We start from the raw sequence: 57,671 nt of genomic DNA on the forward strand, positions 1-57,671 counted from the left end.
GAGGCGACCGTCGCCCAGCACGAGGGTGTGCCGCTCTACATCGAGCTGCCCACCAGCGTCGTGCTGGAGGTCACCTACACCGAGCCGGGCCTGCAGGGCGACCGTTCGACCGGCGGCACCAAGCCGGCGACCGTGGAGACCGGCGCCACAGTGCCGGTGCCGCTGTTCATCACCACCGGCGAGAAGATCAAGGTCGACACCCGCGACGGCCGTTACCTCGGCCGCGCCTGATGGCTGAGGGCGCCAAGCAGCAGATGCCGGCGCGCCGCAAGGCGCGCAAGCGGGCGCTGGATGTCCTCTACGAGGCCGACCTGCGCGACAGGCCCCCGGTGGAGGTGCTCGCCGGCTACGTGCAGCGGATCGAGCAACCCCGACCGGAGCACCTGGGTTACGCGGTGAGCCTGGTCGAGGGTGTCGCCGAGCAGCTCGACCGGATCGACGAGCTGATCGCCAGCTACGCCGAGGGGTGGACCCTGGAGCGGATGCCGGTCGTGGACCGCAACCTGGCCCGGATCGCCGTCTACGAGCTGCTCTACGTGGACGAGATCGACGACGCGGTGGCGATCAGCGAGGCCGTGGAGCTGGCCCGGCAGATGTCGACAGACGACTCGCCGCGCTTCCTCAACGGGGTCCTCGGCCGGATCGCCGAGTACGCCACCCGCTGACGCGTCCGCTGCGCCGCCGGACGCCGCACCGCGTCCGCGACGCCGCACCGCGTCCGAGGCCGCACAGCGCGAAGGGCCCGTGCCGTCCGGCACGGGCCCTTCGCGGTGCTGCGACAGCTCAGGAGGCGAAGAACGCCCGGGGGTCGGCGACCAGCACGCCGTGCTCGGTGAGCCGCTCGATCAGGCCCGACGGCGAGGCGTCGTAGACGATCGCGAGCGCCCGCAGGTCGTCGGCGCGGATGGAGAGCACCCGGCCGTTGTAGTCGCCGCGCTGCTGCTGGATGGCGCGGGCATAGCGGGCGACGTAGGCGAGGTCCTCGGAGGCCTCGTCGTAGAGCCGCTCCAGGTCCAGGACGATCTTGCTGGTGGGCTCGTGCCGGACGCCGCTGCCGTCGGGCAGCAACTCCGAGACGGGAACGCGGTAGAACTCGGCCAACTCGGCCAGACGGGACACCGTCACGGCCCGGTCGCCACGCTCGTACGAGCCGACCACCACGGCCTTCCACCGCCCGTTCGACTTCTCCTCCACACCCTGCAGGGAGAGACCCTGCTGCTGGCGGATGGAGCGCAGGCGGGCGCCCAGAGACTTGGCGTATTCAGAGGGCATTCGGACACTCCCAGTGCTGCTCGGGGTTCTCCCGTCGATCGCTACGGAGCGTGACGGTACGGGGAATGCGACACCTGGTCAAGTGGTCGTGACCCTACCGTTGAGGAGCGTCCAGGAAGTTATCGCCTTTTCGTGGTGCTGACCCGGTGGTCAGCGGCCGCCGTCCGTCGGCCCGGTGACCACTGGTAACGTGGCGTGAAGCCCGGCTCGGTCGCTCACGCGGCCCGCCGAGGTGCCCGACATCCTTTAACGACCCGTCCCGTGAGGCGGGGAAGGAGGTCCGCCGTGGCCTACCCACCGGCTGCCCGCTCGTCACCACCGCGACAACCCTCGGTGAAGGTGATTCTCGCCAGCGCCGACGTGCAGCGCGTGGTCGACCGCATCGCCCACCAGATCCTGGAGAAGACCCAGGGCGCCGACAACACGGTGCTTCTCGGGATTCCCACCAGGGGCACCCCCCTCGCCCGGCGGCTCGCCGACCGGATCAGCACCTTCGAGGGCATCGACGTTCCGGTCGGTGTGCTCGACATCACCCTCTACCGCGACGACCTCCGTCGGCACGCCACCCGCGCGGTGGGTCCGACCGAGCTGCCCCCCGGTGGCATCGACGGCAGGCGGGTCGTCCTGGTCGACGACGTGCTCTTCTCCGGCCGCACCGTCCGGGCCGCGCTCGACGCGCTCAACGACGTGGGCCGTCCCGCGTCGGTGCAGCTCGCCGTCCTGGTCGACAGGGGCCACCGGGAGCTGCCGATCCGGGCCGACTACGTCGGCAAGAACATCCCGACCTCGCTCGCCGAGAGCGTCAAGGTGACGCTCGCCGAGGTCGACGGGACGGACGAGGTCAAGCTGTACGGGGGTGCGGGGTGAGCGCGAGGAGTGCAGCGCAGCGGAGCCCCGCGGTCGTGAACGAAAGGCAGGCGCAGCTCTCATGATCAAGCATCTGCTCTCCGGCGGGGACCTGGACGCCGACACCGCCACCGAGATCCTGGACACCGCCGCGGAGATGGCCACCGTCGCCGGCCGCGAGATCAAGAAGCTGCCCGCGCTGCGGGGCCGGACGGTGGTGAACCTCTTCTACGAGGACTCGACCCGCACCCGGATCTCCTTCGAGGCGGCGGCGAAGCGCCTCAGCGCCGACGTGATCAACTTTTCCGCGAAGGGGTCCAGCGTCGCCAAGGGCGAGAGCCTGAAGGACACCGCGCTGACCCTGCAGGCCATGGGCGCCGACGCCGTCGTCGTCCGGCACCCCGCCTCGGGGGCGCCGCACCGGCTGGCGAACTGGGTGGACGGGTCGATCGTGAACGCCGGTGACGGCACCCACGAGCACCCCACCCAGGCGCTCCTGGACGCGTACACCATGCGGTCGCGGTTGGGCCGGCTCGCCGGCCTGTCGGTGGCGGTGGTCGGGGACGTGCTGCACTCCCGGGTGGCCCGCTCCAACGTGCTGCTGCTGACCACCCTCGGCGCCAAGGTCACCCTGGTCGGCCCGCCGACGCTGATCCCGGTCGACATCGCGGGCGCCCTCGCCCCCGGCACCGACGTCTCCTACGACCTCGACGCGGTGCTGCCGAACGTGGACGTGGTGATGATGCTGCGGGTGCAACGGGAACGGATGAACGACTCCTACTTCCCCTCCGCCCGGGAGTACGCCCGCCGCTACGGCCTGGACGGCCCGCGGATGCGCCGGCTGCCCGAGCACGCGATCGTCATGCACCCCGGCCCGATGAACCGGGGGATGGAGATCACCCCCGAGGTCGCCGACTCACCCCGCTCCACCATCGTCGAACAGGTCACCAACGGGGTCTCCGTGCGGATGGCTGTCCTTTACCTGCTGCTCGGAGGGAACAACCGGTGACCGCGTACCTGATCACCAGCGTGAGCGTCGTCGGCGCCGCGCCGACCGACCTGCTGATCCGCGACGGCGTGGTCACCGAGGTCGGACCCGGCCTGTCCGCGCCGGACGCCACGGTCGTCGACGGCGCCGGGCTGGTCGCCCTGCCCGGCCTCGTCGACCTGCACACCCACCTGCGTGAGCCCGGCCGGGAGGACGCCGAGACCGTCGAGTCCGGCTCCCGGGCGGCGGCCCTGGGCGGCTACACGGCGGTGTGCGCGATGGCCAACACCTCCCCGGTGGCGGACACCGCCGGGGTGGTCGAGCAGGTCTGGCGACTGGGCCGGGAGGCCGGCCTGGTCGACGTGCAGCCGATCGGCGCGGTCACCGTCGGCCTGGCCGGCGAGCGGCTGGCCGAGCTGGGCGCGATGGCCGACTCGGCGGCCCGGGTGCGGATCTTCTCCGACGACGGGCACTGCGTTGCCGACCCGTTGCTGATGCGCCGGGCGCTGGAGTACGTCAAGGCGTTCGACGGCATCATCGCCCAGCACGCCGAGGAGCCCCGGCTCACCGAGGGCGCCCAGATGCACGAGGGCGAGGTTTCCACCCGGCTCGGCCTGATCGGCTGGCCGGCGGTCGCCGAGGAGGCGATCATCGCCCGGGACGTGCTGCTCGCCGAGCACGTGGGCAGCCGACTGCACGTCTGCCACGTCTCCACCGCCGGCAGCGTCGAGGTGCTGCGCCAGGCCAAGGCCCGAGGGGTACGCGTCACCGCCGAGGTGACGCCCCACCACCTGCTGCTCACCGACGAGCGCGCGGCGACCTACGACCCGGTCTTCAAGGTCAACCCCCCGTTGCGTACGGCCACCGACATCACCGCGCTGCGCGCCGCGCTCGCCGAGGGCGTCATCGACGTCATCGCCACCGACCACGCCCCGCACGCCGTGGAGGACAAGGAGTGCGAGTGGGCGTACGCCCGGCCGGGGATGCTCGGTCTGGAGACGGCCCTCTCCATCGCGCTGGACGTGCTCGGCCCGGAGTGGGACCTGATCGCCGAGCGGATGTCCCGCACGCCAGCGCGGATCGCCGGACTCACCGGACACGGCGTCGACCCCGCCCCGGGCGTGCCGGCCAACCTGACCCTGATCGACCCGGCCGCCCGCCGCACCATCGAGCCGGCGGAGCTGGCCAGCCGCAGCCGCAACACCCCGTACGCCCGCATGACGCTGCCAGGTCGCATCGTGGCGACCTTCCTGCGCGGCGAGCCGACGGTCCTGGACGGAAAGGCCATCAAGTGAGCAAGCGCAGACCCGCGATCCTCGTGCTCGAGGACGGGCGCACGTTCCCCGGCGAGGCGTACGGCAGTGTGGGGGAGACCTTCGGCGAGGCGGTCTTCACCACCGGCATGACCGGTTACCAGGAGACGCTGACCGACCCGTCCTACCACCGCCAGGTGGTGGTGCAGACCGCGCCGCACATCGGCAACACCGGCGTCAACGGCGAGGACGACGAGTCCGGCCGGATCTGGGTGGCGGGCTACGTCGTCCGCGACCCGGCCCGGATCGGCTCCAACTGGCGGGCCACCGGCGGCCTCGAGGACCGCCTCGCCACCGAGGGCGTGGTGGGCATCAGCGGGGTGGACACCCGGGCGCTGACCCGGCACCTGCGCGAGCGGGGCGCCATGCGGGTGGGCATCTCCAGCGTCGACACCGACCCGCAGAGCCTGCTCACCCGTGTGCGCCAGGCACCGCAGATGGTCGGGGCGGACCTGTCCGCCGAGGTGAGCACCGCCGAGCCGTACGTCGTCGAGGCCGAGGGCGCGCACCGGTTCACGGTGGCGGCGCTGGACCTGGGCATCAAGCGCAACGTGCCGCGCCGCCTGGCCGCGCGCGGGGTGACGACCCACGTGCTGCCGGCGTCGTCGAGCATCGAGCAGTTGCTCGCCACCGGCGCCGACGCGATCTTCCTGTCGCCCGGCCCCGGTGACCCGGCCACCGCGGACGCGCCGGTGGCGGTGGCCCGCGAGGCGCTGCGCCGGCGGGTGCCGCTGTTCGGCATCTGCTTCGGCAGCCAGATCCTCGGCCGGGCGCTCGGCTTCGGCACCTACAAGCTGGGCTACGGGCACCGGGGGATCAACCAGCCGGTGCTCGACCGGGCCACCGGCAAGGTCGAGGTGACCAGCCACAACCACGGCTTCGCGGTGCAGGTGCCTGGTTCGGGCGTCGGCGCCGTCGTCCCGGACCAGGTGATCGACACCGACTTCGGCGGCGTACGGGTGTCCCACGTCTGCCTCAATGACAACGTGGTCGAGGGGCTGCGGGCCGTCGACGTGCCCGCCTTCACCGTCCAGTACCACCCGGAGGCGGCGGCGGGCCCACACGACGCGGACTACCTCTTCGACCGATTCGCCGAGCTGATCGAAGGCCGGCAGCACAGCGAGGGGCGCAGCAATGCCTAAGCGGACCGACCTCAAGCACATCCTCGTGATCGGCTCCGGGCCGATCGTCATCGGGCAGGCCTGCGAGTTCGACTACTCCGGCACCCAGGCCTGTCGGGTGCTGCGCAGCGAGGGGATCCGGGTCAGCCTGGTCAACTCCAACCCGGCGACGATCATGACCGACCCGGAGTTCGCCGACGCGACCTACGTCGAGCCGATCACCCCGGAGTTCGTCGAGCTGGTCATCGCCAAGGAGCGCCCGGACGCGATCCTGCCCACCCTCGGCGGGCAGACCGCCCTGAACACGGCGGTCGCCCTGCACGAGAACGGTGTCCTGGACAAGTACGGCGTGGAGCTGATCGGCGCGAACATCGAGGCGATCAACCGCGGCGAGGACCGGCAGCTGTTCAAGGACATCGTCGCCAAGGCCGGGGTCCGCCTCGGCATCGACGACCCGAGCACGCTGACGCCCCGCTCGCGGGTCTGCCACTCGATGGACGAGGTGGAGGCGACGGTCGCCGAGCTGGGCCTGCCGGTGGTGATCCGGCCGTCGTTCACCATGGGCGGTCTGGGTTCCGGCATGGCGCACACGCCGGAGGACCTGACGCGCATCGCCGGTGACGGCCTGGCCGCGAGCCCGGTGCACGAGGTGCTCATCGAGGAGAGCGTGCTCGGCTGGAAGGAGTACGAACTCGAGCTGATGCGCGACCGGCACGACAACGTGGTGGTGGTCTGCTCGATCGAGAACCTCGACCCGATGGGCGTGCACACCGGCGACAGCGTCACCGTCGCCCCGGCCATGACGCTCACCGACCGGGAGTACCAGCGCCTGCGCGACCTCGGCATCGCCGTGCTGCGCGAGGTCGGGGTGGACACCGGCGGCTGCAACATCCAGTTCGCGGTGAACCCGGTGGACGGCCGGATCGTCGTGATCGAGATGAACCCCCGGGTGTCGCGCTCCTCGGCGTTGGCGTCCAAGGCGACCGGCTTCCCGATCGCGAAGATCGCCGCGAAGCTGGCCATCGGCTACACCCTCGACGAGATTCCCAACGACATCACGCTGAAGACCCCGGCGGCGTTCGAGCCGACCCTCGACTACGTGGTGGTGAAGATCCCCCGGTTCGCGTTCGAGAAGTTCCCCGGCGCGGACCCGGAGCTGACCACCACCATGAAGTCGGTGGGTGAGGCGATGAGCCTCGGGCGCAACTTCACCGAGGCGCTGAACAAGGCGATGCGCTCGATGGAAACCCAATCATCTGGTTTCTGGACGCAGCCCGACCCGGAGGGCGTCACGCTCGCGGACACTCTGGCCGCCCTGCGGATCCCGCACGACCGCCGGCTGTACACGGTGGAGCGGGCGCTGCGTCTCGGCGCGTCGATCGCCGAGGTCGCCGAGGCGTCCGGCGGGATCGACCCGTGGTTCCTGGACCAGATCACCGCGCTGATCGAGCTGCGCGCGGAGATCGTGGACGCGCCGGTGCTCGACGCCGATCTGCTGCGCCGCGCCAAGCGGGCCGGCCTGTCCGACCGGCAGCTCGCCGCGCTGCGCCCGGAGCTGGCCGCCGAGGACGGCGTACGGACCCTGCGGCACCGCCTGGACGTGCGCCCGGTCTACAAGACGGTGGACACCTGCGCGGCCGAGTTCGAGGCGACCACTCCTTACCACTACTCGTCGTACGACCTGGAGACCGAGGTCGTGCCGTCGGATCGGCCGAAGGTGCTGATCCTCGGCTCCGGGCCGAACCGGATCGGGCAGGGCATCGAGTTCGACTACTCGTGTGTGCACGCGGTGCAGGCGCTGCGGGCGGCCGGCTACGAGACCGTGATGGTCAACTGCAACCCGGAGACGGTCTCCACCGACTACGACACCGCCGACCGGCTCTACTTCGAGCCGCTGACCTTCGAGGACGTCCTGGAGGTCTGGCACGCCGAGGACTCGTCCGGCCGGGCGGCCGGCGGGCCGGGTGTCGTCGGGGTCGTCGTGCAGCTCGGCGGGCAGACCCCGCTGGGGCTGGCGCAGCGGCTGAAGGACGCCGGTGTGCCGATCGTCGGCACCTCGCCGGAGTCGATCCACCTGGCCGAGGAGCGCGGCGCGTTCGGCGCGGTGCTGGCCCGCGCCGGGCTGCGGGCGCCGGCGCACGGCATGGCCACCTCCTACGACGAGGCCAAGACGATCGCCGACGAGATCGGCTACCCGGTGCTGGTCCGGCCGTCGTACGTGCTGGGCGGGCGCGGCATGGAGATCGTCTACGACGACCCGACGCTGCGCGACTACATCGGCCGGGCCACCGACATCTCCCCGGACCACCCGGTGCTGGTGGACCGGTTCCTCGACGACGCCATCGAGATCGACGTGGACGCCCTCTGCGACGCCGCCGGCGAGGTCTACATCGGCGGCGTGATGGAGCACATCGAGGAGGCCGGCATCCATTCCGGCGACTCGTCCTGCGCGCTCCCGCCGATCACCCTGGCGGGTTCGCACCTGGCGGAGGTGCGCCGCTACACCGAGGCCATCGCCCGTGGCGTCGGCGTGCGGGGGCTGCTCAACGTGCAGTACGCCCTCAAGGACGACGTGCTCTACGTGCTGGAGGCCAACCCGCGCGCCTCGCGGACCGTCCCGTTCGTCTCCAAGGCGACGGCGGTGCCGCTGGCCAAGGCGGCGGCCCGGATCGCGCTCGGCGCGAGCATCGCCGAGCTGCGCACCGAGGGTCTGCTGCCGCCGACGGGCGACGGCGGCACCATGCCCGCCGACGCGCCGATCGCGGTCAAGGAGGCGGTGCTGCCGTTCAAGCGCTTCCGGACCCGCGCCGGCAAGGGCATCGACTCGCTGCTCGGGCCGGAGATGAAGTCGACCGGCGAGGTGATGGGCATCGACACCAACTTCGGGCACGCCTTCGCGAAGAGCCAGTCGGCCGCGTACGGTTCGCTGCCGACCGCCGGGAAGATCTTCGTCTCGGTGGCCAACCGGGACAAGCGCGGCATGATCTTTCCGATCAAGCGGCTGGCGGATCTGGGCTTCGAGATCGTCGCCACCGCCGGCACGGCCGAGGTGCTGCGCCGGCACGGCATTGCCTGCGAGCAGATCCGCAAGCACTACCAGGCCGGTGCGGGCGACGACGCGGTGTCGCTGATCGGCGGTGGTCAGGTGGCACTGGTGATCAACACACCGCAGGGTTCGGGCGCCAGCGCGCGGTCCGACGGTTACGAGATCCGCAGCGCGGCGGTCACCGCGGACATCCCCTGCATCACCACGGTCCCCGGCGCCGCCGCGGCCGTGATGGGCATCGAGGCGCGGATCCGGGGCGACATGCAGGTTCGCCCGCTCCAGGACCTGCACGCCACCCTGCGGGCGGCGCAGTGACGCTGTTCGAGCGGGCGGTACGGCCGTGGTTGTTCCGCCTCGGCGGTGGGGACGCCGAGGCGGCGCACGAGTGGACCCTGCGGCGGTTGGCCACGGTGTCGACGAATCCGGTGGCGCTGGCCGCGCTGCGGGCCCGGTACGCGGTCCAGGCGCCGCGCACGGTGTTCGGTGTGCGCTTCCCCAACCCGGTCGGGCTGGCGGCCGGGATGGACAAGGACGGCGCGGCGTTGCCGGCCTGGCCGGCGCTGGGCTTCGGCTTCGTGGAGGTCGGCACGGTCACCGCGCACGCCCAGCCGGGCAACCCCCGGCCCCGGCTGTTCCGCCTGCCGGCGAACGAGGCGGTGGTCAACCGGATGGGCTTCAACAACGCCGGGGCCGAGGCGCTGGCCGCCCGGCTGGCGGCGCTGCCCCGTCCGCTCGGGGTGCCGCTGGGGATCTCGCTGGGCAAGTCCAAGGTCACCCCGCTCGACCAGGCGGTGGAGGACTACCTCGCCTCGTACCGGGCGCTGCGCGGGCACGGCGACTACTTCGCGGTGAACGTGTCCTCCCCGAACACCCCGGGCCTGCGTTCGTTGCAGGACCGGGCGCACCTCGACGCGCTGCTCGACGCGCTGGTGGGGGAGAAACCGGTGCTGGTCAAGATCGCGCCGGACCTGACCGAGGCGGCGATCGCCGAGCTGTTGGAGGTCTGTCTGGCCCGGGGCGCCGCCGGGGTGATCGCCACCAACACCACGCTGGCCCGCACCGGACTGGCCGCGGCGGACACCGAGCGCGGCGCCGAGGCCGGTGGGCTCTCCGGTCGGCCGCTCACCGCACGTGCGCGCGAGGTGGTCGCGTTCGTCCACCGGGAGACCGGCGGCCGGTTGCCGATCATCGGTGTCGGTGGGGTGCTGGACCCGGACGACGCGGCGCGGATGTTCGACGCCGGCGCCGCCCTGGTGCAGCTCTACACCGGCTTCATCTACCGGGGCCCGGCCCTGGTCCGCGCCGCCGCCCGCGCGACGGTCACCGCTACGGCGCCGGACCCGGTCGCCGGACGGTGACCGACCCCGGCGTGGGTGCCGGCCCGGCGCGATGCGGGTGCCGGGCCGGACCCGCGCCGGGAAGCCCACGCCCACCGCTGTCCCTTTGCTCTGCACCCACCGGCGCACCACCCTGGTCCGGCGCCCGAGCGTGGCCTCCGGCCACCGAGCGTGGCCTCCGGCCACCGGGTGTCGCCTCCGTGGGTGCAGAGCAAAGGGCGGCGGGGGCGGGGAGTGCCGGGGAGGCGGTGACGGGGCGGCGGGGTGCTCCGATCCGTTCGCGGCACGGCCGCCGACCGGACCGTTCGAGGGACAGAGGAGTGACGCGTGACACCCGAGGAGATCCTGGCCGCCGACCGTGCCCACGTCTGGCATCCGTACGCGGCGTTGCCGCCGTCCAACACGCCGTACGTGGTGCGCGACGCCGAGGGCGTACGCCTGCGGCTGGCCGACGGGCGCGAGCTGGTGGACGGGATGTCCTCCTGGTGGGCGGCGATCCACGGCTACCGCCACCCGGTGCTGGACGCGGCGGTGACCGACCAGCTCGGCCGGATGAGCCACGTGATGTTCGGCGGGCTCACCCACGAGCCCGCGGTGCGGTTGGCCCAGACCCTCGTCGAGCTGACCCCGGAAGGGCTGGAGCACGTGTTCCTGGCCGACTCCGGCTCGGTCGGTGTCGAGGTGGCGGTGAAGATGTGCCTGCAGTACCAGCGGGCCGTCGGGCGCCCACAGCGCCGCCGCCTGGCGACCTGGCGGGGCGGCTACCACGGCGACACGTTCCACCCGATGAGCGTCTGCGACCCGGAGGGCGGGATGCACCACCTGTGGAGCGACGTCCTGCCCCGGCAGGTGTTCGCCCCGGCGCCGCCGGGCGGCTTCACCGATCCGCCCGAGGACGCGTACGTGGCGGCGCTGTTGGAGACCATCGAGCGGCACGCCGACGAGCTGGCCGCGGTGATCGTGGAGCCGGTCGTGCAGGGCGCCGGTGGGATGCGCTTCCACCATCCGGGCTACCTGCGGGTGCTGCGTGAGGTGACCCGGGCCAACGGGGTGCTGCTGATCTTCGACGAGATCGCCACCGGGTTCGGCCGAACCGGTGCGCTGTTCGCGGCCGAGCACGCCGGGGTGACGCCGGACGTGCTGTGCGTGGGCAAGGCCCTCACCGGCGGCTACCTGACGCTCGCGGCGACCCTCTGCACCCCGGAGATCGCCCGGGGCATCTCCGCGGCGGGTGTGCTGGCCCACGGGCCCACCTTCATGGGCAACCCGTTGGCCTGTGCCGTGGCGAACGCCTCCATCGGGCTGCTGCGGGACGGGGACTGGTCGACACGGGTGGCCGGGATCAGCGCCGGCCTGCGCGCCGGCCTGGAGCCCCTGCGCGGCGCGCCGGGCGTGCGCGACGTACGGGTGCTCGGCGCGATCGGCGTTGTCCAACTCGACCACGAGGTCGACCTGGGCGCGGCCACCGCGGCAGCGGTCGAGCAGGGGGTGTGGCTGCGTCCGTTCCGCGACCTGATCTACACCATGCCGCCGTACGTCACCGACGACGTCGACCTGGCCCGGATCGCGGCCGGGGTGACGGCGGCGGTGACGGCCGGCTGAGGCGGCCCGGTCACAGGGGCGGACGGGTACCCGGGCGGAACAGCCGCCCGGACGAGGAGAGGGGAACACTGGCGATGGAGAGCTTCGGGACCCGGCTGCACCGGGCGGTCGTCGAGCGGGGGCCGCTCTGCGTGGGCATCGACCCCCATCCCGGTCTGCTGGACCGCTGGGGCCTTCCGGACGACGTCGAGGGGATCGACCGGTTCAGCCGAACCGTCGTGGAAGCCCTCGGTGACCGGGTTGCGGTGGTCAAGCCTCAGTCGGCCTTTTTCGAGCGGTTCGGATCCCGAGGCGTGGCGATTCTTGAGTCAACTATCCGACAGTTACGGGATGCCGGCTCGCTCGTTCTGCTCGACGTCAAGCGTGGCGACATCGGCTCGACGGTGAGCGCGTACGCCTCCGCGTACCTCGATCCATCGAGCCCCATGTATGTCGACGCGGTCACCGCGAGCCCCTACCTCGGAGTAGGTTCGCTGGCGCCGATGTTCGAGCTGGCCGCCGCGCACGGCGGCGGCGTGTTCGTGCTGGCGCTCACCTCCAACCCCGAGGGCGCCGGCGTGCAGCGGGCGGTCACCGCCGACGGTCGCACCGTCGCGCAAACCGTGATCGACGAGATTTCCCAGCTCAACAGGGGTGCTGCACCCCTCGGAAGCTTCGGTCTGGTGGTCGGCGCGACCATCGGTGACACCGGTCACGACCTCTCCGGGGTGGGGGGTCCACTGCTCGCTCCGGGCCTCGGCGCGCAGGGTGCCGGGGCGGCCGATCTGCGTGGCGTCTTCGGATCGAGCCTCTCCTCGGTGCTCCCGTCGTACTCCCGGGAGGTGCTCTCGGCGGGCCCCGACGTCGCCGCCCTGCGAGCCGCCGCGGACCGCGTCCTCGCCGACTGCCGCGCCGTTCTGCCTGCCCGGTGACTGACTGACGGGTCGGTCACTCTACGGTGATCATGCGGCCCCCACGTTGCCGAAAGCTCCGTTGGCCGCTAGTTTTCCCCGCGCTGGGAACCATGGACCCCTTGGTTCACAGCGACACCACGTTTCACAGATGCGGCGGCGCGCCCCGCCCGCCGCGATAGGGACCTGAGGAGAACTGGTGCCGCTCCCGTCACTGACCCCCGAACAACGCGCTGCCGCGCTCGAGAAGGCCGCGGAGATCCGCAAGGCCCGTGCTCAGCTGAAGGAGCAGCTCAAGCAGGGCAAGACCACCCTCGGTGCTGTCCTCGAGCGCGCCGAGAGCGACGATGTCGTCGGCAAGCTCAAGGTGTCGGCCGTGCTGCAGGCCATGCCGGGCATCGGCAAGATCCGGGCCACCCAGATCATGGAGAAGCTCAAGATCGCCGACAGCCGTCGCCTGCGTGGCCTCGGCGAGCAGCAGCGCAAGGCACTGCTTGGAGAGTTCGCCGCCAACTGACAGTGGCAGCGTGTAGAAACAAGCAGTGAGCACGGATGGCGAGACGCGCCCGGCGGCTCGGCTCACTGTCCTGGCTGGACCTTCGGGTTCCGGCAGGGAGAGTGTCGTCGAGCGCGTCCGGGCGCGTTCTCCGTCCGTGTGGATCCCGGTCACGGCCACCACGAGACCGCGCCGGGAGTCGGAGGTCGACGGGGTCGACCGGGTCTTCCTCGCCTCCGCAGAGTTCGATCGACGGCTCGTCGACGGCGAGCTGCTGGAATGGTCTCGAATCGGTTCGTACCGCCGGGGCACCCCTCTTCCACCGCTGCGGGCCCGGCTCGACGCCGGCCAGCCGGTGCTGCTCCCGCTCGACCTGCCCGGCGCCCCGCTGATCCGGGCCCGGCTGCCCGATGCCCGGCTGGTGCTGCTGAGCCCACCCGGGTACGCGCCGGACGTCCGGGTGGCGGCGGGCTTCACGCACACGCTGACCCACGACCACACCGAGCGGGTGGCCGATGAGCTGGTAGGCTTACTCGGTTCTTCTTATCCGGATCCGGCCTGGTCGCGCGTGCGTGGCTGACGGTCGACCGCCGTTGAGACTCAGCACCGCGTCCGCGCGGCTCGAAAGACGCAGAGGTTAATTCGTGGGATCCATCGCCAACCCCGAAGGCATCACCAACCCGCCGATCGACGAGCTCCTCGAGAAGACGACGTCGAAGTACGCGCTGGTCATCTTCGCCGCCAAGCGCGCGCGCCAGGTCAACGCCTACTACAGCCAGCTCGGTGAGGGCCTGCTGGAGTACGTCGGTCCGCTCGTCGAGACCACTCCGCAGGAGAAGCCGCTCTCGATCGCCATGCGCGAGATCAACTCCGGCCTGCTCACCGCTGAGCCGACCGACCAGCCGTAAGCCTCCGCTCGCCGATGTCCGCCTCGATCGTCCTCGGGGTCGGCGGCGGCATCGCCGCCTACAAGGCGTGTGAACTGCTGCGGCTCTTCACCGAATCGGGTCACCGGGTCCGGGTCGTGCCGACCGCGTCGGCGCTCCGCTTCGTCGGAGCGCCGACCTGGGCCGCGCTCTCCGGTCAGCCGGTCGCCGACGACGTCTGGACCGACGTCCACGAGGTGCCACACGTCCGGCTCGGCAAGCAGGCAGACCTCGTGGTGGTCGCGCCGACCACCACCGACCTGCTCGCCAAGGCCGCGCACGGGCTCGCCGACGACCTGCTGACCAACACCCTGCTGACCGCCCGCTGCCCGGTGCTGCTGGCGCCGGCCATGCACACCGAGATGTGGGAGCACCCGGCCACCGTCGCCAACGTCGCCACGCTGCGCGCCCGGGGCGTCCTGGTCCTCGACCCCGCTGTCGGCCGGCTCACCGGCGCCGACACCGGCAAGGGTCGGCTGCCCGATCCGGGGGAGATCTTCGCCGTCGCCCGCCAGCTCCTGGCCCGGGGCGCCGCCGCCCCCGCCGACCTGGCCGGGCGCCGGGTGGTGGTCACCGCCGGCGGCACCCGCGAACCGCTGGACCCGGTGCGGTTCCTCGGCAACCGCTCCTCCGGCAAGCAGGGGTACGCGTTCGCCCGGTCGGCGGTCGCCCGGGGCGCCCGGGTCACCCTGATCGCGGCCAACGTCGGTCTCGCCGACCCGGCCGGCGTCGACCTAGTCCGGGTGGGCACCACCGCCGAGCTGCGGGAGGCCACGCTGAAGGCCGCCGTCGAGGCCGACGCCGTGGTGATGGCGGCGGCTCCGGCCGACTTCCGCCCCGCGACGTACGCCCCCGGCAAGATCAAAAAGGCGGACGACGGCGTCGCGCCCACCATCGCGCTCGTCACCAATCCGGACATCGCGGCGGAGCTGGGCCAGCGCAAACGACCGGAGCAACTGCTCGTGGTGTTCGCGGCCGAGACCGGCGACGCGGAGGCCAACGGCCGCGCCAAGCTCGCCCGCAAGCGGGCCGACCTCATCGTGATCAATGAGGTCGGCGTGGACAAGGTCTTCGGCGCCGACACCAACACCGTGACCGTCATCGCCGCTGACGGCGCTGTCAACCGGCTGCCCGAGCAGGCCAAGGAGTCGGTCGCCGACGCCGTGTGGGATCTCGTCGTGGCGCGGCTGCCCGAACGGTCCTGATGGGTGTCAAAGATTGCGACCTATCCCCTCACCGGCCACGGTGGTGACTACACTGCCGCAGAACGACCTCAACCCGTTTAGGAGTGCCGTGACACGCCGCCTCTTCACGTCCGAATCGGTCACGGAAGGCCACCCGGACAAGATCGCCGACCAGATCAGCGATGGGATCCTCGACGCGCTGCTCGCCGAGGACCCGCACAGTCGCGTGGCGGTGGAGACGATGATCACCACTGGTCAGGTGCACATCGCCGGTGAGGTGACCACCAAGGCGTACGCCGACATCCCGACGATCGTCCGTCGCACGATCCTCGACATCGGCTACGACTCGTCGAAGAAGGGCTTCGACGGCGCCTCCTGCGGGGTCAGCGTCTCCATCGGCGCGCAGTCGGCGGACATCGCCCAGGGTGTGGACAACGCGTTCGAGCTGCGCACCGGAGCGTCGGAGAGCGCGCTCGACGCGCAGGGCGCCGGTGACCAGGGCATGATGTTCGGCTTCGCCTGCTCGGAGACGCCCGAGCTGATGCCGCTGCCGATCGCGCTCGCCCACCGGCTGGCCCGCCGCCTCTCCGCGGTGCGCAAGGACGGCACGATCCCGTACCTGCGGCCGGACGGCAAGACCCAGGTCACCATCGAGTACGAAGGGCTGCGCCCGATCCGGCTGAACACCGTCGTCGTGTCCAGCCAGCACGCCGCCGACATCTCGCTCGACTCGCTGCTCACCCCGGACGTGCGCGACCACGTCATCGCTCCCGAGCTGGAGAGCCTCGGCCTGGACACCGAGGGCTACCGGCTGCTGGTCAACCCGACCGGCCGGTTCGAGATCGGTGGCCCGATGGGTGACGCCGGGCTGACCGGCCGCAAGATCATCGTCGACACCTACGGCGGGTACGCCCGCCACGGCGGCGGCGCGTTCTCCGGCAAGGACCCGTCCAAGGTGGACCGTTCGGCCGCGTACGCGATGCGCTGGGTGGCCAAGAACGTGGTGGCCGCCGGTCTCGCCGAGCGGTGCGAGGCGCAGGTCGCCTACGCCATCGGCAAGGCGCACCCGGTGAGCCTGTTCATCGAGACCTTCGGCACTGAGACGGTGCCGGTCTCCTCGATCGAGAAGGCCGTCGGCGAGGTCTTCGACCTGCGTCCGGCCGCGATCATCCGCGACCTCAACCTGCTCCGCCCGATCTACCAGCAGACCGCCGCGTACGGCCACTTCGGCCGCGAGCTGCCGGACCTGAGCTGGGAGAGCACCGACCGGGCCGCCGACCTCAAGTCGGCTGCGGGAGCCTGACCGCCGCCAGGCGTAGCGACCGGCGACCCGCTCCTGGGTCGCCGGTCGCTCGCGTCTGCGTCGATGTTCCGCTGGCGCACCTGGACCGGCCGTTCGACTACCTGGTGCCGGCGGAGCTGGACGAGGTGGCGGTGCCCGGCACCCGGGTCAGGGTGCGCTTCGCCGGGCAGCTCGTCGACGGGTGGCTGCTGTCCCGCGCCGACGACTCCGGGCACACCGGCCGGCTCGCGTACCTGGAGAAGGTGGTCTCGCCGGAGGCCGTGCTGGCGCCCGAGATCGCCCGGCTGGCCCGCGCGGTCGCCGACCGGTACGCGGGCAGCCTCGCCGACGTGCTCCGGCTCGCCGTGCCGCCCCGGCACGCGCGGGTCGAGAAGGAGCCCTCTGACCCGGCGTCCACCCTGGCGACCAGCACGACCACCGTCGACCCGCGGGGATGGCGGGACTACCCGACCGGCCCGGCCCTGCTGCGCGCGCTCACCGACGGCCGCGCCCCCCGGGCGGTCTTCTCGGCGTTGCCCGGCGAGGACTGGACCGCCCGCTACGCCGACGCGGTGGCGGCCACCGTCGCCGGTGGGCGCGGCGCGGTGGTGGTGGTGCCCGACGCCCGCGACCTCGACCGGCTCGACGCCGCGCTCACCAGCCTGCTCGGCCCGGGACGGCACGTCAGCCTCACCGCCGCGCTCGGACCGGCCCGGCGCTACCGGGCGTTCCTCGCCGCGCGTCGCGGACAGGTGCCGGTGGTGATCGGCACCCGGGCGGCGATGTTCGCCCCGGTGGATCGGCTCGGCCTCGTGGCGATCTGGGACGACGGTGACGACCTGCACTCCGAGCCCCGGGCGCCGTACCCGCACGCCCGCGACGTGCTGCTCACCCGCGCCCAGCTCGCGGAGGCCGCCGCGCTGGTCGGCGGGTACGCGCGCACCGCCGAGGCGCAGCTGCTGCTGGAGACCGGCTGGGCGCGGGAGGTGGTCGCCGACCGGGCCACCGTACGGGCCCGGGTCCCGTCGATCACCCCGACCGGTGACGACCCGCAGCTGGCCCGGGACCCGGGGGCGGCCACCGCCCGGCTGCCCAGCCTGGCGTGGACGGCCGCCCGGGACGCCCTCCGGCAGGACCTGCCGGTGCTGGTGCAGGTGCCCCGGCGGGGTTACCTGCCGTCGATCTCCTGCGCCCAGTGCCGCACCCCGGCCCGCTGCGCGCACTGCGCCGGCCCGCTGGCGCTGCCCTCGGCGGGTGGCACTCCGGTCTGCCGGTGGTGTGCGCGGGTGGCGGCGGCGTACGCCTGCCCGGAGTGCGGTGGACGGCGGCTGCGGGCGGCGGTGACCGGCGCCCGGCGGACCGCCGAGGAGTTGGGCCGGGCGTTTCCCGACGTGCCGGTGCGTACCTCCGGGCGGGAGGAGGTGCTGACCGACGTGCCGGGCGGGGCGGCCCTGGTGGTGGCCACCCCCGGGGCCGAGCCGGTGGCCGAGGGTGGCTACGGCGCGGTGCTGCTGCTCGACTCGTGGGCCCTGCTGACCCGGGCCGACCTGCGTGCCGGCGAGGAGGCGTTGCGTCGTTGGCTGGCGGCGGCGGCGCTGGCCCGGTCGGCGCCGGCCGGCCGGGTGGTGGTGGTCGCCGACGGCGCGCTCGCCCCGGTGCAGGCGCTGCTGCGCTGGGACGCCGGCTGGTTCGCCGGCCGCGAGCTGGCCGAGCGCCGGGAGCTGGGGTTTCCGCCGGCGGTCCGGATGGCGAGCGTCACCGGGCCGGCCGAGGCGGTGGCGGATCTGCTCGCCGCGGCCCGGTTGCCGGACGACGCCGAGGTGCTCGGACCGGTGCCGGCCGAGGAGGGCCGGGAGCGGATGCTGGTCCGGGTGCCCCGGGCCCGGGCTGCCGCGCTGGCCGAGGCCCTGCACTCGGCCGCCGGTGCCCGCGCCGCCCGCAAGGCCGCCGATCCGGTTCGTCTTCAGGTCGACCCGCTCAGCCTGTTCTGACGAGTTCCGGCCGGTGCCGAGGGTGGCGGGCGCCACCACAGGGAGTGTTCCCGCACACCGCGTCCGGCAGAACGGTGCCGGCCGAGTGATAGCATCGCCCGTCATGCCGAGGCGTACGACGGGCTCCAGGTCGCGACGGGATGCCGGTCGGGCGCGAGGTCGATTCAGTCAATGAGCCGGTGATCAGGGGTGGACCAGTCGTGACCGTTGGACAATCGATCGTCTTCAACGGCGACCTCGGCAGCGGCAAGAGCACCGTGTCGGTCGAGATCGCCAAGCGGCTCGGCATGCGTCGGGTCAGCGTGGGGGACCTCTACCGGGAGATGGCGCAGCAGCGGCAGATGACCGCCCTGCAGCTCAACCTGCACGCCGAGCTGGACCAGGCGGTCGACGGCTACGTCGACCAGCTCCAGCGCGACATCGCCGCCTCCGGTGAGCGCCTCGTCATGGACTCCCGGCTGGCGTGGCACTTCTTCACCGACGCGCTCAAGGTGCACATGATCACCGAGCCGGGTGAGGCGGCCCGCCGGGTGCTCGCGCGGCCGTCCGGGCCGGCCGAGAGCTACACCTCCCTGGAGGAGGCCAAGGCCAAGCTGCGGGAGCGCAGCGCGAGCGAGCGCAGCCGGTTCATCATCCGCTACGGGGTGGACAAGGCCCGGTTGCGCAACTACGACCTGATCTGTGACACCACCCGGGCGTCCGCGGACGAGGTGATCGAGCACATCGTCGCCGCGTACGAGGGGACGCTCGGCGCCGAGGTGCTGCGCGACGCCCCGCCGCTGCTGCTGCTCGACCCGGCCCGGGTCTACCCGACCGAGGACATCGCGACCCTGCGAGGTCTGTGGGACACCGACTTCGTCGGCGACGTGGCCGAGGCCGGCGACGAGGCCCTGGAGCCGCTGAAGATCGGCTTCACCGGTGAGTACTTCTTCGTCGTCGACGGTCACCGCCGCCTGAGCGCCGCCCTGCAGAGCGGGTTCTCGCTGGTCCCCGCCCAGTTGGTCGCCGAGGTCGACGAGCCGGTCGTGGGCGGGATGACGGCCGTCGACTACTTCGCGGCCCAGGTGCGCCCCGGTCTGATCTACGACTGGGAGTCGGCTCACAGGATCCATCTGCCGCTGCCCGAGCCGGCGCTGCTGCGCGGCGACGCGGTGCTGGCCGGCGACCCGAGCGCCAGCGCCTAGACTCCGTGCCCTCGGTGGGTCGGTGTTCGTAGCCCTTGGGCAGTGGTGACCGTCGGTCACCTCCGAGAGGGCGGACGTGGTGTTGAGCGTCATACCTCAGAGGTATAAATATGCCTCTGAGGTATACGGCCCAACGGCACCACCGGCCCGGCTCGACCCGACGCCCGCTGGGGGTCGCGCCCGCGCGCCCTCTGCCGCCGCACGAGCGCTGCGGCCTCGGCGCGACCGCCCAGGCGCAGCCGGCGCGGACAGCGGGGCCAGCAGGCCGGATGGACCGTGGCCGACAGGGACGACGGCCGGCGTGGACCCTGGCCGGCGGAGACGACGGGGCCGGGCCGACGCGCGGGGTACGCGCGCCGGCCCGGCCAGCGGTCGGTGGTGCGGGATTCGTCAGCCGAGGACGACGCCGGAGGCGCCGACGCCGGCCATGCCGGAGAAGATGTCCTCGTAGTAGAACCGCCAGGCGCAGACCCGGCCGGTGGTGACGTAGCCGGTACAGGCCGTCGACGTGTTGGTGTCGTCGATGGCGGTGTTGGTGCCGGTCGCCCAGACCTGGAGCGTGTTCGCCGCGTTCACGATCTCCACGGGGCCACCGCTGTCGCCCTGACCGACGGCGTTGGTGCGGGCGGTGTTCTCCGCCTGCACCTGGCCGCAGACCTGGCCGAAGTTGCGCACGTTGATGCACAGGTTGCGCGCCCTCACCTGGATCGAGCAGCGGGTGCCGGAGTACGCGCCGGAGCTGCACACCCAGTTGCCGACCTGGCTGGCCGACGCGCCGATCACCTGGTTGCTGAACTCACTGACCACGTTGCCGGCCGCGTCGGTGCTGTTGTTGAAGACCCGGCCGCCCGCGCTGCCGGACAGCAGCAGGGTGTCGGTGCCGACGTTGCGGGTGCCCACGATGCCCATCGACTGCCCGGTCGGGTCGGTCGCGGAGTTGTTGATGTTGCCGCAGTGCGCGGCGGAGAGGATCCGCGACACACCGCCCTGGAACACCCCGAACCCGGTGGAGCAGCCGCCGCCGGTGTTGACGTTGCGCCAGGCGGCGCCACCCCACCACGGCGTCGTGTCGTCCCACCGGGTGGCGGGCGCGGCGGCGACGCCGGTCTGCACGGTCACCGGCACGCCGGCCAGGGCCGACGCGCCGAGCAGGCCGCTCTGGGTGCCGACGAGGAGGCCGGCGCCGTCGGCGCGCGGTCCGACCGTGGTGATCTTGTCGCCGACCGATGCGCGCAGCCGGTCGGCCGCGGCCATCAGCTCCCGCTGGGAGTACGCGGCCGGCAGCACCTGGGTCGGGACGGTGGCCCGGGCGTTGCGCACCAGTTGGGCCGGCGGCTCTCCCTTCCAGTAGACCTGGAGCTGCCGGGCGGTGGGGTCGGCGACGATACCGGCGAAGCCGGAGGTGGCGCTGCGCTGCGCCGCGTTGGTGATCTGGGCGGCGGCGGTGTTCATCCGCTGCTGCAGGCGGAGCAGCTCGGACCAGGAGGCGAAGCCGCCGGGCACGGGCGTGCTGTCGACGAACGATCCGCTGGTGGTGGCCTTGCCACCCGGTGCGGCGGTGGCCGGTGCGGCAGCCACGCCCGCGGCGAGCAGCGTGAGGCCGAACACGGTGACGGCGAGGCGACGCAGCAGCGTCGCCGCGGACCGCCGGTTGGTCGGGTGTGGACGGATCATGGGTACCTCTTCCCCCAGGGGTGTGTGGAGCGGGCCGTGCCCGCAGCAGGGACGGTGGCACGCGGCGCGGATCGCGCGGGGCGCATCCTGGACGGGACTGGACACCGCCGGACACGGCCGGACGGCCGGCTGGACGGACAGTCCGTTGTGGATCTGTCGTGCATTGGCAGGTGTCTATCGAATCGAGTGGGGCCGGAATTACCCTGCCCGTGCGCGTCCGGGGCGGCCGGATGACCGGGGGGTGGGGCGTGTCCGACCAGTGGATACCATCCGGCGTTCATAAGACGTCATATGGATCGCCCGCGATGTCCGAGCTGTCCCGCGCCGCCGCCGAGGCGCAGACCCTGCCGGAGCTGGCCGGGTTGCTGCGCCAGCTGCGTCGCCGGGAGGCCCGGCAGCAGGGGGAGACCCAGCTCACGTACCGGCAGTTGGCCGCGAAGACCGGTTGGTCGCGCGGCGTCATCGGGGAGTACTTCGCCGGCAACATCCTGCCGCCGCCGGAGCGGTTCGACGTCCTCATCAGGCTGCTCGGGGCGAGCCCGGCCGAGCAGGGGGTGCTGGCCACCGCGCGGGACCGGGTCGAGGAGCGTCGGCGCCGCCCGACCCGCGACCATGCCGCCACCGGGCGCGCGGCCGGCCGGGCCCGGGCCGGCGGCCCGCGAACCGGCACGCCGTCGCTTCGGTTGCCGGTGCCCCGCCAACTGCCCCCGGCGCTGCCCGGCTTCGTCGGCCGCGCGGAGCAACTCGCGCAGCTCGACGCGGCGTGTGCCGGCACCGACGATCCCGGCGCGGCCGACGGCACGCCGGCAGCCACCGTCCTGACGCTGTCCGGCACGGCCGGGGTCGGCAAGACGACGCTGGCGGTGCACTGGGCGCACCGGGTCGCCGACCGTTTTCCGGACGGTCAGCTCTACGTCGAGCTGCGCGGGTTCGACGCCACCGGAACGGTGGTGACCGCCGTCGAGGCGGTGCGGGGCTTCCTGGAGGCGCTGGAGGTGCCACCGGAGCAGATCCCCACCCACCTGTCCGCGCAGGTGGGTCTGTACCGCAGTCTGCTCGCCAACCGCCGGATGCTGGTGCTGCTGGACAACGCCCGCGACGTCGAGCAGGTGCGGCCCCTGCTGGTCGGCAGCCCGAGCTGCCTGGTGCTGGTCACCAGCCGGAACCGGCTCGTCGGCCTGATCGCGGCCGACGGCGCCCGGCCGGTCAACGTCGACCTGCTCAGCACGGCCGAAGCCTGGCAGCTGCTGGCCCGGCGACTCGGCGCCGACCGGCTGGCGGCCGAGCCGGAGGCGGTGGACGAGATCATCGAGCGGTGCGCCCACCTGCCGTTGGCGCTCGCCGTCCTGGCCGCGCGGGGCGCCGCGAACCCCGCGTTCCGGCTGACCGCCCTCGCCGCCGAACTGCGCGCGGCGCCGCGCTCGCTCGACTCGTTCGACGGTGGCGACGCCAGCAGCGACGTGCAGGCCGTCTTCTCCTGGTCGTACCGGAGCCTCACGCCCGCGGCGGCACGGCTGTTCCGGCTCTTCGGCTGCCACCCCGGCCCGGACATCGGTTACGCCGCGGCGGCCAGCCTCGCCGGGCTGCCCCGGACCGAGGTGCCCCGCCTGCTGGCGGAGCTGGCCCACGCGCATCTCGTGACCGAACACGCCGCCGGCCGGTTCGGCGCGCACGACCTGCTCCGCGCGTACGCGGCCGAGCAGGCCGAACGGTGCGAACCGGCCCAGGCGCGGCGGGCCGCCATCCGCCGTGGGCTGGACCACTACCTGCACACCGCGCACGCGGCGGCGCTGCTGCTGCAACCCGGGCGCGACCCGGTCATCCTCGCCGCCGCCGCGCCGGGGGTGCTGCCGGAGGAGATCGCCGACCACGGGCAGGCCCTCGCCTGGTTCACGCTGGAGTACCCGGTGCTGCTGGCGGCCGTCGCGCACGCCCGGCACACCGGTTTCGACAGGCACGCCTGGCAGTTGGCCTGGACGCTGGTGGACTTCCTGCAACGCCGGGGGCGGTGGCCGGACCTGGCCGTCGCCCAGCGGGCCGCCCTGGCGGGGGCGCAGCGGGTGGGCGACCGGCTCGGGCAGGCGAACGCCCACCGCGACCTCGCCCGGGTGCTGTCGAAGCTGGGACGGGTGAACGAGGCGGCCCGCAACTACCGGCAGGCGCTGATGATCTTCGAGGCGTTGGGTGACCACACCGGGCAGGCGCGCACCCACCGCGCGTTCGGCGCGATGCTCGACGGGCTCGGCCGGCACGTCGAGGCGCTGGAGCAGAGCGAGCGCGCCCTGGCGCTGTACCGGGCCGCCGGCCACCGTGCCGGAGAGGCCAGCGCCCGCAACGCGGTCGGCTGGGCGTACGCCCAGCTCGGTCAGTACCAGGCCGCGCTGGAGCACTGCGGACAGGCGTTGGCGCTGCTGCGTACGACCGGCGACCGGCACGGGGAGGCCAACACCTGGGACAGCCTCGGGTTCATCCACGCCCGCCTGGACGACCAGCGCCAGGCGATCCGGTGTTACCAGCGGGCGTTGGGGCTGTACCGGCGGGTCAGCGACCGCTACGACGAGGCGGACACCCTGTCCCGGCTCGGCGAGAGCCGGCAGGCGGCGGGGGACACCGCCGGCGCCGTACGGACCTGGCGGCGGGCCCTGGCCATCCTCGACGACCTCGGTCACCCGGCGGGCGGGCGCGTCCGGGCCCTGCTGGCCGCCGTCGGCGAGCCGCCCGGTGACGCTGGGCACACCGGCGGTGGTTGATCGAGGTACGCCGGGCGGTGCGCGACCGGGCACTCCGTAGACTGGTACGGCATCGCTCGTCCCGCCCCACGAAGGAGCCGTCCCGCGTGACCGTCCAGCCCATCCGTCTGTTCGGGGACCCGGTGCTGCGCACGCCGGCCGATCCGGTTGTCGACTTCGACGCCGAGCTGCGTCGGCTGGTGGCCGACCTCACCGACACGATGCGTGAGCAGAACGGCGCCGGCCTGGCCGCGCCGCAGCTCGGTGTGGGCCTGCGGGTGTTCACCTTCGACGTCGACGACGTCCTCGGTCACCTGATCAACCCGGTGCTCGAGTTCCCCGACGAGGAGGAGCAGGACGGCCCGGAGGGCTGCCTCTCCATCCCCGGCCTCTACTTCGACACCAAGCGCCGGCAGAACGTGATCGCCAAGGGCTTCAACTCGTTCGGTGACCCGATGCAGATCGTCGGCACCGGCCTGATGGCGCGCTGCGTGCAGCACGAGACCGACCACCTCGACGGCGTCCTGTTCCTCGACCGGCTCGACGCCGCCGGTCGCAAGGAGGCGATGAAGGCGATCCGTCAGGCCGAGTGGTACGACGCCGCGGCGCCCCCGGTGGTGAAGGTCAACCCGCACGGCGCGGGCAGCCCCTTCGGTCTGGGCCGGTGAGCCGGTGCGCGTGATCTTCGCCGGTACGCCGGCCGTCGCCGTCCCCGCCCTGGCCGCCGTCGCGGCCTCCCACCACGAGCTGGTCGCGGTGGTCACCCGACCGGACGCGCCTGCCGGGCGGGGCAGGGGTCTGTCCCGCTCCCCGGTCGGCGAGTGGGCCGACGCGCACGGCGTCGAGGTGCTCACCCCGGCCCGCCCCCGCGAGCCGGAGTTCCTCGACCGGCTCCGCGCGCTGGCGCCGGACTGCGTGCCGGTGGTCGCCTACGGCGCGCTGGTGCCGCCTGCGGCCCTGGAGATCCCCCGGCACGGCTGGATCAACCTGCACTTCTCGCTGCTGCCCGCGTGGCGGGGCGCCGCGCCCGTGCAGCACGCCGTGCTGCACGGCGACGAGCTGACCGGGGCCAGCGTCTTCCAGTTGGAGGAGGGTCTGGACACCGGCCCGGTCTACGGCACGGTGACCGACGAGATCCGCCCGGCGGACACCTCCGGCGACCTGCTGGAGCGGCTCGCCGACTCCGGCGCCGGGCTGCTGGTGGCGGTGCTCGACGCGATCGCCGACGGCACCGCCCGCGCCGAGCCGCAGCCCGCCGACGGCGTCTCGCTGGCGCCGAAGCTGACGGTGGACGACGCGCGGGTGCGCTGGGGCGACCCGGCGTTCGCGGTGGACCGGCGGATCCGGGCCTGCACCCCGGTGCCGGGCGGGTGGACCACCTTCCGGGACGAGCGGGTGAAGCTCGGCCCGGTCGTCCCGGTGCCCGACGGCCCCGAGCTGAAGCCGGGGGAGCTGCTGGTGGAGAAGTCCCGCGTGCTGGTCGGCACGGCGACAGTGCCGGTGCGCCTGGGCGAGGTCCGCGCCGCGGGCAAGCGGGCGATGGGCGCGACGGACTGGGCGCGCGGCGTCCGGGTCTCCGCCGGTGAGGTGGTCGCGTGACGGCCCCGGAGGGCACCCGGCCGACGCGCTCCGGCCCGTCCAGCGGTCGGGGTGCGGACCGCCGTCCGGCCCGGCCGCCGGTGGACCGACCGCGCCGCGCCGCGTACGAGGCGGTGGCCGCTGTGCACCGCGACGACGCGTTCGCCAACCTGGTGCTGCCCACCATCCTGCGCGAGGAGGGGCTGTTCGGCCGGGACGCGGCCTTCGCCACCGAGCTGACCTACGGCACCCTGCGTCACCTGGGCACGCTGGACGCGATCCTGACCGACGCGGCCGGCCGGGACGTGGCCCGGATCGACCCGCCGGTGCGTGACGCGCTGCGTCTCGGGGCGTACCAGCTGTTGCACACCCGGGTGCCGGCGCACGCCGCGGTCTCGTCGACGGTGGACCTGGTCCGCTCGGTCGGGCCGGGCGCGACCGGCTTCGCCAACGCGGTGCTGCGCGAGGTGTCCGGGCGCGACGTGGACGCCTGGGTGGCGAAGCTCGCCCCGCCGATGGAGACCGACCCGGTCGGGCACCTGGCGTTGGCGTACAGCCATCCGCAGTGGATCGTGCGGGCCTTCGCCGAGGCGCTCGGCGGCGACCTGGGGGAGACGACCCGCCTCCTGATCGAGGACAACGAGCGCCCGCCGGTGCACCTGTGCGCCCGACCCGGGCTGATCGACCCGGTCGAGCTGGCCGACCAGGTGGGCGGGGCGCCCGGCGCCTTCTCGCCGTACTCCGTCTATCTGCCCGGCGGCGCGCCCGGCGACGTGCCGGCGGTGGCCGACGGCCGTGCCCACGTCCAGGACGAGGGCTCCCAGTTGGTGGCGGCGGCGCTCGCCGACGCGCCGTTGGACGGCCCGGACGGCCGCTGGCTGGACCTGTGCGCCGGCCCGGGTGGCAAGGCCGGGCTGCTCGGCGCCCTGGCCGCGCAGCGGGGCGCACGGGTGACGGCGGTGGAGGTGGCCGAACACCGGGCCCGTCTGGTCTCCCAGGCGACCCGGGGCCTGCCGGTGGCGGTGCTGGCCACCGACGGGCGGTCGGTGGGCGCCGACCCGAAGCTGCCCGAGGAGCACTTCGACAGGGTGCTCGTCGACGCCCCGTGCACGGGGCTGGGTTCGCTGCGCCGCCGGCCGGAGTCGCGCTGGCGTCGCCAGCCGTCCGACCTGCCGCCGCTGACCCGGTTGCAGCGGGAGCTGCTCGGCGCGGCGCTGCGGGCGGTCCGCCCGGGGGGTCTGGTCGCCTACGTCACCTGCTCGCCGCACACCGTCGAGACGCACGTGACGGTGACCGAGGCGGCCCGCCGCAGCGGGGTCCCGGTGGACTTCGTGGACGCCCGGCCGTTGCTGCCGGCCGGCATGCCCGGTCTCGGTGACGGGCCGACGGTGCAGCTCTGGCCGCACCGCCACGGCACCGACGCGATGTTCCTCGCCGTCCTGCGCCGAGGCTGAGTCGATCCGCGTCCGGCCGGTCGGGTGACCGGTCGGACGCGGCGGTGCTCAGGTGACCGGCAGGCCCCTGGTGCCGGCGTTGCGCATCGAGCGGGTCAGGGCCCGGTCGGAGATCCAGAGGAAGCACTGCACGCCACGGTTGCCGTTGCGCCACTCCTCCTCGTACGGCTGGTAGTAGATCGTGCCGGCGCGGAAGTCGAGCTGCGAGTTGTCCGGGACCTTGGCGAACTTCGCGATCATCGACTGGCAGGCCCGGTGGGTCCGCTTGACGGTGCGGGTGAACGCGGCGTACGTGGTTTCCGGTGCCTGCCAGACCCCGACGAACTCGGCGTGGTGTTTGGCGGTGCAGGACACCGGCACCATCTCGTCGATGTCGTCCTTGACGAGTTTCGGGTTGAAGCAGCGGTACGCCAGCGGCGCCGCGCCGGACAGCGCGCCGCGGAGACTGCCGGTGCGCAGGTCGACGGCGGTGTCGTCGATGCTGGCGATCTCGGTGACGTCGCAGCGGTACCAGCGCGCCCCGCCCGACCAGGCCTGCGGCGAGGGCAGCACGACGGTCAGACCGAGTCGTCCGGAGCGCCAGTCGGCGCCCACCGCCTTGTTGACGGCGGTGTCACAGCCGGCCTGCGCGGCCCGCATGCCCGGCGAGCCGGACAGCGGAGGCCCGGCGCCCTGGGCGGCCGGGCCGGTGAGGGTGCCGACGTGCATGGTCTCCACCCGGTGCGCCTCGCCGCACGGCGTCGGGTTGTAGCCGGTCAGGAAGCCGACCTGCTGGGAGGTCTGATGGCAGACGTCGGCGGCGGGGACGAACTGCTGGGCCGCGACCGGCGCCGGCCAGTCGTCGGTGAGGTCCCTGTCGAGCCCGGCCGGTGTGCCGCACCCGCCCAGCGCCAGGGCCAGCGCCGCACCCCCGGTGAACACCGCCAACCACCGTCGCATCCCGACCTCCCCCGCCCGCTGGTGGCCTCGCACCGGACCCCGCCGGTCGGTACCGCCACGGCGCAGCAGCATACGGCACCGGTGCTCAGATCGCCGGTAGTCCCTCCGGGCCGACCCCGCGCATCGAGCGGCTGAGTTTGCGGTCGTCGCTCCACAGGAAACAGCGCACCCCACGGTCGCCCTCCTCCCACTCCCGCTGCGACGGTGGGTAGTAGATGGAACCGGCCCGGTACGGCAGGTCGCTGTTGTTGGGCACCTTCGCGAACTCGGCGATCAACGCCATGCAGCGCTTGTGCGCCTGCTCGGCGGACCTGGTGAACGCCTCCCAGCTCATGTCCCGCTCCTCGTAGACGCCCACGAACTCGGCGCGGTGCGGCTCGGTGCAGAGCACCGGCGCCATGTAGTTGAGGTTGTCGCCGATCAGCTTGGGGTCGAAGCAGCGGTGGGTCAGGGGCGAGTCGCCGATGAGCGCCCCGCGCAGGCTGCCGGTGCGGTTCACCGGGCGGGTGTTGTCGATGCTGCCGGTCTCGCTGAGGTCGCAGCGGAACCAGCGTGCGCCGCCGGCCCAGGCGGGGGCGGACGGCAGCGCGAGGGACAGCGCGAGCCGGGCGGTGTGCCAGTCGCCGCCGAGCACCTCCCGGGCCCGCTGGTCGCACTCGGCGCGGGCGGCGCGCAGCGCCGGCGACCCGGGCGCCGGCCGGGCCTCGGTGAGCGCGTCGGGACCGACGAAGGTGCCGACGTGGATGGTCTCGGCCAGGTGGTTACGGGCGCAGCTCACCGTCTCGTACGTGCTCGCCTGCACGACGGTGCTGATCCGGGGCAGGCAGACGTCGGTGGCGGGGGTGAACGGCTCCGGGACCCGCAGCTCCGGCCAGTCGTCGGTGAGATCGCCGTCCGCCCCGCGCGCGGGCGCGCAGGCGACCAGCAGCATCGTCGTGACGCAGGCCAGCACCAGCGCTGGAAGCCACCGTCGCATGGTCCGCCCTCCCGGGAGCTGGCGGCCGGTCCCCGCGCCTCGCGGCGAGATTCCGGCGGGCGTGCAGCCTATGGCACCGTCCCGGTTGGAGTGTCGTCGCGTTTCCGTCGATCGGCCAGCCATTGTTGTCTGTTCGTCCGGATTCGGCGGTCCGGAGTGACCAATTCTGCACCACTGGTCACTGCTGGGTCACAGCGCGTCCCCGACGGTGGCGCGCTGCCGGCGCGGGATGACCACGTTCGTACACTGGGCCCTGTGACCGTACCGCCGCCGATCGTCGCGCCGAGCATCCTGGCCGCCGATTTCGCCCGCCTCGCCGAAGAGGTCCGCGCCGTCGAGGACGTCGCGGACTGGTTGCACGTCGACGTGATGGACAACCACTTCGTACCGAACCTGACCATCGGTCTGCCCGTGGTGCAGAGCCTGCGGGCCGTCACGGCGATGCCCTTCGACGTGCACCTGATGATCGAGGATCCGCGCCGGTGGGCACCCGGTTACGCCGACGCGGGGGCGTACAACGTCACCTTCCACGCGGAGGCGTCCGACGACCCGGTGGCGCTCGCCAAGGATCTGCGCTCGGCCGGCGCGAAGGCCGGCCTGGCCATCGACCGGGACACCCCGATCGAGCCGTACCTGGACCTGCTGCCCAGCTTCGACACCCTGCTGATCATGACGATCAAGGCGGGCTTCGGCGGCCAGCGGTTCATCCCCCAGTTGCTGGACAAGGTGCGCACCGCCCGCCAGCACGTGTCGGCGGGGCATTTGGAGCTGCGCATCGAGGTGGACGGCGGGATCGCCGCCGACACCATCGAGCAGGCCGCCGCCGCGGGCGCCGACGCGTTCGTGGCCGGCACCGCGGTGTACGGCGCGGCCGACCCGGCCGAGGCGGTACGCCATCTGCGCGCCCTTGCGGAACGCGCGGCGCCCGGGGCCTGAGATGGAGGCCGACGGCGACCGCAAGGACATCATCCTCGTCGTCGACGACGACGAGGACATCGCCCGTTTCGTGGAGTTCAACCTGCGGCTGCACGGCTTCGACGTGATCCACGCCAGCGACGGGCAGGAGGCCCTGGAGGTCATCGAGCGGCAGCGGCCGGACCTGGCGGTGGTCGACCTCATGATGCCGCGCGTCGACGGCTTGGAGCTGACCCGGCGGCTGCGCGCCGACCCGATGACCTCCGCCCTGCCGGTGATCATGCTGACCGCCAAGGGAATGACAGTCGACAAGGTGCACGGCCTCAGCGCCGGGGCGGACGACTACCTGGTCAAACCGTTCGACACCGCCGAGCTGGTGGCGCGGGTCTCCTCCACGCTGCGCCGCAACAAGGAGTTCCGGGAGGTCTCCCCGCTGACCGGGTTGCCCGGCAACAGCCGGATCCGCCGGGAGATCAGCGACCGGGTCCGCAGCGGCGTGGACTACGCGGTGGGTTACATCGACATCGACCGGTTCAAGAGCGTCAACGACCGGTACGGCTTCGTGCGCGGCGACGACTTCATCACCGCGCTGGCCCGCAGCCTGCACCGGGCGGTGGTGGCGGTGGGGTTGCCGCCGGCGTTCCTCGGCCACGTCGGCGGCGACGACTTTGTCATCGTCTGCGCGCCGGACCAGATCCGCCCGCTGACGTCCCGGGCGGTCGTCGACTTCGAGAAGTCCGCCGACACGCTCTACGACACCACCGACCGGGAGCGCGGCTTCGTCGAGTTGAAGGACCGGCGCGGCAACATCCGCCGCGCGGCCCTGGTCACGCTCTCGATCGGGGTCTCCCTCTCCGACGAGGGCAAGCGGTTCACCGACCCGCTGGAGGCGATCGCGGTGGCCTCGGAGATGAAGACGGTCGCGAAGAGCCAACCGGGCTCGTACGTGGCGGTGGACCGACGCCGGGGCGTCACCTGATCGTGAATCCCGCTGTGAAGTACCTCGCCTAGGTAGCGGCAGACCCCGATCGGCGTGTAAGACTTCCCGGGTACCCACCACGCGCTGGCGGGACTCGGTGAAATTCCGAACCGGCGGTGATCCACGGTCCGACCGTGGTCAGCCCGCGACCCGGACGGCTTCGGCCGCACGGTGGACCTGGTGAGAATCCGGGGCCGACGGTTGGGGGCGGTTCGTCCGCGCCCAGACAGTCCGGATGGGAGACAGCGCGCGGGACGGACGGGTCCGAGCCGACCGCTGGCGTCAGCGTGCCGTTTCGGCCCTCCCGGGGCGGCTGTGCCGTTCCCGGATTCCGCCACCGCCTGCCCGTGGCCCCATGGCCACCGCCTCCCGACCGCCCGCGCGCGGACCGGCGAGTGAGAGGGCAGGGGCAGGGCGATGGCCAGCGTCTCCGTCGATGAGGCGATGCGGCGTGCGATCGAGTTGGCGGCGCGAGGGCTCGGCACGACAAGCCCCAACCCCGTCGTCGGTTGCGTGCTGCTCGACGAGGACGGCGAGGTCGTGGGCGAGGGCTTCCACGCGTACGCCGGTGGGCCGCACGCCGAGATCGTCGCCCTCGCGCAGGCCGGGCAGCGGGCCAAGGGCGGCACCGCGGTCGTCACTCTGGAGCCCTGCGACCACACCGGTCGCACCGGCCCCTGTAGCTCCGCGCTGGTCCAGGCCGGGGTGGCCCGCGTGGTGATCGCCGTGCCGGACCCCAACCCGGTCGCGTCCGGCGGCGCCGCCACCCTGCGCGCCGCCGGGGTCCGGGTCGATCTGGGGGTACGCGGCGAGGAGGCCGAGGCCGGCAACATCGCCTGGCTGACCTCGATGCGCCGGGGCTGGCCGTACGTCATCTGGAAGTACGCCGCCACCGTCGACGGGCGCGCCGCCGCGCTGGACGGCAGCAGCATGTGGATCACCTCGGAGGCGGCCCGGATCGACGTGCACGCGTTGCGCGGCACCGTCGACGCGGTGCTCGCCGGCGTGGGCACGGTGCTCGCCGACGACCCCCGGTTGACCGCCCGCAACCTGCGCGACGGCAGCCTCGCCATCCGGCAGCCGCTGCGCGTGGTGGTGGACAGCTCGGGGCGTACGCCTGCCGACGCCCGGGTCCGCGACGGCGCGGCGCGGACGTGGATCGCGACCGCCGCCGAGGTCGGCGCCGACCCGGACGGCCGGGTCGACCTGCCGGCGCTGCTGGCGGCGCTGCACCGGCGCGGGGTCCGCGCGGTGCTGCTGGAGGGCGGCCCCCGGCTGGCCGGCGCGTTCCTGCGGGCCGGCCTGGTGGACAAGGTCGTCGGGTACGTCGCGCCGCGGTTGCTCGGCGCCGGCCCGACGGCCCTGGTCGACGCGGGAGTGACGACCATCGCTGAGGCCATCGATCTGGAGTTTGTCGACGTTACGCAGATCGGTCCGGACATCCGGATCACCGCTTTGCCCCGTAAAAGGGAGGGCTGAGATGTTCACCGGCATTATTGAGGAAATGGGCGAGATCGTCCGGGTCGCGCCGACGGCGGGGGATTCCGCGCTGCTCGGCGTCCGTGGGCTGCTCGTCACGTCCGACGCCCGGCACGGCGACTCGATCGCCGTCAACGGTGTCTGCCTCACCGTCGTCGAGGTGACCGACGGGGTCTTCACCGCCGATGTGATGGGGGAGACGCTGCGGCGCTCGGCGCTGGGCGCGTTGCGCCCCGGTGACCCCGTCAACCTGGAGCGGGCCGCCGCGCTCGGCAGCCGGCTCGGCGGGCACCTGGTGCAGGGCCACGTGGACGGTGTCGGTGAGCTGGTCTCCCGGGAGCCGGCCGAGCAGTGGGAGACGGTCCGGTTCCGGTTGCCCGCCGAGCTGTCCCGGTACGTGGTGGAGAAGGGCTCGATCACCATCGACGGGGTGTCGCTGACGGTGGCAGCGGTGGGCGACGACGAGTTCGCCGTCGGGTTGATCCCGACCACGCTCAAGCTGACCACGCTCGGCGCGAAGGGCGTCGGCGACCCGGTCAACCTGGAGGTCGACGTGCTGGCCAAGTACGTCGAGCGGCTGCTCGGCGACCGGCTCGCGGCCGGCGACCGGCTGGCCCAAACCACGGGCGGGGTGGCGTGATGGGCCCGGTCGGCTGGTTGCTGGACGCCCAGGTGCAGGTGGCCGGCTCGCCGGTGCTGGTCCGGGAGATCGTCGGCAACGCCTTCGGGCTGGTCTCGGCGCTGCTCGGGCTGCGCCGGCTGGTCTGGGCGTGGCCGGTCGGCATGGTCGGCAACGCGCTGCTGCTGACCGTCTTCCTCGGCGGGGTGTTCGCCACCCCGCAGCAGCACGACCTGTACGGGCAGGCCGGGCGGCAGGTCTTCTTCTTCGCGGTCAGCGTGTACGGCTGGTGGCGCTGGCAACGCAACCGTCGCTCCGACGCCGGGCAGGCGGCTGTCGTCCCGCGCTGGGCCACCGGCCGGGAACGGCTGGCGCTGCTGCTGGCCGCCGTGCTCGGCACCGCCGCCGCGTACCCGGTGCTCAAGGCGCTGGGCTCGTGGGGGCCGCTGCCCGACGCGTGGATCCTCACCGGCAGCCTGCTGGCCACGTACGGCATGGCCCGCGGCTGGGTGGAGTTCTGGCTGCTGTGGATCGCTGTCGACGCGGTCGGCGTGCCGCTGCTGCTGCGTGGCGGGTTCTACCCGTCGGCGGTCATGTACCTGATCTACGGCGCCCTGTGCGTCTGGGGCTTCGCCGCCTGGTGGCGCACCTCGCGCGCGGCGGCGCCGGTCCGTACGCCGATCTACCGGGAGGCCGTGGCATGAGCGAGCGGAGTGGCGGCATGAGCGGGTTCGGCAGCATCGAGCAGGCCGTCGCGGAGATCGCGGCCGGCCGGCCGGTCGTCGTCGTCGACGACGAGGACCGGGAGAACGAGGGCGACCTGATCTTCGCCGCCGAGTTGGCCACGCCGGAGCTGCTGGCGTTCATGGTGCGGCACACCTCCGGGTACGTCTGCGTGCCGTTGACCGAGAGCGAGGCCGACCGGCTCGACCTGCCGCCGATGCACCACACCAACCAGGATCGGCGCGGCACCGCGTACACGGTGACGGTGGACGCCCGGGAGGGGGTCAGCACCGGCATCTCGGCCGCCGACCGCGCGCACACCATCCGGTTGCTCGCCTCGGCCAGCACCGATCCGACCGACCTGGCCCGTCCCGGGCACGTGGTGCCGCTGCGGGCCCGCGAGGGCGGGGTGCTGCGTCGGCCGGGGCACACCGAGGCGGCGATCGACCTGACCCGGCTGGCCGGGCTGCGCCCGGCCGGCGTGCTCTGCGAGCTGGTCAACGACGACGGCACCATGATGCGGCTGCCGGACCTGGAGAAGTTCTGCGCCGAGCACGGCCTGACGCTGATCACCATCGCCGACCTGGTCGCCTACCGGCGGCGCACCGAGAAGCAGGTCGAGCAGGTCGCCGACGCCCGGATGCCGACCCGGCACGGGGTGTTCCGGGCGCTCGGCTACCGCGCCGCGCACGACCCGGCCGAGCACGTCGCGATGGTGTTCGGTGACCTCGGCGACGGCCAGGACGTGCTGGTCCGGGTGCACTCCGAGTGCCTGACCGGGGACGTGTTCGGCTCGCTGCGCTGCGACTGCGGCCCGCAACTGGACGCCGCGCTCGCCCGGGTCGCTGAGGAGGGCAGGGGAGTGGTGCTCTACATGCGCGGGCACGAGGGCCGCGGCATCGGGCTGCTGCACAAGTTGCAGGCGTACCAGTTGCAGGACCGGGGCCGGGACACCGTCGACGCGAACCTCGACCTCGGCCTGCCGGCCGACGCCCGGGACTACGGCACCGGCGCGCAGATCCTCTACGACCTGGGTGTGCGCTCGATGCGGCTGCTGACGAACAACCCGGCCAAGCGGGCCGGGCTGGAGGGGTACGGGCTGACCATCACCGGCCGCGAGGGGCTGCCGGTCGGGGCGCACCCGGAGAACATGCGCTACCTGCGTACCAAGCGGGACCGGATGGGTCACCTGCTGGACGAGTTGGACGAGGTGTCCGAGGCGCCGCTGGGGCGTCCGGTCGCCAACGACGAGATCGGAGCATGACGATGGCGGGTTTCGGCGAGCCGGGAGTCGACGCGGTGGACGCCGCCGGCCTGACCGTCGGGGTCGTGGCCGCGCGCTGGCACGGCGACCTGACCGACCACATGCTGGAGCGGGCGGTGGCCGCCGCCGAGGCGTGCGGGGCCCGCTCGGTGGTCGCCCGGGTCGCCGGCTCGGTCGAGCTGCCCGTTGTCGCGCAGGCCCTGGCCCGCCGCTGCGACGTGGTGGTCGCCCTCGGCGTGGTGGTCCGTGGCGCCACCGCCCACTTCGACTACGTCTGCCGCTCGGTCACCGACGGGCTGACCCGGGTGGCGTTGGACGAGGGCAAACCCGTCGCGCACGGCGTGTTGACGGTGGAGACCATCGAGCAGGCCCGGGACCGGGCCGGGCTGCCCGGCTCGGCGGAGGACAAGGGCTGGTCCGCCACCGTCGCGGCCCTCGACGCGGCGCTGGCCGTACGGACCGTGGCGGCCGGCAACGCCCAGCGGGTCGGCTTCGCCGGCTGAGCCGCGGGGTCGGCTTCGGCGGCTGGGCCGCGGGGTCGGCTTCGGCGGCTGGGCCGCGGGGTCGGCTTCGCGGGCTGAGCCGCGCTCAGAGGCGACCGGCCTCGATGATCCGGCGCAGGAACTGCCGGGTCCGGGGCTGGGTCGGCTCGCCCAGCACCTGCTCGGGTGGGCCGCTCTCGACGACCCGCCCGGCGTCGAGGAAACACACCTCGTCGGCGATCTCCCGGGCGAAGCCCATCTCGTGGGTGGCGAGCACCATCGTCATGCCGTCGCCCTTCAGGTCACGGATCATGGTCAGCACCTCGCCGACGAGCTCCGGGTCCAGCGCGGAGGTGACCTCGTCGAGCAGCATCAGCCGGGGCGCGTTGGCCAGCGCCCGGACGATCGCCACCCGCTGCTGCTGCCCGCCGGAGAGCCGGTCCGGGTAGGTGTCCGCCTTGGCGCCGAGCCCCACCCGGTCGAGCAGCTCCCGGGCCTGCGCCTCGGCCTCGGCACGAGCCCGCCGGTGCACCCGCCGCGGCGCGAGGGTGATGTTCTCCAGCACGCTCAGGTGCGGAAAGAGGTTGTACGCCTGGAACACCATCCCGATCCGCCGGCGGACCCGGTCCGGGTCCACCCGGGGGTCGGAGATGTCCTCGCCGTCCAGCTCGATGGTGCCGTCGTCGATCTCCTCCAGCAGGTTCACACACCGCAGCAGGGTGGACTTGCCGGACCCGGACGCGCCGATCAGGGCCACCACCCGGTGCTCGGCGACGGTGAGGTCGAGGTGGTCGAGCACGACGTGGCCGTCGAACTCCTTGCGCAGCCCTCGGCAGCGCAGCAGCGCCATCGTCACCCTCCCGACTGCCGACGGGCCGCACGCAGCGTCACCCAGTCGGTGACCGCGATCAGCGGGATTGCGAGCAGCACGAACAGCACCCCTGCCACGACGTACGGCGTGTAGTTGAACGACTGGGCGGTCGCGATCTGCGCGGCGCGCACCGCGTCGATCGGCCCGGCGAGCGAGACCAGCCCGACGTCCTTCTGCAGGGCCACCACGTCGTTGAGCAGCGGCGGCGCCACCCGGCGGACGGCCTGCGGCAGGACCACGTGCCGCATCGTCTGCCGGTGGGTCAGGCCCAGCGAGCGGGCCGCGGCGAGCTGGCTGGGATGCACCGACTCGATGCCGGCCCGGAACACCTCAGCCAGGTAACCGGCGTAGGTGAGAACCAACGCCAGCCCGCCGAGCACCAGCACCGGCGGCATGCCCTGCAACCGCAGTCCGGGCACACCGAGGGTGAGCAGGTAGAGCACGATGATCAGCGGTAGGCCGCGGAAGGTGTAGGTGTAGCCGGCGGCCAGCGCGCGGACCGGAAAGAAGACCGGGCCGCGTAGCGTCCGCAGCACGGCGATCACCAGCCCCAACAGCAGCGCGCCGACCGCGCAGCACACCAGCAGGCGTACGTTGAGCCAGAGCCCGCTCAGCACCGCCGGCAGCGCCGCGCGGGCGATCTCCGGGTCCAGGAACGACCGGCGCACCCGGTCCCAGCCCGGCGCGCCGGTCACCGCGACGACGAGCAGCACGCCGAGCGCCGCCGTGGACGAGGCGGCGACCAGCACGCTGCGGACGGTCTGCCGACGCCGGTACGCCGAGCGCCGCCGCTGCGCCGCGGAGGGGACGTGTTCCAGGACTGTCACCGCAGCTCGGCGGCCCCTGCCGCCTGCGCGAGCCACTTCTGCTCCAGTTCCTTGAGCGTGCCCGCCGCGGTGAGCTGACCGACCGCGCCGCTCACGCAGGAGGTCAGCGGGGAGTCCTTGTCCAGCAGCAACCCGAACGCCTCCGGCGTGCCGACCTGCGGCACCTGCCCGACGATCGTGGCGTCGGTGATCTCCGCCCCGGTGATGTAGAAGGCGGTCGGCAGGTCGACCACCAGGCCGTCGAGCTGCCCGTTCTGCAGCGCCTTCTTGGCGTCGTCGTTGCTGTTGTAGACCTGCGGCTCGGCGGTCGGTTTGATCACGTCGGTGATCGCCTGGTAGCTGGTGGTGCCGACCTGGGCGCCGAGCCGCGCGTCGCGGAGATCGGCCAGCGTCGTCCTGCCGGCGATCTTCGAGGACTTCAGCGCGATGACGGTCTGCCGCACCAGGTAGTACGGCGCGGAGAAGTCGACCGCCCGCTTGCGCTCCTCGGTGATGGAGAACTGGTTGATGTCGAAGTCGAAGGTCTTCGGCCCGGGGGCGATCGCGGCGTCGAACTTCACCCGGGTCCAGGTGACGTCGGCGCGGGCGAAGCCGAGCTTCTCGGCCACCGCGTAGGCGACGGCGGACTCGAAGCCCTCCCCGTTCTCCGGCTTGTCGTCGGAGAACCACGGCGCGTACGCGGGTTGGTCGGTAGCGATGGTCAGCTTGCCCGGCGTACGGGTGGGCAGGCTGTCCGTGGCGCAGGACGGCGGCGCGGTGACGACGGGGGCGGGTTGCTCGTCCTGGGGCGCGCAGGCGGCGGTGGCTACGACGACGATGCCGGCGAGAAAGAACGCGAGGAGACGTGAGCTGCTGGCCATGGCCGACAGCGTAGGTTCACGAGCGTCGATCAACAATTGCCCCACTGGATTAGTAGGAAATTGTCCGCTTGCTGGGTTCCGGCGGACCCGGGCGCGGGGCCACGGGCGGCCGGCTGGAAGAATCGCCTCCCGTGAAGACGTTCGAGGAGTTGTTCGCCGAGCTGCAGGCCAAGGCCGCCGCCGGCACCCCGGGCTCGGGCACCGTCGCCGCCCTGGACAAGGGGGTGCACTTCATCGGCAAGAAGGTCGTCGAGGAGGCGGCCGAGTCGTGGATGGCCGCCGAGCACGAGGGCCCGGAGCGCACCGCCGAGGAGATCTCCCAACTGCTCTACCAGGTCCAGGTGCTGATGCTCGCCACCGGTCTCGACCTCAAGGACGTCTACCGACATCTGTGAGTGCCCCCAACCCGTTGATCGCCACCCGGATCGAAGGAGCACTCCGTCATGCTGCGTGTCGCCATTCCTAACAAGGGCACCCTGGCCGAACCGGCCGCCCAGATGCTGCGCGAGGCGGGCTACCGCCAGCGCACCGACCCCAAGGACCTCGTCTGCCGCGACGAGGCGAACGACGTCGAATTCTTCTACCTGCGCCCCAAGGACATCGCCACCTACGTCGGCTCCGGTGACCTCGACCTCGGCATCACCGGCCGGGACCTGCTGATCGACTCCGCCGCGCCGGCCGAGGAGGTCGTCGACCTCGCCTTCGGCCGGGCCACGTTCCGCTTCGCGGCCCGCCCCGACGACATCGCCTCCGTGCAGGACCTGGGCGGTCACCGGATCGCCACCGCGTACCCGGGACTGGTCGAGCGGCACCTCGGCGAGGTGGGGGTCAAGGCCGACGTGATCCGCCTCGACGGCGCCGTCGAGAACGCCGTACGCCTCGGTGTGGCGGACGTGATCGCGGACGTGGTGGAGACCGGCGCGACCCTGCGCCAGGCGGGCCTGGTGGTCTTCGGCGAGCCGTTGCTGCGCTCGTCGGCGGTGCTGGTCCGCCGGGCCGGCGCGCCGGGGCACCCGCAGGCCGAGCAGTTGCTGCGCCGCCTGCACGGGGTGCTGGTGGCCCGCCGCTACGTGATGCTCGCCTACGACGTGCCGGCCGGTCTGCTCGACCGGGCCAGCGGGCTCACCCCGGGAATCGAGTCGCCCACCGTGTCGCCGCTGCACCGCGAGGGTTGGGTGGCGGTGCAGGCGATGGTGCTCCGCGACGACGTGCACCGCATCATGGACGAGCTGTACGAGCTGGGCGCCCGCGCCATCCTCGTCACCAACATCCACGCCTGCCGCCTCTGACCGTCCCCGTCCCCGTCCCCGTCACGAACCGCGGCTGTCTGCGTCCCGTCTGCGTTCCCGTCCGCCCGCGGCCGTCCGCGTTGCGGTTCCGTCTCCGTCTCCGTCTCTGGGCGCGGTGACGGTCGCCGCCCCGCCGCTGTCCGTGTCCCTTGCCCGGCGCCGTTCGCGTCCGTGAGGCGGCCTCAGCGGCTGATCCACTCGGGTTTCAGAAAACGGGGGTGTCCCTGGCGTGCGGACACCCCCGTTTTCATGAACCCGAGTGGATCTCTCGCCCCTGGGTCTGGGCCTGGACACGACAAGGTGCGCCGTCGCCCGGTGGACGTGCCTGGTTCGGGCGATCGCGTAGTCGTCGCGGGTGCTGAGGACGGTGCTGAGGACTGCGCGCGGGCCCCGAGGCGCGCGACGCACGGCAACGCAGCGGGAACCAGGAAGATCGTGCTCGATCCAGGGTCGAGTGGCCTCCTTCTCCAACGAGACCACTAGATCCTGGATCGAGCACGATCTTGCGCGTGCGCGCGTGCGCGCGTGCGCGCGTGCGCGCGTGCGCGCGTGAGCGCGTGAGCGCGCGCGTGTGTGCGCGTGAGCGGCGATCGGCGGGCGGGCTCGGAGGGTGCTGGCTCGGCGGGTGGCGCGTCTGCGGGGCGGGTGCGGGTGGCAGACTGGTGGGGTGAGTGAAACCGAGCTGGTCCGCCTGAAGCCCCGCCGCATCCGGGTGGTCTGCTGGTCGGCGGCGGTTGCCCTGGTGCTGGTGTTCGGTCTGGTGGCCACCTCGTTGAGCGGGCCGACCGGCAGCGGTTACGGCAGCTTCCAGCGCGGCGACCAGATCGCCATGATCGGTCTGGGCATCTTCGGGGCGCTGGGTTTTCTGCTGTTCACCCGCCCCCGGGTGGAGGCGGACGCCCGTGGCGTCCGGGTGCGTAACGTGCTGAGCTCCTACGAGCTGCCCTGGGAGGTCGTGCGGGGTGTCCGGTTCGACCGGGGCGCGCCGTGGGCCAGCCTGGAGTTGCACGACGACGACCTGCTGCCGATGGTCGCCCTGCAGGCCGCCGACAAGGAGTTGGCTGTCGACGGGGTCCGCGCGCTGCGCCGCCTGCACGGGGCCCATCAGGCCCAGCTCGCCGAGCGCGCCGCCGGCCGCTGACCGCCGCCCGCCGGCCCGGCCCGCAAAGATCCGGACAACTTCCCTGATGGTGCTGCCTCCGGCGGCCCGGATGCAGCACCATCAGGGAAAGTGCACGGGTCTTGATGCACCGGCCGCAGCGCGGCGGCGTCGGCCGGGGCGGTGGTGGAGAACATTCGCGCCGGCGCCCCGGGTGTCCCGGTTTGGGGGTGACCGGGGCGGCGGTGTAGTGTTGTCGAGTCGACCAGGCTGTCTCCGCGTGCGAGCAGACAGCCTCGAAAGCGGAGCGCCTGCTCCCACCCGAGTCGCCGCCACGGTGGCCGGGTCCGGTCACCGGTTCCGGGCACGTCCTGGTTCCGGGCGTGTGATCCTGTGATCACGTGCCGACCGGTCGAGTGGGCCCTGGCATGCGCCGGGGCCTTCTGTTTTCCGGGTCGGTTCCCTCCCGGGGGCCGACGGGGGTCGGCACCTGAGCAGAAACGACTCGAGGAGGCCCCATCAGCGTCGAACCACGCGTGAACGAGCAGATCCGGGCACGTGAGGTCCGACTGGTCGGCCCAGAGGGTGAGCAGGTGGGCATCGTCCCGCTGGAGCGCGCCCTGCAGCTGGCCGCGGACGTCGATCTGGACCTGGTCGAGGTTGCGCCGATGGCGCGCCCGCCGGTGTGCAAGCTCATGGACTTCGGCAAGTTCAAGTACGAGAGCGCACTGAAGGCGCGCGAAGCGCGGCGTAACCAGCAGCAGACCGTCATCAAGGAAATGAAGCTTCGACCGAAGATCGACCCGCACGACTACGAGACCAAGAAGGGTCACGTGGTGCGGTTCCTCAAGGCGGGCGACAAGGTCAAGGTGACGATCATGTTCCGCGGTCGCGAGCAGAGCCGCCCGGAGCTGGGTTACCGGCTCCTGCGCCGGCTCGAATCCGAGATCACGGACCTGGGATACGTCGAGGCCGCTCCCAAGCAGGACGGCCGAAACATGATCATGGTTCTCGCTCCGCACCGGGCCGTCAAGGCCTCCGCGGTCGCCGCCACGGCGTCCCGCGGTGGTCCTCGGGACCGGGCCGCGGACGAGTCCGCCGCTCCGGCAGCCGATGAGACCGCGGCGGTCGGCGAGACCGCAGCAGCCGGCGACACCGGCACCGCCGCCACCAGCGGCGAGTAACAGGGGAGAAGACGTTCCACATGCCCAAGATGAAGAGCCACACGGGGATGGGTAAGCGGGTCAAGGTGACCGGCAAGGGCAAGATCGTTGCCCAGCAGGCCGGCCTCCGCCACAACCTGGAGAAGAAGCCCTCCACCCAGACCCGCCGGCTGACCGGCACGGTCGTGCTGGCCAAGGCCGACGTCAAGCGCATCAAGAAGCTGCTCGGCCGCTGACGCGCGCCACCTTTACCTAAGAAGGAGTTGAGATGGCACGCGTCAAGCGGGCTGTGAACGCCCAGAAGAAGCGCCGTACCCTGCTGGAGACCGCGAGCGGTTACCGTGGTCAGCGCTCCCGGCTGTACCGCAAGGCCAAGGAGCAGGTGCTGCACTCGATGCAGTACTCCTACCGGGACCGTCGCGACCGCAAGGGCGACTTCCGGCAGCTGTGGATCCAGCGGATCAACGCGGGCGCCCGGGCCAACGGGATGACCTACAACCGCCTGATCCAGGGCCTGCGTCTGGCCGGCATCGAGGTCGACCGCAAGATCCTGGCCGACCTGGCCGTCAACGACGCCACCGCCTTCGCGGCGATCGTCGAGCTGGCCCGGGCCGCGGTCGCGGCCGAGGGCACCGGCGGCGCGGCGGCTCAGGCCGCCTGATCCCCACGCACCAGAGCGAGGCGTCTCCCGTGTCGGCAGCACCGTCCGGGGGGCGCCTCAATCGTGCCGGAGGAACGCACACCATGGCCTTCACCCCGCGTACCCCGAGGGTTGTCGCCGCCCGCCGGCTGCACCGCCGGCGGGACCGCGACGCCACCGGCCGGTTCCTGGCCGAGGGCCCGCAGGCGGTCCGCGAGGCCCTGGCGCGGCCGGGGGTGGTCACCGAGCTCTTTGGTACGCCCGCGGCCCTCGACCGGCACCCGGAGTTGGCCGCCACGGCGGCCCGGGCCGACGTGCCGGTCTCCGAGGTGACCGACGACGCCCTCGCCGCGCTGGCCGACACCGTCGCCCCGCAGGGGCTGGTCGCCGTCTGCCGGCACCTGGACGTGCCGTTGGAGCGGGCCCTCGCGGGAGCGCCCCGGCTGGTGGCGGTGCTCGCCGAGATCCGTGACCCGGGCAACGCCGGCACCGTGCTGCGCACCGCCGACGCGGCCGGGGCGGGCGCTGTGGTCTTCGCCGGGGACGCCGTCGACCCGTACAACGGCAAGTGTGTCCGCGCCTCGGCCGGCAGCCTCTTCCACGTCGACGTGGTCCGCGCGCCCGACCCGGTGGCGGTGGTCGACGCGCTCCGGGCCGCCGGGCTCACCGTGCTGGCCACGACGGGGTACGGCGACAGCGACCTCGACGACCTCGCCGACGCCGGGCGACTGGCCGCGCCCACCGCATGGCTGTTCGGCTCGGAGGCGCACGGCCTGCCCGAGGCGTTGACCGCCGCCGCCGACGCGCGGGTGCGGGTGCCGCTGCACGGGCGCGCCGAGAGCCTGAACCTTGCTGCCGCCGCGGCCGTCTGCCTGTACGCTTCAGCGAGAGCGCAGCGCTGAGGTGACCGCCTCCGGCGCGACTGACAGCAGGGGAGAGCGTCCGTCCATGAACGCGACATTGCGTTCGTTTAGCCAGCCCGCCGGTGTCGGCGGGCGGCGGGCCTGACCTGCTCCCTGCGCAACTCCTACCGGCGGGCTGCGGCACAGCCGCGCGTCCGTAGACTCGCTTCGCCGCCCCGACGAGGGCTGGCGCCGCCGTGAGGGAGTGCCCGTACGCCATGAGCTACCGCAACGATCCGTACGACCCGAAGCAGGTCGCCCTGCTCGACCCCGCCGCCCTGGACGAGGCCGTCGCGGACGCCACCAAGGCGTTCACCGCGGCGGCCGACCCGGACGCGCTGACCGCGCTGCGCCCCGCGCACCTCGGTGACCGGTCTCCGGTCTCACTCGCGCGCCGGGAGATCGGCGCGTTGCCGCCGGCCGCGAAGTCCGACGCCGGCAAGCGGGTCAACGAGGCCCGCCGGGCGATCGAGACCGCGTACGCCGACCGCGCCGAGGTGCTGGAGCGCGAGCAGGCCGAACGGGTGCTGGTCGAGGAGCGGGTGGACGTCACGCTGCCCTTCGACAGGCGTCCACGAGGTGCCCGGCACCCGCTGAGCACCCTGATGGAGTCCATCGGCGACCTCTTCGTCGGGATGGGCTACGAGGTGGCCGAGGGGCCCGAGGTCGACCTGGAGTGGGTCAACTTCGACGCGTTGAACATCCCCGCCGACCACCCGGCACGCGGTCTGATGGACACCTTCCACATCGCGCCGGAGGGCTCCGGGCTTGTGTTGCGAACGCACACGTCGACGGTGCAGACCCGCACCATGCTCAGCCGCAAGCCGCCGATCTACGTGATCGTGCCCGGTCGCGTCTACCGCACCGACGAGATCGACGCCACCCACAGCCCGGTGTTCCACCAGGCCGAGGGGCTCGTCGTCGACAAGGGCATCACGATGGCCCACCTGCGGGGCACCCTCGACCACTTCGCCCGGGCGATGTTCGGCCCGGAGGCGAAGACCCGCTGGCGACCGCACTACTTCCCGTTCACCGAGCCGTCCGCGGAGTTCGACGTGTGGTTCCCGGAGCACCGGGACGGCCCGCAGTGGGTCGAGTGGGGCGGCTGCGGCATGGTCAACCCCCGGGTGCTGCGCGCCTGCGGCGTCGACCCGGAGGTCTACTCCGGATTCGCGTTCGGCATGGGCATCGACCGGACCCTGATGGTCCGGCACGGCGTCAGCGACATCCGCCATCTCTTCGAGGGCGACGTGCGGTTCAGCCGCGCGCTCGGGACCGGGGCGTAGGGCGATGCGGGTACGAGACACGGGAACGGTGGTCTGAGTCATGCGAGTTTCTGTCAGTTGGCTGCGGGAGTACGTCGACCTCCCCGCCGATCTGCCCACCGGCGACCTGGAGCAGGCACTGGTCGACCTCGGCATCGAGGTCGAGTCCGTGGTGGACCTGCGGGAGAGCGTCACCGGCCAGCTCGTCGTCGGCGAGGTACGCGAGATCGAGGAGCTGACCGGCTTCAAGAAGCCGATCCGGTTCTGCCGGGTGGACGTCGGTGACGCGAACGGCACCGGCGAGCCGCAGGAGATCGTCTGCGGGGCCCGCAACTTCGCCGTCGGTGACCGGGTCGTGGTGATCCTGCCCGGCGGTGTGCTGCCCGGCGGGTTCGCCATCGGCGCCCGCAAGACGTACGGGCACAACTCCGCCGGCATGATCTGCTCGGCCAAGGAGCTGGGCCTGGGCGACGACCACTCCGGCATCATCGTGCTCGGGCCGGACGCGACGGCCAAGCCGGGCGACGACGCGCGCCCGGTGGTCGGCCTCGACGACGTCGTGTTCGAGCTGGAGATCACCCCCGACCGGGGGTACGCGCTGAGCCTGCGCGGCCTGGCCCGGGAGCTGTCGCACGCGTTCGACGTGCCGCTGCACGACCCCGCCCTGGTGCCCGCGCCGGGCGGCACCGGGACTCCGGCGTACCCGGTGGAGGTCCGCGACACCGTCGGCTGCGACCGGTTCACCGCCCGGCTGGTCCGTGGTGTCGACCCGGCCGCGCCCACCCCGTCGTGGATGGCCCAGCGGCTGGTGACCGCCGGCATCCGCACCATCTCGCTGCCTGTCGACATCACCAACTACGTGATGTTGGAACTGGGCCAGCCGATGCACGCGTTCGACGCCGACCGGATCGCCGGGCCGCTGGTGGTCCGTCGCGCCGAGGCGGGGGAGAAGCTGACCACACTGGACGGCGTCAACCGGGTGCTCACCGCCGACGACATGGTGATCTGCGACGACACCGGTCCCATCTCGCTCGCGGCGGTGATGGGCGGTGAGACCAGCGAGGTCGTCACCGGAACCACCACGAACGTGCTGTTCGAGGCCGCCCACTGGGACCCCGCCATGGTCGGCCGGACGGCCCGCCGGCACAAGCTGTTCAGCGAGGCCGCGAAGCGCTGGGAGCGGGGCGTCGACCCCGCCGTGGCGCTGGTCGCGCTGGAGCGGGCCGTGCGGCTGCTCACCGAGCACGGCGGTGGCACGGCGGGCGACGAGATCCTGGACATCGACCACGTCCGGCCGCGTACCCCGATCACCCTGCCGGCGGACCTGCCGACCCGGCGGGTCGGCGTCGAGTACCCGCCGGCGCGGGTGGTCGCCCTGCTGGAGCAGGTCGGCTGCACCGTCGCGCAGGGCGCGGACCGGCTCTCCGAGGACCCGGGGGCGGTCGGCACGGCCAGCGGCGCCGGGGCGGTGCTGAGCGTCACCCCGCCGACCTGGCGGCCCGACCTGACCGACCCGGCCGACCTGGTCGAGGAGGTGGTCCGCCTCGACGGGTACGACAGGGTGCCGTCGGTGCTGCCGACCGCGCCCCCCGGGCGTGGCCTGACGCCGCGCCAGCGCCGCCGCCGGGCGGTCGCCCTGTCGCTCGCCGAGCGCGGGTACGTGGAGGTGCTCGCGCACCCGTTCGTGTCGTCGGAGCTGGCCGACCAGCTCGGCCTGCCGGCCGACGACCCGCGCCGCCCCGCGGTGCGGCTGGCCAACCCGCTGTCCGAGGAGGAGCCGCTGCTGCGCACCACGCTGCTCGGCCCGCTGCTCGGCATCCTCAAGCGCAACCTCGGTCGGGGGCACCGCGATCTCGCCCTCTACGAGATCGGCGCGGTGTTCCACCCGCGTCTCGGCGCGGGTAGCCCGCCGGCCCTGGGGGTGGACCGACGCCCCACCGACGCCGAGTTCGCCGCCGCCGACGCGGTGGTACCGGCGCAGCCGGTGCACGTCGCGGTGGTGCTCGCCGGCGACCTCGACCCGGCCGGCTGGTGGGGCGCCGGTCGACCGGCCGGCTGGGCGGACGCGATCGAGGCGGCCCGCGACGTGCTCGCCGCCGCCGGCATCTCCGGCGAGCGGGTCGAGGTGCGGGCGGCCGAGTACGCCCCGTGGCATCCGGGTCGCTGCGCCGAGGTGCGGGTCGACGGCACCGTCGTCGGGCACGCCGGCGAGCTGCACCCGGTGGTGGTGGCGGCGCTGGAGCTGCCCCGCCGTACCAGCGCGATGGAACTGGACCTCGACGCGTTGCCGTCGAGCCCGGTGACGCCCGCCCCGACGGTCTCGGGTTTCCCGCCGGCGCTCATCGACGTGGCCCTGGTGGTGGACGACTCGGTGCCGGCGGAGCAGGTCCGTCGGGCGCTGGAGGCGGGCGCCGGCGAGCTGCTGGAGGACGTCCGGCTGTTCGACGTGTACGCGGGCGCGCAGCTCGGCGAGGGTCGGCGCTCGTTGGCGTACAAGCTGACGTTCCGGGCCCCGGACCGCACGCTCACCGTCGAGGAGGCGGTGGCGGCACGGGACGCGGCGGTCGCCGTCGCGGCGGAGCGGCTCGGCGCCACCCTGCGCGGCGCCTGACCACGGTGACCGGCCCTCCCGAGGACAGGGAGGGCCGGTCCGCGTCTCGGTCCGCCGGAGGGCGCCGACACCGGGCGGATGTGACGTCGACGCGGGCGTGTCGCCTATCCGACCCGACGGGGACCATCCACCCGGTGGAGTGGCTGTGCGAGGAGCTTCCCGCTGTCGACACGAGTCGGTAGCCTTTGCCTCGCGAAGGTGAGCGTCGACAGTGGTCGCACGGCCTCCACGGCAGGGAGCAACGCATGATCGAGGCAATCGTCTCCGGGGTGCTCGTCAAGATCGCTGAGGGGTCCGGGGCGGCGCTCGTCGACCTGATCCGTCGACGGTTCCTCCGCCAGGCCGAGCCGGGGACGGCGATCGAGTCCCTGGACCGGGCCGCGCGCGGCGACGCCTCGCCGGACGATCTGACGATTCTGAGCGCGCTGCTGCGCAGATGCCTGGCCGAGGACCCGGAGTTCCTGCGTGAGCTGCGGCAGCAGATCCCGTCGACCGGCGGCGCCACCAACGTGGTGGCCACCAGCACCGTCGGCAAGTTGGTGCAGGCCCAGCGCGTCGGCGACATCACGATGTAGCGCGACGATGACCGAGATGGAGCCCACCTCCGCACGCTCGTCGCACAACGTGGCCGAGGGCCTGTCGGCGCACCAGGTCCTCCAGGTCGGCACGTCCGGGGCGATCTACGTCGAGCAGCCGCGCACTGTGGCGCACGCCCCCGAGCCCCCACACATGCTCCCGGGCGGCATCGGTCGGATCGTGGGCCGACACCACCTGCTCAGCGAGATGGACGAGGCGCTGACCGGGCCGGGCTCGCGCTGCTGCATGCTCTGGGGTCTGGCCGGCTCCGGCAAGACCACGCTCGCCCTGGCCTGGGCCAGCTCGCGGATCGCCGACTACCCCGACGGTCAGTTCTTCGTCGACATGTGCGCGTACTCCGGCACGCCCCGGATCGAGGCGCGGGACGCGTTGCGGAGTTTCCTGGCCACCCTCGGGATCAACCGGTCGGACCTGCCCCACAACGAGGCGGAGTGGGGCGGCATCTTCCGGGCCGTCACCGCGGGCCGACGTTGTCTCGTCATCGTGGACAACGTCGGCTCCTATGAGCAGGTCCGCGACCTCGTGCCGGGCCTCGGGTCGGTGCTGGTGGTCACCAGCCGTCGGGCGATCCCCGAGATGAGTGTTCGACACGACGCCCGGGTTCTCAAGCTTCCGCTGCTGACCCTCGACGAGGGGGTCGAGCTCATCGCCGAGCGTGTCGGGTTCGTCCGTGCCGATCGGGAGGAGGCCGCCGCCAAACGCATCGTCCAACTTCTGGAGGGGCATCCGTTGGCTCTGGCCATCGTCTCGGCGAAGCTCGCCATCCAGACCAGCTGGACGATCAGTGACGCCGCCAGGGGGATCGAGGAGGAGCACAGCCCGCTCCGCTTCCTCGACGACGCCGGCCTGGGCATCGAGGTGGGGCGGGTCATCTCCTGGTCGCTCGACGATCTCGACGACGCGACCACGCGGGTTCTCTACGTCGCGTCGATGCTGCCCAGCAACGAATGCCCGGTCGCGGTCCTGGCCCTCGTCCTCGACCAGCCCAAGCGTGACTGCGACCGCCGGCTGCGCACCCTGTGCCTGGCGTCCCTCATCGACGAGATCAGCCCCGGCCGCTACCGCTTCCACGACATCATGAAGGCATATCTGGCGGAGACGCTCGCGCAGGCGTTGGGCGACGAAGAACAGGAGCGGGTCGCGCGCCGTGTCCGCGCCGTCTACCTGGCACTGAGCTACGCCGCCGATCGGGCCATCGATCCGCACCGTAGCCCGTTGTCGCTGGACCGGGAGCTGCGGACGATCACCAGCACGACCAGTTTCACAGTGCCGCAGGCGCTCGCCTGGTTCGAGTCGATCACTCCGGCCATGAGCTATCTGACCGAGACCGCCCGCGCCGACGGCGACTTCACGTTCGTCACCCGATTCGCCTGGTCGGTCAACACGTTCCTCTATTGGCGACAGGACGTGACGAGGACGTTGGCCATCCAACGGGAGGCCGTCGCCGCGGCGGTCGCCGGTGACCCGGCGATGGAGGCGCTGTCCCGACGCGGCCTGGGCCGGGCCCTCGCGGACGTCGAGCAGTTGGAGTCCGCGAAGGAACAGCTACGTGCGTCCATGGCCCTGGACGAGGCGGCCGGCGACCTCTCCGGCCTGGCGTCGTCGCAACACGCCATGGCGGAGCTGGCGCTTCGTTCGGGTGACCACCGGGACGCGCTGCGCTGGGGGCTGCGGGCGGCCCGGGAGTCGCGCGCCAGCGACAACGTCGTCCGCGAGGCCCGTGGCCTCTACGACGCGGCCCGCGCCCTGACCGCGGCGGGCCACCATTCGTGGGCGAGAGCGCTCGGCCTACGCAGCCTCGCGATGTGCGAGGAGCGGAGCAACGACTACGGCCGGGCGCTGGCGCTGCGGCTCCTCGGCGCGACCGGCCTCGCGTCCGGGGATCTCGCGGAGGGGTGCACCTGGTTGGAGCGGGCCTGGCGGGTGGAGGAGTCCCTCGGCAACTTCCGTTCGGTCCGGACGATCCTCGGCCAGCTCGAGCAGGCGTACGGTCAGAGCGGCGACACGAGCGGGGTGGAGGAGGTGCGACGGGCGCTGGCCCGCCTCGAGCACTATCCGGACCTGACCCAGTCGAGCCGGGTGGTCGGGACGCCGGCGCCATGAGTCCCCGGTACGCTCCGCTCGTTGCGGCGGACGAGGTGGCCAGCCCTGCCTCGTTTCGACAACTCCGGCCGGACCGTGACGGCACGAGGTTCCGATCCGAGTTGGCGGCGGTCGTCGACCGAATCTGCCGGCACGAGCCGGACGGCCGGCTGCTCCGCAGCACTTTCGCGTCCCTGCGGGACAACCTGGCGGCGGAGGGGGCGCTCAGTTTCGCCGGGCTGGTTCCGTCCGAGCGTTTCGATGCCGCGCGGCGGGCGTACGACGCGGCGATCGACGCCAGGGGCAGCCGTGGCTCGCTGCACAGTTACCTCAACGTCGCGGACGTGGGCTCCCTGATCGACGACCCCGGGTTCCGGGAGTCGTTCGCTCATCCGTTGCTCGTCGCCCTCGTCGCGTACGCCCTCGGCGGCCCGGTGAAGATCATCGACCTGCGGGCGAAGGACACCCAGCCGATCGACGTGGTGGCCCGGGACAACACCCTGCACGTCGACAACAGCCCGTTCATGGACGAGTTCAAGGTGATCGTCACCTGGACGATGGGCAGCGGTCGAGGGCCCTCGGGGCAGGGACTCACCTACCTGCCGCGCACGAACCAGCTCCTGCGGCAGTGCTTCACCGATGACGCCGGCAACGTGTGGAGCGACGAGGACAGCTGCATCTTCCCGTCCCGGGACAGGGTTGACGAGGCGCTCGCCGCCCAGGCCCGCTTCTTCGACGACGGCCTCCCGCGGGTCGTCCACCTTCAGGACCTGGCGGCGCCCTGCCACACGATCTTCGCCGCGAGCCGGCTGGTGCACCACCGCTACCGCACCTCCGCCGGTGGACCCCGCAGCGCGATCATGGCGGCGTTCCACCGGACCGACGAGGGCACCGGGTTCCTCGGCGTCGGCGACGTACCCGGGTCGGCTCTGGACCGCTTCCTGCTGGCGGGCGGGGACGGGCGTCCCTTCCTGGACCTGCTCGCCGACGAGTCGCCGCGGATCGTCGCGGCGTTGCGGGCCGCCGCGTCCCGGCCCGGCTTCGTGGTCGACCCCGACCGTCACCTCCTCCGCGACGACCGTCTCCGGACCTGGTACGAGCGGCAGAGCGCGGGCGTCTCGCTCGACCGGCTCCGGCGCGCCAGCCTGGCCACGGCGGTCGAGGACGACGCGTCGGTCCTGCGCCGACTCGTGCTGCGCATGCAGTACGACCTGCAGGGCGCGCTGAACATGCCGCTCTACGTCGACCTGCGCGAGGAGGTGCGCAAGCGTGCGCGGATCGTGATCCGGGAGATGACGGCGGAGCACATTCGGGACATCGTCGCGCGGTACGACCTCGACGGTGTCCTTCGAGCGGCGTCCACGGCACCGCACCGGCCCGTCGACGTTCTCGCCGAGGACCTGCACCGCGTGCTCGTCGCACTGGAGCGGTTGACATCGGCGGCGGTCGCGTCCCGGCCCGCCGGCCCGATGTGGGGATCGACCGACGGACCCGCCGCCGCGCGGTCCCTGCGGCGCTTCCTCGTCGACCTCTGCTGGGTGGCCACCGCCATCGAGGACGAGGGGTCACTGGTCACCGGGTGTGTCTTCGCCGCGCTCGGCGCGGCACTGGCCGACGACCTCTTCGACCTGGGCGAGCCCGGCCGGGAGATCACCACCACGCTTTTCGGGATGTACGCCCGGCTCGCGGCCTCCTCGCTGGTCGAGCGCTGCCCGGCGCATCCGGAGAGGGCGAGGCTCGACACCTACCTCGAGTCGGTGAACGAGGAGCGGCAGACCACGAAGCTCGCGTCCGAGGTGTGGTTCCAGACCCCTTCCCCCGAGGTGACAGCGCGCAACGACGACTTCGTCCGCACCCTGGTGCGTCGGGTGCTGCCGTCGGAGGCATCGTCGCCGGGGTCGGGCGCCCTCGCCGCGGTCCTCGCTGATCCGGCCGCGCTGAGCGCGTACTTCTGGCAGCGGGTGCTGGCCGCGAAGCCGGTGGCGGTGCGCTTCGGCGCGGCGGACCTGGACAGCCTGGACAGCTACTTCCGGCTGACGCCGGGCCGGAGCCTGCCGGCCGCCGTCGCCCGACTGCGCGGGCAGACCACCCCCGGTTCGCCGGCCGCTCACCTGCTCCGCCGCGTCGAACGGCTCGCGCTGCGGCGGGGCCGGACGCACGCCGAGGCCTGCCGGGAGCTCATGGACCGGCTCGCGGCGCGCTGGTCGGACGTGGTCCAGGAGCGCCACGATGGCCCGGATGCCGCGAGGCGCGTCCTGCTGACCACCGGTGAGGCAGGCGAGCTGGCCCGGGTCTACCGGCTCGCCCGGCTCTGCTTCAGCGCCGAGGAGTTCCGGGTCGCCCAACTGCTGGCCGACAGTCCGCGGGTCCGGTACGCGATCCTGGCCACCCAGCTCCACCTGGTCGCCGAGGTGTCGCGCCGCGCGCCGGAGCTTGTCGGGAGCTGGGGTACGACGAAGGTCCTCCTGCCCTTCACCGAGGCTTTCGTCAACCGCGCCGGCTACTCGTCGCCGGTGCTCGACCTCGCGCCGAACCCGAAACTGATCACGGTCATCGGTAACAACATGCTGCCCGCGGTTGCCGGTGAGCTGCTCCGGCGGGGGGTCGCCGTCGACGACCTGGACGCCGGCATCCTGGCCGACGGCGTCCGGTCCGCGGTGCGACGTGGCGTCTTCCGCGTCACGATCGGCCTCTTCCACCGGACCGGGGCGCGCGACGCGGTGTCGCTGTCCGGTTTGAGCAGACGGGTCTGCCCGGCCGTCCGGCCGTTCGGCGCGTTCTGTCAGCGCTGGTTACCGTATTTCCTCGACAGGTACCCGATGTCCGCACATTCATGCAGTGCTCCACATAAAATTGCAGTGAGCCCGTCCTGCTGCTAGCCTTCTCTGCATAGTCATGCGGAGGTGGGTATGGGGATCCGGGTCGCGGTCGCCGGAGCGAGCGGTTACGCCGGAGGTGAGCTGCTGCGCCTGATCGCCGGTCACCCGGACTTCGACCTGGTCGCCGCCACCGCGCACAGCCAGGCCGGGCACCACGTCGACGCGGTGCACCCGCAGCTGACCGGGCTCGACCTGGTGCTCGGCGAGACCGAGCCGGGCGCCCTGGCCGACGCGGACCTGGTCTTCCTCGCCCTGCCGCACGGTCAGTCGGCGGCCCTGGCGGCCCAGTTGCCGGCCGAGGTGCGGGTCGTCGACCTCGGCGCTGACCACCGGCTGGCCGACCCGTACGCCTGGGCGCAGTACTACGGGGGCACGCACGCCGGGCAGTGGACCTACGGCCTGCCGGAGCTGCCCGGCCAGCGGGAGCTGATCGCCGGCTCGACCCGCGTCGCCAACACCGGGTGTTACGCCGCCGCGATCACGCTGGCGCTCGCGCCACTGATCGCCGACGGTGCGGCCAGTCCGGCCGACGTGGTGGTGGTCGCCGCCTCCGGCACCTCCGGCGCGGGGCGGGCGGCCAAGCCGCACCTGCTGGCCAGCGAGGTGATGGGCGACCTGTCGCCGTACCGGGTCGGCACCCACCAGCACGTACCGGAGATCAAGCAGGCCACCGGCGCGACCGGCCTGTCGTTCACCCCGGTCCTGGCGCCGATGCCGCGCGGCATCCTGGCCACCGTCACCGCCGTGCCGGCGCGCGGCGTCGATCCGCAGGAGGTGCTGGCGCGGGCGTACGCCGACGCGCCGTTCGTGCACGTGCTGGCCGAGGGGCGGTGGCCGCACACCGCGGCGACGCTCGGCTCCAACTCGTGCCACCTCCAGGCCACCGTCGACGTCGACTCGGGTCGGCTGATCGTGGTGAGCGCGCTGGACAACCTGGGCAAGGGCGCGGCCGGTCAGGCCGTCCAGAACGCCAACCTGATGTTCGGCCTGCCGGAGACGGCGGGCCTGTCGATGTGGGGAGTAGCTCCATGAGCGTCACCACCCCTCGCGGGTTCCGGGCGGCCGGCGTGGCCGCCGGTCTCAAAGCCAGTGGTGGCGCGGATGTCGCCCTGGTGGTCAACGACGGTCCCGATGCCGGTGCGGCGGGTGTCTTCACCACCAACCGGGTCAAGGCCGCGCCGGTGCTCTGGAGCCAGCAGGTCGTGCAGGGCGGTGTGGTCCGCGCCGTGGTGCTCAACTCCGGCGGCGCCAACGCCTGCACCGGCCCGGCGGGTTTCCAGGACACCCACGCCACCGCCGAGCACACCGCCGCCGCGCTGACGGCGGCCAGCCCACGGCTGCTCCTGGGCGCCGGCGAGGTCGCGGTCTGCTCCACCGGGCTGATCGGCGAGCGGCTGCCGATGCCGAAGCTGCTGTCGGGGGTGCGCTCGGCGATCCGCGCGCTGTCCCGCGACGGGGGTCCGGCCGCCGCCGAGGCGATCATGACGACGGACACCCGGCCGAAGAACACAGTGGCCCGGGGCAGCGGCTGGACCGTCGGCGGGATGGCCAAGGGCGCCGGGATGCTGGCGCCGGGGATGGCCACCATGCTCTGCGTGCTGACCACCGACGCGGTGGCCGGGCCGACGACGCTGGACGAGGCGCTGCGGGCGGCGACCAGGGTCACCTTCGACCGGGTCGACTCCGACGGCTGCATGTCCACCAACGACACGGTGTTGCTGCTGTCCAGCGGCGCGAGCGGGATCGAGCCGACGCCGGCTGAGCTGGCCGCGGCGGTCACCGCGGCCTGTCACGACCTGGCCCAGCAGTTGGTGGCCGACGCCGAGGGCGCCACCAAGCAGGTCGCCATCGACGTGGTCGGCGCGGCCACCGAGGACGAGGCGGTCGAGGTGGGTCGCACGGTGGCCCGCAACAACCTGGTCAAGACCGCGTTGTTCGGCAACGACCCCAACTGGGGTCGGATCCTCGCCGCCGTCGGCACGACCGCCGCGGCGTTCGAGCCGGACGAGGTGGACGTGGCGGTCAACGGGGTGTGGGTGTGCCGGCGCGGCGCCGCCGCCGAGGACCGCTCGAAGGTGGACCTCACCGGGCGGGACGTGACGATCCGGATCGACCTGCACGCCGGCGACGCGGAGGCGACGATCTGGACCAACGACCTCTCCCACGCGTACGTGCACGAGAACTCGGCGTATTCAACGTGAGCGCGAGGAACGCAGCGCAGCGGAGTCCCGCAGTCGCGAACGGAAGGTGGGCACGGTGAGCGCGAGGAACGCAGCGCAGCGGAGTCCCGCAGTCGCGAACGGAAGGTGGGCACGGTGAGCGCGAGGAACGCAGCGCAGCGGAGTCCCGCAGTCGCGAACGGAAGGTGGGCACGGTGAGCGCGAGGAACGCAGCGCAGCGGAGTCCCGCAGTCGCGAACGAAGGGCCGGCACTGTGAGCTTGAGTAGCGACCTGGCCCGTGCCCAGGTCAAGGCCGAGACGCTGATCGAGGCGCTGCCCTGGTTGGCGCGCTTCTCCGGCTCCACGGTCGTGGTCAAGTACGGCGGCAACGCCATGATCGACCCGGAGTTGCAGCGGGCGTTCGCGGCGGACATGGTCTTTCTGCGTTACGTCGGCCTCAAGCCGGTGGTGGTGCACGGTGGCGGTCCGCAGATCTCCGCGATGCTGGGGCGGCTCGGCATAGCCAGCGAGTTCCGGGGTGGTCTGCGGGTGACCACCGCCGAGGCGATGGACGTCGTCCGGATGGTGCTGGTCGGGCAGGTGGGTCGGGAGCTGGTCGGGTTGATCAACTCGCACGGCCCGTACGCGGTCGGCCTCTCCGGCGAGGACGCCCGGCTGTTCACCGCGGTGCGCCGCCCGGCGTACGTGGACGGGATGCCTGTCGACGTCGGCCAGGTCGGGGACGTCGAGTCGGTGGACGTGTCGGCGGTGACCGACCTGATCGAGGCGGGCCGGATTCCGGTGATCTCCACGGTGGCGCCGGACGCGGAGGGGGTGCTGCACAACCTCAACGCGGACACGGCCGCCGCGGCGCTGGCCGTGGCGTTGCGGGCGCGGAAGCTCGTCGTGCTCACCGACGTGTCCGGCCTGTACGCCGACTGGCCGGACACCACCAGCCTGGTCTCCGAGATCGCCGCGGACGACCTGGCCAAGCTGCTACCCAGTCTGGAGTCGGGGATGGTGCCGAAGATGGAGGCCTGCCTGCGGGCGGTGCGTGGGGGAGTGCCGGCCGCGCACGTCGTCGACGGCCGGGTGGCGCACTCCACGTTGCTCGAGGTGTTCACCTCGGAAGGGTTCGGGACGATGGTGGTGCCGGGAGACGGGATGGTCGGGTCGTGAGCACGTTGGCGCAGCGCTGGTCCCAGTCCATGATGGACAACTACGGCACCCCGCCGCTGGCGCTGGTCTCCGGCGCCGGCGCCGTCGTCGTCGACGAGGCCGGTCGGGAATACCTCGACCTGGTCGGCGGCATCGCGGTGAACGCCCTCGGGCACGCCCACCCGGCGGTGGTGGCGGCGGTGTCGAAGCAGGTCGCGACCCTCGGGCACGTCTCCAACCTCTACGTCGCCGAGCCGCCGGTGGCCCTGGCCGAGCTGCTGTTGGCGCTCGCCGGCCGCCCCGGCCGGGTCTTCTTCGCCAACTCGGGCGCGGAGGCGAACGAGGCGGCGTTCAAACTGTCCCGGCTCACCGGCCGCAGTCAGGTGGTGGCCACCCGGGGTGGCTTCCACGGCCGCACCATGGGCGCGCTCGCCCTGACCGGTCAGCCGGCCAAGGTCGACCCGTTCCGGCCGCTGCCCGGCGAGGTGACCCACGTCGACTACGGCGACGTCGCTGCCCTCGACGCGGCGGTCTCCGACGCCACCGCCATGGTCATCCTGGAGCCCATCCAGGGGGAGAACGGCGTGCTGGTACCGCCGCCCGGCTACCTCGCCGCGGCCCGGCGGATCACCGCCCGGCACGGTGCGCTGCTGGTCCTGGACGAGGTGCAGACCGGCGTCGGGCGTACCGGGCACTGGTTCGCGCACCAGGCCGAGGGCGTGGAGCCGGACGTGATCACCCTGGCCAAGGGGTTGGGCGGCGGTCTGCCCATCGGCGCGATGGTGGCCTTCGGTGACGCCGCGGACCTGCTCACCCCCGGCTCGCACGGCACCACCTTCGGCGGCAACCCGGTCAGCTGCGCGGCGGCGCTCGCCGTGGTGGCGACCATCGCGAACGAGGGCCTGCTCGACAACGTCAAGCGCGTCGGTGAGCGGCTGCGTCGCGGCATCGAGGCGCTGGGCCACCCGCTGATCGCCGGCGTACGCGGTGCCGGGCTGCTGCTCGGCGTGTCGCTCACCGCCCCGGTGGCGTCGGTGCTGGCCGAGGCCCTGCGGGAGGCGGGTTTCCTGGTCAACCCGGTTCAGCCGGGTGTGATCCGGTTGGCGCCGCCGCTGATCCTCACCGCCGCCCAGGCGGACGCCTTCCTCGCGGCGCTGCCCGCCGCGCTCGACGTGACAGCGCCGGCGGCGGCCGGCGCGGCGACCGAACCCTCCACCCAGACCACCACGACGGGGACGACTCGATGACCCGGCACTTCCTTCGCGACGACGACCTCACCCCCGCCGAGCAGTCCACGGTGCTCGACCTGGCGGCCCGGATGAAGGCGGACCGCTTCGGCCACCGACCGCTCGCCGGCCCCCGCTCGGTGGCGGTGCTGTTCGACAAGCAGAGCCTGCGGACCAGGTTCTCGTTCGACGTCGGGATCGCCGAGTTGGGCGGGCATCCCCTGGTCGTGGACACGCAGGTCACCCACTTCGGTCGGGGTGAGTCGCTGGCCGACGCCGGACGGGTGCTGTCCCGCTACGTCGCGGCGATCGTGCTGCGGACCCACGGTGACGACCGGATCGCCGAGGTGGCGTCGGGCGCCACCGTGCCGGTGGTCAACGCGCTCACCGACGGCTTCCACCCGTGCCAGCTGCTGGCCGACCTGCTGACCGTGCGGGAGCGGTGCGGCGGCACCGCCGGCCGGACCCTGGCGTACGTGGGGGACGGCGCGAACAACATGGCGCAGTCGTACCTGCTGGCCGGGGCGCTCGCCGGCATGCACGTCCGGGTCGCCGGCCCGGCCGGGTTCGCGCCGGACGCGGCGGTGGTGGACCGCGCGACGCGGATCGCCGCCGGCACCGGTGGGTCGGTGCGGGTGCTCACCGACCCGGTGCAGGCGGTACGCGACGCCGACGTGCTTGCGACCGACACCTGGACGTCGATGGGCCAGGAGTCCGACGGGCTGGACCGGATCACCCCGTTCCTGCCGTACC

General features: G+C 72.9%; 51 protein-coding genes and 1 pseudogene (2 of these 52 cut by a window edge). 45 read left to right on the forward strand and 7 right to left on the reverse strand.

The genetic code is table 11. From position 1 onward, the window contains the following. Together efp and nusB are read left to right on the forward strand one after the other, a co-directional pair. Positions 1–231: the final stretch of an elongation factor P gene (gene efp / locus O7634_RS20965; RefSeq protein WP_203150565.1), read on the forward strand. It extends 327 nt beyond the left edge of the window; the window shows 231 of its 558 coding nt (coding positions 328–558); its start codon lies beyond the left edge, outside the window; the stop codon is at positions 229–231. Positions 232–254: 23 nt separating this feature from the next. Continuing rightward, entirely contained in the window at positions 255–665 is a 411-nt protein-coding gene (nusB, locus tag O7634_RS20970) for a transcription antitermination factor NusB (RefSeq protein ID WP_278154035.1), read from the forward strand. A 118-nt stretch (positions 666–783) separates the two neighbouring features. On the opposite strand, the gene O7634_RS20975 is transcribed toward nusB, so the two are convergent. Then, a complete protein-coding gene (locus O7634_RS20975) occupies positions 784–1,272 on the reverse strand; it encodes a transcriptional regulator (RefSeq protein WP_007458348.1) in 489 nt (162 codons plus the stop codon). 285 nt (positions 1,273–1,557) lie between these two features. On the opposite strand from O7634_RS20975, the gene pyrR reads away from it, so the two are divergent. The 15 genes from pyrR (at position 1,558) to O7634_RS21050 (ending at position 19,478) form a co-directional block, all read left to right on the forward strand. Next, on the forward strand, positions 1,558–2,139 hold the full coding sequence (gene pyrR / locus O7634_RS20980) for a bifunctional pyr operon transcriptional regulator/uracil phosphoribosyltransferase PyrR (RefSeq protein WP_278151815.1): 582 nt from the start codon (positions 1,558–1,560) through the stop codon (positions 2,137–2,139). Positions 2,140–2,200: 61 nt separating this feature from the next. Continuing rightward, positions 2,201–3,127: an aspartate carbamoyltransferase catalytic subunit gene (locus tag O7634_RS20985; RefSeq protein ID WP_278151816.1), complete on the forward strand. Its 927-nt coding sequence runs from the start codon at positions 2,201–2,203 to the stop codon at positions 3,125–3,127. Further along, complete coding sequence (locus O7634_RS20990; protein ID WP_278151817.1) at positions 3,124–4,401, forward strand: dihydroorotase; 1,278 nt, start codon at positions 3,124–3,126, stop codon at positions 4,399–4,401. The genes O7634_RS20985 and O7634_RS20990 overlap by 4 nt, the downstream gene beginning before the upstream one ends. Next, complete coding sequence (carA, locus tag O7634_RS20995) at positions 4,398–5,561, forward strand: glutamine-hydrolyzing carbamoyl-phosphate synthase small subunit (protein WP_278151818.1); 1,164 nt, start codon at positions 4,398–4,400, stop codon at positions 5,559–5,561. The genes O7634_RS20990 and carA overlap by 4 nt, the downstream gene beginning before the upstream one ends. After that, entirely contained in the window at positions 5,554–8,901 is a 3,348-nt protein-coding gene (gene carB, locus O7634_RS21000) for a carbamoyl-phosphate synthase large subunit (RefSeq protein WP_278151819.1), read from the forward strand. Before carA ends, carB begins: the two co-directional genes overlap by 8 nt. Then, positions 8,898–9,944 carry a quinone-dependent dihydroorotate dehydrogenase gene (locus O7634_RS21005; RefSeq protein ID WP_278151820.1) on the forward strand — a complete coding sequence of 349 codons (1,047 nt, stop codon included), beginning with the start codon at positions 8,898–8,900 and terminating at the stop codon, positions 9,942–9,944. The genes carB and O7634_RS21005 overlap by 4 nt, the downstream gene beginning before the upstream one ends. Positions 9,945–10,250: 306 nt before the next feature. Continuing rightward, complete coding sequence (locus O7634_RS21010) at positions 10,251–11,525, forward strand: adenosylmethionine--8-amino-7-oxononanoate transaminase (RefSeq protein WP_278151821.1); 1,275 nt, start codon at positions 10,251–10,253, stop codon at positions 11,523–11,525. 74 nt (positions 11,526–11,599) lie between these two features. After that, positions 11,600–12,436: an orotidine-5'-phosphate decarboxylase gene (gene pyrF / locus O7634_RS21015; RefSeq protein ID WP_278151822.1), complete on the forward strand. Its 837-nt coding sequence runs from the start codon at positions 11,600–11,602 to the stop codon at positions 12,434–12,436. 178 nt (positions 12,437–12,614) lie between these two features. Then, a complete protein-coding gene (gene mihF, locus O7634_RS21020) occupies positions 12,615–12,932 on the forward strand; it encodes an integration host factor, actinobacterial type (RefSeq protein WP_030335662.1) in 318 nt (105 codons plus the stop codon). A 25-nt stretch (positions 12,933–12,957) separates the two neighbouring features. Continuing rightward, positions 12,958–13,491, forward strand: a complete 534-nt coding sequence (locus O7634_RS21025) for a guanylate kinase (RefSeq protein WP_278151823.1) — start codon at positions 12,958–12,960, stop codon at positions 13,489–13,491. A gap of 64 nt (positions 13,492–13,555) precedes the next feature. Then, a complete protein-coding gene (gene rpoZ / locus O7634_RS21030) occupies positions 13,556–13,819 on the forward strand; it encodes a DNA-directed RNA polymerase subunit omega (RefSeq protein WP_030335666.1) in 264 nt (87 codons plus the stop codon). 14 nt (positions 13,820–13,833) lie between these two features. Continuing rightward, positions 13,834–15,042, forward strand: a complete 1,209-nt coding sequence (gene coaBC / locus O7634_RS21035; protein WP_278151824.1) for a bifunctional phosphopantothenoylcysteine decarboxylase/phosphopantothenate--cysteine ligase CoaBC — start codon at positions 13,834–13,836, stop codon at positions 15,040–15,042. An 88-nt stretch (positions 15,043–15,130) separates the two neighbouring features. Beyond that, positions 15,131–16,324, forward strand: coding sequence for a methionine adenosyltransferase (metK, locus tag O7634_RS21040; RefSeq protein ID WP_278151825.1), 1,194 nt, complete (start codon positions 15,131–15,133; stop codon positions 16,322–16,324). Continuing rightward, positions 16,321–18,294, forward strand: a complete 1,974-nt coding sequence (locus O7634_RS21045) for a primosomal protein N' (RefSeq protein WP_278154036.1) — start codon at positions 16,321–16,323, stop codon at positions 18,292–18,294. The genes metK and O7634_RS21045 overlap by 4 nt, the downstream gene beginning before the upstream one ends. Before the next feature lie 200 nt (positions 18,295–18,494). Then, entirely contained in the window at positions 18,495–19,478 is a 984-nt protein-coding gene (locus O7634_RS21050; protein WP_278151826.1) for an AAA family ATPase, read from the forward strand. A 390-nt stretch (positions 19,479–19,868) separates the two neighbouring features. On the opposite strand, the gene O7634_RS21055 is transcribed toward O7634_RS21050, so the two are convergent. Continuing rightward, positions 19,869–21,152, reverse strand: coding sequence for a hypothetical protein (locus tag O7634_RS21055; RefSeq protein ID WP_278151827.1), 1,284 nt, complete (start codon positions 21,150–21,152; stop codon positions 19,869–19,871). 305 nt (positions 21,153–21,457) lie between these two features. Between O7634_RS21055 and O7634_RS21060 the strand changes: the two genes are divergently transcribed. The 4 genes from O7634_RS21060 (at position 21,458) to O7634_RS21075 (ending at position 26,913) form a co-directional block, all read left to right on the forward strand. Next, positions 21,458–23,902, forward strand: a complete 2,445-nt coding sequence (locus tag O7634_RS21060) for a helix-turn-helix domain-containing protein (RefSeq protein ID WP_278151828.1) — start codon at positions 21,458–21,460, stop codon at positions 23,900–23,902. Between the two features lie 86 nt (positions 23,903–23,988). Continuing rightward, complete coding sequence (def, locus tag O7634_RS21065; RefSeq protein WP_278151829.1) at positions 23,989–24,549, forward strand: peptide deformylase; 561 nt, start codon at positions 23,989–23,991, stop codon at positions 24,547–24,549. A gap of 4 nt (positions 24,550–24,553) precedes the next feature. Beyond that, a complete protein-coding gene (fmt, locus tag O7634_RS21070) occupies positions 24,554–25,480 on the forward strand; it encodes a methionyl-tRNA formyltransferase (RefSeq protein WP_278151830.1) in 927 nt (308 codons plus the stop codon). Next, positions 25,477–26,913, forward strand: coding sequence for a transcription antitermination factor NusB (locus O7634_RS21075; RefSeq protein WP_278151831.1), 1,437 nt, complete (start codon positions 25,477–25,479; stop codon positions 26,911–26,913). Before fmt ends, O7634_RS21075 begins: the two co-directional genes overlap by 4 nt. Before the next feature lie 48 nt (positions 26,914–26,961). Here O7634_RS21075 and O7634_RS21080 read toward each other — a convergent pair whose 3' ends face one another. Both O7634_RS21080 and O7634_RS21085 read right to left on the reverse strand, forming a co-directional pair. Further along, on the reverse strand, positions 26,962–27,852 hold the full coding sequence (locus O7634_RS21080; RefSeq protein WP_278151832.1) for a septum formation family protein: 891 nt from the start codon (positions 27,850–27,852) through the stop codon (positions 26,962–26,964). Positions 27,853–27,937: 85 nt separating this feature from the next. Further along, positions 27,938–28,828 carry a septum formation family protein gene (locus O7634_RS21085; protein ID WP_278151833.1) on the reverse strand — a complete coding sequence of 297 codons (891 nt, stop codon included), beginning with the start codon at positions 28,826–28,828 and terminating at the stop codon, positions 27,938–27,940. A 255-nt stretch (positions 28,829–29,083) separates the two neighbouring features. Here O7634_RS21085 and rpe point away from each other — a divergent pair, with 255 nt between their 5' ends. The 7 genes from rpe (at position 29,084) to ribH (ending at position 35,310) form a co-directional block, all read left to right on the forward strand. Next, positions 29,084–29,764: a ribulose-phosphate 3-epimerase gene (gene rpe / locus O7634_RS21090; RefSeq protein WP_278151834.1), complete on the forward strand. Its 681-nt coding sequence runs from the start codon at positions 29,084–29,086 to the stop codon at positions 29,762–29,764. 1 nt (position 29,765) lies between these two features. Next, complete coding sequence (locus O7634_RS21095; protein ID WP_278151835.1) at positions 29,766–30,722, forward strand: response regulator; 957 nt, start codon at positions 29,766–29,768, stop codon at positions 30,720–30,722. A 417-nt stretch (positions 30,723–31,139) separates the two neighbouring features. Further along, positions 31,140–32,201 carry a bifunctional diaminohydroxyphosphoribosylaminopyrimidine deaminase/5-amino-6-(5-phosphoribosylamino)uracil reductase RibD gene (gene ribD / locus O7634_RS21100; RefSeq protein ID WP_278151836.1) on the forward strand — a complete coding sequence of 354 codons (1,062 nt, stop codon included), beginning with the start codon at positions 31,140–31,142 and terminating at the stop codon, positions 32,199–32,201. 1 nt (position 32,202) lies between these two features. Beyond that, a complete protein-coding gene (locus O7634_RS21105; RefSeq protein WP_278151837.1) occupies positions 32,203–32,841 on the forward strand; it encodes a riboflavin synthase in 639 nt (212 codons plus the stop codon). Further along, the gene (pnuC, locus tag O7634_RS21110; RefSeq protein WP_278151838.1) at positions 32,841–33,524 is read left to right on the forward strand and encodes a nicotinamide riboside transporter PnuC; all 684 of its coding nucleotides are present in this window, start codon (positions 32,841–32,843) and stop codon (positions 33,522–33,524) included. The genes O7634_RS21105 and pnuC overlap by 1 nt, the downstream gene beginning before the upstream one ends. Before the next feature lie 17 nt (positions 33,525–33,541). Next, positions 33,542–34,807, forward strand: coding sequence for a bifunctional 3,4-dihydroxy-2-butanone-4-phosphate synthase/GTP cyclohydrolase II (locus O7634_RS21115; RefSeq protein ID WP_278154037.1), 1,266 nt, complete (start codon positions 33,542–33,544; stop codon positions 34,805–34,807). 2 nt (positions 34,808–34,809) lie between these two features. Then, positions 34,810–35,310 (forward strand): 6,7-dimethyl-8-ribityllumazine synthase, encoded by a 501-nt coding sequence (ribH, locus tag O7634_RS21120; RefSeq protein WP_278154038.1) that lies wholly within the window; start codon positions 34,810–34,812, stop codon positions 35,308–35,310. A gap of 85 nt (positions 35,311–35,395) precedes the next feature. Here ribH and O7634_RS21125 read toward each other — a convergent pair whose 3' ends face one another. Genes O7634_RS21125 through O7634_RS21135 form a run of 3 tightly spaced genes read right to left on the reverse strand, consistent with a single transcriptional unit; the run spans position 35,396 to position 37,847 of the window. After that, positions 35,396–36,139 carry an amino acid ABC transporter ATP-binding protein gene (locus tag O7634_RS21125; RefSeq protein ID WP_278151839.1) on the reverse strand — a complete coding sequence of 248 codons (744 nt, stop codon included), beginning with the start codon at positions 36,137–36,139 and terminating at the stop codon, positions 35,396–35,398. A gap of 2 nt (positions 36,140–36,141) precedes the next feature. Next, positions 36,142–36,987 carry an amino acid ABC transporter permease gene (locus O7634_RS21130; protein WP_278151840.1) on the reverse strand — a complete coding sequence of 282 codons (846 nt, stop codon included), beginning with the start codon at positions 36,985–36,987 and terminating at the stop codon, positions 36,142–36,144. Continuing rightward, positions 36,984–37,847 (reverse strand): ABC transporter substrate-binding protein, encoded by an 864-nt coding sequence (locus O7634_RS21135; protein ID WP_278151841.1) that lies wholly within the window; start codon positions 37,845–37,847, stop codon positions 36,984–36,986. Before O7634_RS21135 ends, O7634_RS21130 begins: the two co-directional genes overlap by 4 nt. 131 nt (positions 37,848–37,978) lie before the next feature. On the opposite strand from O7634_RS21135, the gene O7634_RS21140 reads away from it, so the two are divergent. The 17 genes and pseudogenes from O7634_RS21140 to argF all read left to right on the forward strand — a co-directional run. Further along, a complete protein-coding gene (locus tag O7634_RS21140) occupies positions 37,979–38,242 on the forward strand; it encodes a phosphoribosyl-ATP diphosphatase (RefSeq protein WP_053655491.1) in 264 nt (87 codons plus the stop codon). A 48-nt stretch (positions 38,243–38,290) separates the two neighbouring features. Further along, positions 38,291–39,136: an ATP phosphoribosyltransferase gene (gene hisG, locus O7634_RS21145; RefSeq protein WP_278151842.1), complete on the forward strand. Its 846-nt coding sequence runs from the start codon at positions 38,291–38,293 to the stop codon at positions 39,134–39,136. Between the two features lie 667 nt (positions 39,137–39,803). Beyond that, complete coding sequence (locus tag O7634_RS21150) at positions 39,804–40,277, forward strand: PH domain-containing protein (protein WP_278151843.1); 474 nt, start codon at positions 39,804–39,806, stop codon at positions 40,275–40,277. Between the two features lie 494 nt (positions 40,278–40,771). Beyond that, entirely contained in the window at positions 40,772–41,419 is a 648-nt protein-coding gene (infC, locus tag O7634_RS21155; protein WP_278151844.1) for a translation initiation factor IF-3, read from the forward strand. Between the two features lie 20 nt (positions 41,420–41,439). Further along, entirely contained in the window at positions 41,440–41,634 is a 195-nt protein-coding gene (rpmI, locus tag O7634_RS21160; protein WP_007458415.1) for a 50S ribosomal protein L35, read from the forward strand. 32 nt (positions 41,635–41,666) lie between these two features. After that, the gene (gene rplT / locus O7634_RS21165) at positions 41,667–42,059 is read left to right on the forward strand and encodes a 50S ribosomal protein L20 (protein ID WP_278151845.1); all 393 of its coding nucleotides are present in this window, start codon (positions 41,667–41,669) and stop codon (positions 42,057–42,059) included. 29 nt (positions 42,060–42,088) lie between these two features. After that, positions 42,089–42,945, forward strand: a pseudogene (locus O7634_RS21170) (RNA methyltransferase). Positions 42,946–43,158: 213 nt separating this feature from the next. Next, on the forward strand, positions 43,159–44,226 hold the full coding sequence (pheS, locus tag O7634_RS21175) for a phenylalanine--tRNA ligase subunit alpha (protein ID WP_278151847.1): 1,068 nt from the start codon (positions 43,159–43,161) through the stop codon (positions 44,224–44,226). Positions 44,227–44,266: 40 nt separating this feature from the next. After that, complete coding sequence (gene pheT / locus O7634_RS21180) at positions 44,267–46,816, forward strand: phenylalanine--tRNA ligase subunit beta (RefSeq protein ID WP_278151848.1); 2,550 nt, start codon at positions 44,267–44,269, stop codon at positions 46,814–46,816. Between the two features lie 245 nt (positions 46,817–47,061). Further along, positions 47,062–47,391 (forward strand): hypothetical protein, encoded by a 330-nt coding sequence (locus O7634_RS21185; protein WP_278151849.1) that lies wholly within the window; start codon positions 47,062–47,064, stop codon positions 47,389–47,391. Between the two features lie 7 nt (positions 47,392–47,398). Then, positions 47,399–49,516, forward strand: coding sequence for an NB-ARC domain-containing protein (locus O7634_RS21190; RefSeq protein ID WP_278151850.1), 2,118 nt, complete (start codon positions 47,399–47,401; stop codon positions 49,514–49,516). Between the two features lie 101 nt (positions 49,517–49,617). Continuing rightward, complete coding sequence (locus O7634_RS21195; protein ID WP_278151851.1) at positions 49,618–52,374, forward strand: hypothetical protein; 2,757 nt, start codon at positions 49,618–49,620, stop codon at positions 52,372–52,374. A 30-nt stretch (positions 52,375–52,404) separates the two neighbouring features. Further along, positions 52,405–53,406 (forward strand): N-acetyl-gamma-glutamyl-phosphate reductase, encoded by a 1,002-nt coding sequence (argC, locus tag O7634_RS21200; protein WP_278151852.1) that lies wholly within the window; start codon positions 52,405–52,407, stop codon positions 53,404–53,406. Beyond that, entirely contained in the window at positions 53,403–54,575 is a 1,173-nt protein-coding gene (gene argJ, locus O7634_RS21205; protein ID WP_278151853.1) for a bifunctional glutamate N-acetyltransferase/amino-acid acetyltransferase ArgJ, read from the forward strand. The genes argC and argJ overlap by 4 nt, the downstream gene beginning before the upstream one ends. Positions 54,576–54,807: 232 nt before the next feature. Beyond that, entirely contained in the window at positions 54,808–55,713 is a 906-nt protein-coding gene (argB, locus tag O7634_RS21210; RefSeq protein ID WP_278151854.1) for an acetylglutamate kinase, read from the forward strand. Further along, positions 55,710–56,939 (forward strand): acetylornithine transaminase, encoded by a 1,230-nt coding sequence (locus O7634_RS21215; RefSeq protein ID WP_278151856.1) that lies wholly within the window; start codon positions 55,710–55,712, stop codon positions 56,937–56,939. The genes argB and O7634_RS21215 overlap by 4 nt, the downstream gene beginning before the upstream one ends. Next, positions 56,936–57,671 carry the 5' portion of an ornithine carbamoyltransferase gene (gene argF / locus O7634_RS21220; RefSeq protein WP_278151857.1) on the forward strand. It continues 203 nt past the right edge of the window, so 736 of the gene's 939 nt are visible here — the first part of the coding sequence; its start codon is at positions 56,936–56,938; the stop codon falls past the right edge of the window. Before O7634_RS21215 ends, argF begins: the two co-directional genes overlap by 4 nt.

Origin of the sequence: Micromonospora sp. WMMD1120 (genome assembly GCF_029626235.1) — a bacterium.
Taxonomy (GTDB): Bacteria; Actinomycetota; Actinomycetes; order Mycobacteriales; family Micromonosporaceae; genus Micromonospora.

Bases quoted from the DNA above. Each gene is read 5' to 3' on its own strand.
- O7634_RS21080 (WP_278151832.1), bottom strand. From the start codon at position 27,852: ATGCGACGGTGGTTGGCGGTGTTCACCGGGGGTGCGGCGCTGGCCCTG.
- O7634_RS21105 (WP_278151837.1), top strand. From the start codon at position 32,203: ATGTTCACCGGCATTATTGAGGAAATGGGCGAGATCGTCCGGGTCGCG.
- ribD (WP_278151836.1), top strand. From the start codon at position 31,140: ATGGCCAGCGTCTCCGTCGATGAGGCGATGCGGCGTGCGATCGAGTTG.
- O7634_RS21190 (WP_278151850.1), top strand. From the start codon at position 47,399: ATGACCGAGATGGAGCCCACCTCCGCACGCTCGTCGCACAACGTGGCC.
- ribH (WP_278154038.1), top strand. From the start codon at position 34,810: ATGGCGGGTTTCGGCGAGCCGGGAGTCGACGCGGTGGACGCCGCCGGC.
- O7634_RS21135 (WP_278151841.1), bottom strand. From the start codon at position 37,847: ATGGCCAGCAGCTCACGTCTCCTCGCGTTCTTTCTCGCCGGCATCGTC.
- rplT (WP_278151845.1), top strand. From the start codon at position 41,667: ATGGCACGCGTCAAGCGGGCTGTGAACGCCCAGAAGAAGCGCCGTACC.
- O7634_RS21085 (WP_278151833.1), bottom strand. From the start codon at position 28,828: ATGCGACGGTGGCTTCCAGCGCTGGTGCTGGCCTGCGTCACGACGATG.
- O7634_RS20985 (WP_278151816.1), top strand. From the start codon at position 2,201: ATGATCAAGCATCTGCTCTCCGGCGGGGACCTGGACGCCGACACCGCC.
- O7634_RS21055 (WP_278151827.1), bottom strand. From the start codon at position 21,152: ATGATCCGTCCACACCCGACCAACCGGCGGTCCGCGGCGACGCTGCTG.
- pheT (WP_278151848.1), top strand. From the start codon at position 44,267: ATGCGAGTTTCTGTCAGTTGGCTGCGGGAGTACGTCGACCTCCCCGCC.
- argJ (WP_278151853.1), top strand. From the start codon at position 53,403: ATGAGCGTCACCACCCCTCGCGGGTTCCGGGCGGCCGGCGTGGCCGCC.
- O7634_RS21125 (WP_278151839.1), bottom strand. From the start codon at position 36,139: ATGGCGCTGCTGCGCTGCCGAGGGCTGCGCAAGGAGTTCGACGGCCAC.
- O7634_RS21115 (WP_278154037.1), top strand. From the start codon at position 33,542: ATGAGCGGGTTCGGCAGCATCGAGCAGGCCGTCGCGGAGATCGCGGCC.
- O7634_RS21060 (WP_278151828.1), top strand. From the start codon at position 21,458: ATGTCCGAGCTGTCCCGCGCCGCCGCCGAGGCGCAGACCCTGCCGGAG.
- nusB (WP_278154035.1), top strand. From the start codon at position 255: ATGCCGGCGCGCCGCAAGGCGCGCAAGCGGGCGCTGGATGTCCTCTAC.
- pheS (WP_278151847.1), top strand. From the start codon at position 43,159: ATGAGCTACCGCAACGATCCGTACGACCCGAAGCAGGTCGCCCTGCTC.
- pnuC (WP_278151838.1), top strand. From the start codon at position 32,841: ATGGGCCCGGTCGGCTGGTTGCTGGACGCCCAGGTGCAGGTGGCCGGC.
- coaBC (WP_278151824.1), top strand. From the start codon at position 13,834: ATGTCCGCCTCGATCGTCCTCGGGGTCGGCGGCGGCATCGCCGCCTAC.
- hisG (WP_278151842.1), top strand. From the start codon at position 38,291: ATGCTGCGTGTCGCCATTCCTAACAAGGGCACCCTGGCCGAACCGGCC.
- argC (WP_278151852.1), top strand. From the start codon at position 52,405: ATGGGGATCCGGGTCGCGGTCGCCGGAGCGAGCGGTTACGCCGGAGGT.
- O7634_RS20975 (WP_007458348.1), bottom strand. From the start codon at position 1,272: ATGCCCTCTGAATACGCCAAGTCTCTGGGCGCCCGCCTGCGCTCCATC.
- pyrF (WP_278151822.1), top strand. From the start codon at position 11,600: ATGGAGAGCTTCGGGACCCGGCTGCACCGGGCGGTCGTCGAGCGGGGG.
- O7634_RS21185 (WP_278151849.1), top strand. From the start codon at position 47,062: ATGATCGAGGCAATCGTCTCCGGGGTGCTCGTCAAGATCGCTGAGGGG.
- carB (WP_278151819.1), top strand. From the start codon at position 5,554: ATGCCTAAGCGGACCGACCTCAAGCACATCCTCGTGATCGGCTCCGGG.
- O7634_RS21095 (WP_278151835.1), top strand. From the start codon at position 29,766: ATGGAGGCCGACGGCGACCGCAAGGACATCATCCTCGTCGTCGACGAC.
- rpmI (WP_007458415.1), top strand. From the start codon at position 41,440: ATGCCCAAGATGAAGAGCCACACGGGGATGGGTAAGCGGGTCAAGGTG.